Source organism: Mumia xiangluensis (assembly GCF_010994095.1).
Lineage (GTDB): Bacteria > Actinomycetota > Actinomycetes > Propionibacteriales > Nocardioidaceae > Mumia > Mumia xiangluensis.
Genome location: NZ_WJYO01000001.1, coordinates 1,022,575 through 1,078,462 on the forward strand (window position 1 = coordinate 1,022,575; position 55,888 = coordinate 1,078,462).

56 protein-coding genes (2 of these 56 running past the window's edge) are annotated in these 55,888 nt (G+C 70.6%); 35 read left to right on the forward strand and 21 right to left on the reverse strand.

All coding sequences use genetic code 11. The features are described 5' to 3' along the window. The 5 genes in view from GH747_RS04655 to GH747_RS04675 are tightly spaced (at most 50 nt apart) and all read left to right on the forward strand, a layout consistent with a single transcriptional unit that may run on beyond the window. On the forward strand, positions 1 to 436 hold the final stretch of the coding sequence (locus GH747_RS04655) for an acetyl-CoA acetyltransferase (RefSeq protein WP_205602757.1). 791 nt of this gene lie to the left of the window's left edge; only the last 436 of its 1,227 coding nucleotides appear in the window; the start codon falls outside the window, past its left edge; its stop codon occupies positions 434 to 436. 50 nt (positions 437 to 486) lie between these two features. Next, complete coding sequence (locus tag GH747_RS04660) at positions 487 to 2,004, forward strand: carotenoid oxygenase family protein (protein WP_149768347.1); 1,518 nt, start codon at positions 487 to 489, stop codon at positions 2,002 to 2,004. A gap of 24 nt (positions 2,005 to 2,028) precedes the next feature. Next, positions 2,029 to 2,976 carry a winged helix-turn-helix transcriptional regulator gene (locus tag GH747_RS04665; protein WP_149768348.1) on the forward strand — a complete coding sequence of 316 codons (948 nt, stop codon included), beginning with the start codon at positions 2,029 to 2,031 and terminating at the stop codon, positions 2,974 to 2,976. Positions 2,977 to 3,010: 34 nt separating this feature from the next. Next, positions 3,011 to 4,570 carry a long-chain-fatty-acid--CoA ligase gene (locus GH747_RS04670; protein WP_149768349.1) on the forward strand — a complete coding sequence of 520 codons (1,560 nt, stop codon included), beginning with the start codon at positions 3,011 to 3,013 and terminating at the stop codon, positions 4,568 to 4,570. Beyond that, entirely contained in the window at positions 4,567 to 5,295 is a 729-nt protein-coding gene (locus tag GH747_RS04675) for a VOC family protein (protein ID WP_149768350.1), read from the forward strand. The genes GH747_RS04670 and GH747_RS04675 overlap by 4 nt, the downstream gene beginning before the upstream one ends. A gap of 227 nt (positions 5,296 to 5,522) precedes the next feature. On the opposite strand, the gene GH747_RS04680 is transcribed toward GH747_RS04675, so the two are convergent. Genes GH747_RS04680 through GH747_RS04690 form a run of 3 tightly spaced genes read right to left on the reverse strand, consistent with a single transcriptional unit; the run spans position 5,523 to position 8,958 of the window. Continuing rightward, positions 5,523 to 7,136 carry a long-chain-fatty-acid--CoA ligase gene (locus GH747_RS04680; protein ID WP_149768351.1) on the reverse strand — a complete coding sequence of 538 codons (1,614 nt, stop codon included), beginning with the start codon at positions 7,134 to 7,136 and terminating at the stop codon, positions 5,523 to 5,525. Continuing rightward, positions 7,136 to 8,191 (reverse strand): NAD(P)H-dependent amine dehydrogenase family protein, encoded by a 1,056-nt coding sequence (locus tag GH747_RS04685; protein ID WP_149768352.1) that lies wholly within the window; start codon positions 8,189 to 8,191, stop codon positions 7,136 to 7,138. Before GH747_RS04685 ends, GH747_RS04680 begins: the two co-directional genes overlap by 1 nt. Continuing rightward, a complete protein-coding gene (locus tag GH747_RS04690; protein WP_149768353.1) occupies positions 8,188 to 8,958 on the reverse strand; it encodes an SDR family oxidoreductase in 771 nt (256 codons plus the stop codon). Before GH747_RS04690 ends, GH747_RS04685 begins: the two co-directional genes overlap by 4 nt. Positions 8,959 to 9,202: 244 nt before the next feature. Between GH747_RS04690 and GH747_RS04695 the strand changes: the two genes are divergently transcribed. The 9 genes from GH747_RS04695 (at position 9,203) to GH747_RS04735 (ending at position 18,847) form a co-directional block, all read left to right on the forward strand. Next, positions 9,203 to 10,018 carry an ABC transporter ATP-binding protein gene (locus GH747_RS04695; RefSeq protein WP_228552771.1) on the forward strand — a complete coding sequence of 272 codons (816 nt, stop codon included), beginning with the start codon at positions 9,203 to 9,205 and terminating at the stop codon, positions 10,016 to 10,018. Continuing rightward, positions 10,015 to 10,722 (forward strand): ABC transporter ATP-binding protein, encoded by a 708-nt coding sequence (locus GH747_RS04700; protein ID WP_149768354.1) that lies wholly within the window; start codon positions 10,015 to 10,017, stop codon positions 10,720 to 10,722. The genes GH747_RS04695 and GH747_RS04700 overlap by 4 nt, the downstream gene beginning before the upstream one ends. A gap of 9 nt (positions 10,723 to 10,731) precedes the next feature. Further along, positions 10,732 to 11,628, forward strand: a complete 897-nt coding sequence (locus GH747_RS04705) for a branched-chain amino acid ABC transporter permease (protein ID WP_149768355.1) — start codon at positions 10,732 to 10,734, stop codon at positions 11,626 to 11,628. Continuing rightward, positions 11,625 to 12,764, forward strand: coding sequence for a branched-chain amino acid ABC transporter permease (locus GH747_RS04710; protein ID WP_149768356.1), 1,140 nt, complete (start codon positions 11,625 to 11,627; stop codon positions 12,762 to 12,764). Before GH747_RS04705 ends, GH747_RS04710 begins: the two co-directional genes overlap by 4 nt. Positions 12,765 to 12,829: 65 nt before the next feature. After that, positions 12,830 to 14,113, forward strand: coding sequence for an ABC transporter substrate-binding protein (locus tag GH747_RS04715; RefSeq protein ID WP_149768357.1), 1,284 nt, complete (start codon positions 12,830 to 12,832; stop codon positions 14,111 to 14,113). A 100-nt stretch (positions 14,114 to 14,213) separates the two neighbouring features. After that, positions 14,214 to 15,950, forward strand: coding sequence for a class I adenylate-forming enzyme family protein (locus tag GH747_RS04720; RefSeq protein WP_149768358.1), 1,737 nt, complete (start codon positions 14,214 to 14,216; stop codon positions 15,948 to 15,950). Next, positions 15,947 to 16,357, forward strand: a complete 411-nt coding sequence (locus tag GH747_RS04725; protein ID WP_205602758.1) for a nuclear transport factor 2 family protein — start codon at positions 15,947 to 15,949, stop codon at positions 16,355 to 16,357. Before GH747_RS04720 ends, GH747_RS04725 begins: the two co-directional genes overlap by 4 nt. After that, positions 16,357 to 17,907, forward strand: a complete 1,551-nt coding sequence (locus GH747_RS04730) for a class I adenylate-forming enzyme family protein (RefSeq protein WP_149768359.1) — start codon at positions 16,357 to 16,359, stop codon at positions 17,905 to 17,907. The genes GH747_RS04725 and GH747_RS04730 overlap by 1 nt, the downstream gene beginning before the upstream one ends. Further along, positions 17,894 to 18,847 (forward strand): NAD(P)H-dependent flavin oxidoreductase, encoded by a 954-nt coding sequence (locus GH747_RS04735; protein WP_149768360.1) that lies wholly within the window; start codon positions 17,894 to 17,896, stop codon positions 18,845 to 18,847. Before GH747_RS04730 ends, GH747_RS04735 begins: the two co-directional genes overlap by 14 nt. A gap of 9 nt (positions 18,848 to 18,856) precedes the next feature. On the opposite strand, the gene GH747_RS04740 is transcribed toward GH747_RS04735, so the two are convergent. Genes GH747_RS04740 through GH747_RS04750 form a run of 3 tightly spaced genes read right to left on the reverse strand, consistent with a single transcriptional unit; the run spans position 18,857 to position 21,767 of the window. After that, on the reverse strand, positions 18,857 to 19,558 hold the full coding sequence (locus GH747_RS04740; RefSeq protein ID WP_149768361.1) for an IclR family transcriptional regulator: 702 nt from the start codon (positions 19,556 to 19,558) through the stop codon (positions 18,857 to 18,859). Continuing rightward, a complete protein-coding gene (fahA, locus tag GH747_RS04745; protein ID WP_149768362.1) occupies positions 19,555 to 20,799 on the reverse strand; it encodes a fumarylacetoacetase in 1,245 nt (414 codons plus the stop codon). The genes GH747_RS04740 and fahA overlap by 4 nt, the downstream gene beginning before the upstream one ends. Further along, positions 20,796 to 21,767 carry a hypothetical protein gene (locus tag GH747_RS04750; protein ID WP_149768363.1) on the reverse strand — a complete coding sequence of 324 codons (972 nt, stop codon included), beginning with the start codon at positions 21,765 to 21,767 and terminating at the stop codon, positions 20,796 to 20,798. Before GH747_RS04750 ends, fahA begins: the two co-directional genes overlap by 4 nt. Positions 21,768 to 21,842: 75 nt before the next feature. On the opposite strand from GH747_RS04750, the gene GH747_RS04755 reads away from it, so the two are divergent. Then, on the forward strand, positions 21,843 to 23,054 hold the full coding sequence (locus GH747_RS04755) for a homogentisate 1,2-dioxygenase (RefSeq protein WP_149768364.1): 1,212 nt from the start codon (positions 21,843 to 21,845) through the stop codon (positions 23,052 to 23,054). A gap of 182 nt (positions 23,055 to 23,236) precedes the next feature. Here GH747_RS04755 and GH747_RS04760 read toward each other — a convergent pair whose 3' ends face one another. The 3 genes from GH747_RS04760 to GH747_RS04770 all read right to left on the reverse strand — a co-directional run bounded on the left by GH747_RS04760 (position 23,237) and on the right by GH747_RS04770 (position 26,409). Continuing rightward, entirely contained in the window at positions 23,237 to 23,524 is a 288-nt protein-coding gene (locus GH747_RS04760) for a GIY-YIG nuclease family protein (protein WP_149768365.1), read from the reverse strand. Between the two features lie 194 nt (positions 23,525 to 23,718). After that, a complete protein-coding gene (locus GH747_RS04765; RefSeq protein ID WP_163695293.1) occupies positions 23,719 to 25,125 on the reverse strand; it encodes an MFS transporter in 1,407 nt (468 codons plus the stop codon). 264 nt (positions 25,126 to 25,389) lie between these two features. Then, positions 25,390 to 26,409, reverse strand: coding sequence for an acetamidase/formamidase family protein (locus GH747_RS04770; RefSeq protein WP_205602759.1), 1,020 nt, complete (start codon positions 26,407 to 26,409; stop codon positions 25,390 to 25,392). Between GH747_RS04770 and hppD the strand changes: the two genes are divergently transcribed. Continuing rightward, positions 26,395 to 27,615 (forward strand): 4-hydroxyphenylpyruvate dioxygenase, encoded by a 1,221-nt coding sequence (gene hppD, locus GH747_RS04775; RefSeq protein WP_149768367.1) that lies wholly within the window; start codon positions 26,395 to 26,397, stop codon positions 27,613 to 27,615. The two genes, GH747_RS04770 and hppD, sit on opposite strands and share 15 nt — an antisense overlap. Positions 27,616 to 27,636: 21 nt before the next feature. Here hppD and GH747_RS04780 read toward each other — a convergent pair whose 3' ends face one another. Then, positions 27,637 to 29,526, reverse strand: a complete 1,890-nt coding sequence (locus GH747_RS04780) for an alkyl/aryl-sulfatase (RefSeq protein WP_149768368.1) — start codon at positions 29,524 to 29,526, stop codon at positions 27,637 to 27,639. Positions 29,527 to 29,625: 99 nt separating this feature from the next. On the opposite strand from GH747_RS04780, the gene ppgK reads away from it, so the two are divergent. Continuing rightward, positions 29,626 to 30,387 carry a polyphosphate--glucose phosphotransferase gene (gene ppgK, locus GH747_RS04785; protein ID WP_149768369.1) on the forward strand — a complete coding sequence of 254 codons (762 nt, stop codon included), beginning with the start codon at positions 29,626 to 29,628 and terminating at the stop codon, positions 30,385 to 30,387. A gap of 6 nt (positions 30,388 to 30,393) precedes the next feature. Here the strand turns inward: ppgK and GH747_RS04790 are convergent, their stop codons facing one another. After that, positions 30,394 to 30,882: a DUF421 domain-containing protein gene (locus GH747_RS04790; RefSeq protein WP_149768370.1), complete on the reverse strand. Its 489-nt coding sequence runs from the start codon at positions 30,880 to 30,882 to the stop codon at positions 30,394 to 30,396. Between the two features lie 72 nt (positions 30,883 to 30,954). Continuing rightward, the gene (locus tag GH747_RS04795) at positions 30,955 to 31,467 is read right to left on the reverse strand and encodes a hypothetical protein (protein ID WP_149768371.1); all 513 of its coding nucleotides are present in this window, start codon (positions 31,465 to 31,467) and stop codon (positions 30,955 to 30,957) included. Between the two features lie 71 nt (positions 31,468 to 31,538). Between GH747_RS04795 and GH747_RS04800 the strand changes: the two genes are divergently transcribed. The 3 genes from GH747_RS04800 to GH747_RS04810 are packed head-to-tail and all read left to right on the forward strand — an operon-like array spanning position 31,539 to position 34,158. Beyond that, positions 31,539 to 32,549 (forward strand): aldo/keto reductase family protein, encoded by a 1,011-nt coding sequence (locus GH747_RS04800; protein WP_149768372.1) that lies wholly within the window; start codon positions 31,539 to 31,541, stop codon positions 32,547 to 32,549. Between the two features lie 14 nt (positions 32,550 to 32,563). After that, a complete protein-coding gene (locus tag GH747_RS04805) occupies positions 32,564 to 32,992 on the forward strand; it encodes a pyridoxamine 5'-phosphate oxidase family protein (protein ID WP_149768373.1) in 429 nt (142 codons plus the stop codon). 2 nt (positions 32,993 to 32,994) lie between these two features. After that, positions 32,995 to 34,158, forward strand: coding sequence for an acyl-CoA dehydrogenase family protein (locus GH747_RS04810; protein WP_149768374.1), 1,164 nt, complete (start codon positions 32,995 to 32,997; stop codon positions 34,156 to 34,158). Here GH747_RS04810 and GH747_RS04815 read toward each other — a convergent pair whose 3' ends face one another. Further along, entirely contained in the window at positions 34,159 to 34,788 is a 630-nt protein-coding gene (locus GH747_RS04815) for a nucleoside/nucleotide kinase family protein (protein ID WP_228552772.1), read from the reverse strand. 75 nt (positions 34,789 to 34,863) lie between these two features. On the opposite strand from GH747_RS04815, the gene GH747_RS04820 reads away from it, so the two are divergent. From GH747_RS04820 to GH747_RS04835, 4 genes are all read left to right on the forward strand, one after another. After that, entirely contained in the window at positions 34,864 to 35,136 is a 273-nt protein-coding gene (locus tag GH747_RS04820) for a DUF7218 family protein (protein WP_149768375.1), read from the forward strand. Between the two features lie 48 nt (positions 35,137 to 35,184). Further along, positions 35,185 to 35,784 (forward strand): sulfite oxidase-like oxidoreductase, encoded by a 600-nt coding sequence (locus GH747_RS04825; RefSeq protein WP_149768376.1) that lies wholly within the window; start codon positions 35,185 to 35,187, stop codon positions 35,782 to 35,784. Positions 35,785 to 35,796: 12 nt separating this feature from the next. Continuing rightward, a complete protein-coding gene (locus tag GH747_RS04830) occupies positions 35,797 to 36,519 on the forward strand; it encodes an FAD-binding oxidoreductase (RefSeq protein ID WP_228552773.1) in 723 nt (240 codons plus the stop codon). Between the two features lie 66 nt (positions 36,520 to 36,585). Beyond that, positions 36,586 to 37,041, forward strand: a complete 456-nt coding sequence (locus tag GH747_RS04835; RefSeq protein WP_149768377.1) for a hypothetical protein — start codon at positions 36,586 to 36,588, stop codon at positions 37,039 to 37,041. A 157-nt stretch (positions 37,042 to 37,198) separates the two neighbouring features. On the opposite strand, the gene GH747_RS04840 is transcribed toward GH747_RS04835, so the two are convergent. Beyond that, positions 37,199 to 38,101, reverse strand: a complete 903-nt coding sequence (locus GH747_RS04840; RefSeq protein WP_149768378.1) for a hypothetical protein — start codon at positions 38,099 to 38,101, stop codon at positions 37,199 to 37,201. A gap of 150 nt (positions 38,102 to 38,251) precedes the next feature. Between GH747_RS04840 and GH747_RS04845 the strand changes: the two genes are divergently transcribed. Next, positions 38,252 to 38,872: a vitamin K epoxide reductase family protein gene (locus GH747_RS04845; RefSeq protein WP_149768379.1), complete on the forward strand. Its 621-nt coding sequence runs from the start codon at positions 38,252 to 38,254 to the stop codon at positions 38,870 to 38,872. Positions 38,873 to 38,886: 14 nt separating this feature from the next. Here GH747_RS04845 and GH747_RS04850 read toward each other — a convergent pair whose 3' ends face one another. Continuing rightward, positions 38,887 to 40,350, reverse strand: a complete 1,464-nt coding sequence (locus GH747_RS04850; RefSeq protein WP_205602760.1) for a GH1 family beta-glucosidase — start codon at positions 40,348 to 40,350, stop codon at positions 38,887 to 38,889. Between the two features lie 17 nt (positions 40,351 to 40,367). Here GH747_RS04850 and GH747_RS04855 point away from each other — a divergent pair, with 17 nt between their 5' ends. Together GH747_RS04855 and GH747_RS04860 are read left to right on the forward strand one after the other, a co-directional pair. After that, a complete protein-coding gene (locus GH747_RS04855; protein WP_149768380.1) occupies positions 40,368 to 41,585 on the forward strand; it encodes an MFS transporter in 1,218 nt (405 codons plus the stop codon). 50 nt (positions 41,586 to 41,635) lie between these two features. Continuing rightward, on the forward strand, positions 41,636 to 42,520 hold the full coding sequence (locus GH747_RS04860) for an alpha/beta fold hydrolase (RefSeq protein WP_149768381.1): 885 nt from the start codon (positions 41,636 to 41,638) through the stop codon (positions 42,518 to 42,520). On the opposite strand, the gene GH747_RS04865 is transcribed toward GH747_RS04860, so the two are convergent. Beyond that, on the reverse strand, positions 42,517 to 43,953 hold the full coding sequence (locus GH747_RS04865; protein ID WP_149768382.1) for a hypothetical protein: 1,437 nt from the start codon (positions 43,951 to 43,953) through the stop codon (positions 42,517 to 42,519). The two genes, GH747_RS04860 and GH747_RS04865, sit on opposite strands and share 4 nt — an antisense overlap. Positions 43,954 to 44,044: 91 nt before the next feature. Then, complete coding sequence (locus GH747_RS04870; RefSeq protein WP_149768383.1) at positions 44,045 to 45,202, reverse strand: pyridoxal phosphate-dependent aminotransferase; 1,158 nt, start codon at positions 45,200 to 45,202, stop codon at positions 44,045 to 44,047. Between the two features lie 56 nt (positions 45,203 to 45,258). On the opposite strand from GH747_RS04870, the gene GH747_RS04875 reads away from it, so the two are divergent. Next, positions 45,259 to 45,954: a class E sortase gene (locus GH747_RS04875; protein WP_228552774.1), complete on the forward strand. Its 696-nt coding sequence runs from the start codon at positions 45,259 to 45,261 to the stop codon at positions 45,952 to 45,954. 58 nt (positions 45,955 to 46,012) lie between these two features. Next, positions 46,013 to 46,552 carry an orotate phosphoribosyltransferase gene (gene pyrE, locus GH747_RS04880; RefSeq protein WP_149768384.1) on the forward strand — a complete coding sequence of 180 codons (540 nt, stop codon included), beginning with the start codon at positions 46,013 to 46,015 and terminating at the stop codon, positions 46,550 to 46,552. On the opposite strand, the gene GH747_RS04885 is transcribed toward pyrE, so the two are convergent. Next, the gene (locus GH747_RS04885; protein ID WP_149768385.1) at positions 46,513 to 47,571 is read right to left on the reverse strand and encodes a glycerophosphodiester phosphodiesterase; all 1,059 of its coding nucleotides are present in this window, start codon (positions 47,569 to 47,571) and stop codon (positions 46,513 to 46,515) included. The genes pyrE and GH747_RS04885 overlap by 40 nt on opposite strands. An 80-nt stretch (positions 47,572 to 47,651) precedes the next feature. Between GH747_RS04885 and GH747_RS04890 the strand changes: the two genes are divergently transcribed. The 4 genes from GH747_RS04890 to GH747_RS04905 all read left to right on the forward strand — a co-directional run bounded on the left by GH747_RS04890 (position 47,652) and on the right by GH747_RS04905 (position 51,231). Then, positions 47,652 to 48,302 carry a TrmH family RNA methyltransferase gene (locus GH747_RS04890; protein WP_228552775.1) on the forward strand — a complete coding sequence of 217 codons (651 nt, stop codon included), beginning with the start codon at positions 47,652 to 47,654 and terminating at the stop codon, positions 48,300 to 48,302. A gap of 81 nt (positions 48,303 to 48,383) precedes the next feature. Beyond that, on the forward strand, positions 48,384 to 49,748 hold the full coding sequence (locus GH747_RS04895) for an FAD-dependent oxidoreductase (protein WP_149768387.1): 1,365 nt from the start codon (positions 48,384 to 48,386) through the stop codon (positions 49,746 to 49,748). A 36-nt stretch (positions 49,749 to 49,784) separates the two neighbouring features. Continuing rightward, positions 49,785 to 50,807: a class II fructose-bisphosphate aldolase gene (fbaA, locus tag GH747_RS04900; protein ID WP_149768388.1), complete on the forward strand. Its 1,023-nt coding sequence runs from the start codon at positions 49,785 to 49,787 to the stop codon at positions 50,805 to 50,807. A 7-nt stretch (positions 50,808 to 50,814) separates the two neighbouring features. Further along, a complete protein-coding gene (locus GH747_RS04905) occupies positions 50,815 to 51,231 on the forward strand; it encodes a DUF3151 domain-containing protein (RefSeq protein WP_149768389.1) in 417 nt (138 codons plus the stop codon). A 141-nt stretch (positions 51,232 to 51,372) separates the two neighbouring features. Here the strand turns inward: GH747_RS04905 and GH747_RS04910 are convergent, their stop codons facing one another. Continuing rightward, positions 51,373 to 52,275 (reverse strand): diacylglycerol/lipid kinase family protein, encoded by a 903-nt coding sequence (locus GH747_RS04910; protein ID WP_149768390.1) that lies wholly within the window; start codon positions 52,273 to 52,275, stop codon positions 51,373 to 51,375. A gap of 112 nt (positions 52,276 to 52,387) precedes the next feature. Here GH747_RS04910 and GH747_RS04915 point away from each other — a divergent pair, with 112 nt between their 5' ends. Beyond that, entirely contained in the window at positions 52,388 to 53,686 is a 1,299-nt protein-coding gene (locus GH747_RS04915) for an adenylosuccinate synthase (protein WP_149768391.1), read from the forward strand. Between the two features lie 106 nt (positions 53,687 to 53,792). Here the strand turns inward: GH747_RS04915 and GH747_RS04920 are convergent, their stop codons facing one another. Together GH747_RS04920 and GH747_RS04925 are read right to left on the reverse strand one after the other, a co-directional pair. After that, entirely contained in the window at positions 53,793 to 54,095 is a 303-nt protein-coding gene (locus GH747_RS04920) for a DUF4873 domain-containing protein (RefSeq protein WP_163695295.1), read from the reverse strand. Further along, the gene (locus GH747_RS04925) at positions 54,092 to 55,030 is read right to left on the reverse strand and encodes an AurF N-oxygenase family protein (protein WP_149768393.1); all 939 of its coding nucleotides are present in this window, start codon (positions 55,028 to 55,030) and stop codon (positions 54,092 to 54,094) included. The genes GH747_RS04920 and GH747_RS04925 overlap by 4 nt, the downstream gene beginning before the upstream one ends. A 113-nt stretch (positions 55,031 to 55,143) precedes the next feature. Between GH747_RS04925 and purD the strand changes: the two genes are divergently transcribed. Continuing rightward, a protein-coding gene (purD, locus tag GH747_RS04930) for a phosphoribosylamine--glycine ligase (protein WP_149768394.1) crosses the window boundary here: on the forward strand, positions 55,144 to 55,888 show its 5' portion. 521 nt of this gene lie beyond the right edge of the window; the window shows 745 of its 1,266 coding nt (coding positions 1-745); the start codon lies at positions 55,144 to 55,146; the stop codon falls past the right edge of the window.

Here is a 55,888-nt window from a genome sequence, read left to right on the forward strand (position 1 = left end):
GCGCAAGCTCGAGATCTCGGCGGACCAGCCGTACGTGATGCCGCACCTGCGTCAGACCGTCCTCGACGCGTTCGACCGCGCCAAGGTCACGCTCGACGACCTGGACGGCCTCGAGACCCACGACTGCTTCTCGCCGAGCGAGTACGTCGCCATCGACCACATCGGCCTCACCGGACCGGGTGAGTCGTGGAAGGCGATCGAGAACGGCGACATCGCACCCGGCGGCGTCCTCCCGATCAACCCCAGCGGCGGCCTCATCGGCGGCGGCCACCCCGTCGGCGCGAGCGGCGTCCGGATGCTGCTCGACGCGGCCAAGCAGGTCAGCGGCACCGCCGGCGACTACCAGGTCGAGGGCGCCCGTCGCTTCGGCACGCTCAACTTCGGCGGAAGCACCGCGACCACCGTCAGCCTCGTCGTCGGCGCCGTCCCGGACTGACCGCCACCTGCCACCACGGGCCGTACGCACCCCCACGTTGAAGGAGAACCATGGACATCGAGATCGTCGGCCGGATGCTGTCGACTCTGCCGGAGGATGACGACCACCCCTACCGGACCGGGCCGTGGCGTCCGCAGACGACCGAGTGGAAGGCCGACGACCTCGAGGTCGTGGAGGGTGAGATCCCGCGTGACCTCGACGGGATCTACCTGCGCAACACCGAGAACCCGCTCCACCCGTCCCTGAAGAACTACCACCCGTTCGACGGCGACGGCATGATCCACGTCGTCGGGTTCCGTGACGGCACCGCGTTCTACCGCAACCGGTTCATCCGCACCGACGGGCTCGAGGCCGAGGCCGCGGCCGGCGGCCCGCTCTGGGCCGGGCTCGCGGAGAGCCCGGCGATCGCCAAGCGTGAGGACGGTTGGGGCGCACGCCGCCGGATGAAGGACGCGTCCAGCACCGACGTCGTGGTCCACCGCGGCACCGCGCTCACGAGCTTCTACCAGTGCGGCGACCTCTACCGGCTCGACCCGTTCAGCGCGCAGACGCTGGGCAAGGAGAGCTGGAACGGCCACTTCCCGTTCGACTGGGGCGTCTCGGCCCACCCGAAGGTCGACCCCAAGACCGGCGAGATGCTGTTCTTCAACTACAGCAAGGAAGCGCCGTACATGAACTACGGCGTCGTCGACGAGAACAACGACCTCGTCCACTACACCGACATCCCGCTGCCCGGGCCGCGGCTGCCGCACGACATGGCGTACACCGAGAACTACGCGATCCTCAACGACTTCCCGCTGTTCTGGGACCCGGAGGCGCTCAAGAAGGACGCGCACATCGCGCGGTTCCACCAGGACATGCCGTCGCGCTTCGCCGTGATCCCGCGGCGTGGCCAGAGCAAGGACATCATGTGGTTCGAGGCGGAGGCGACGTACGTCCTCCACTTCGTCAACGCCTACGAGGACGGCGACGAGATCGTCCTCGACGGCTTCTTCCAGGGCGACCCCGAGCCGGCCGACAACGGCATGGGCAACAAGTGGCAGCGCGCGTTCCGCTTCCTCGCGCTCGACCGGATGCAGTCGCGCCTGCACCGCTGGCGGCTCAACCTCGTGACCGGCCTGGTCAAGGAGGAGCAGCTCAGCGACAGCATCACCGAGTTCGGGATGATGAACGGCGACTACTACGGCGGCAGCTACCGCTACGCGTACGCCGCGACGGGCAAGCCGTCCTGGTTCCTCTTCGACGGGCTCGTGAAGCACGACCTGCTCGACGGCACCGAGGAGCGCTACTCCTTCGGTGACGGCGTGTACGGCAGCGAGACCGCGATGGCGCCTCGCGTCGGGAGCACCGGTGAGGACGACGGCTACCTCGTCACCCTCACCACCGACATGAACACCGACGCCTCGTACTGCGTCGTGTTCGACGCGGCGCGCGTCGGCGACGGCCCGGTGTGCAAGCTGAAGCTCCCGGAGCGGATCTCCAGCGGCACCCACTCGACCTGGGCACCGGGCGAGGAGCTTCGTCGCTGGCAGACTGCGGACTCGGCCGCGAGCGCGGTCGGGCTCTAGCAGCAGCGAACGCACGAGGTGACTATGGACGACCCCACGACGCCGACTCTCCTGGAGCCGGGCGCGACGAACGCCGTCGGCCGTATGCTCGGGCTGCTCGGCGACGAGTGGACGCTGCTCGTGCTGCAGCGCGCCCTCACGGGGGTCACGCGGTACGCCCAGTTCCGGGCCGACCTGCCGATCTCCAACTCGGTCCTCACGGCGCGTCTGCAGCTGCTGACGGACGAGCTGCTGCTGGAGCGGAACGTCTACCAGACGAACCCGCTGCGTGCCGAGTACCTCGTGACGGCGCGGGGCCGCGCGCTGTGGCCCGTGATGCTGTCGATCTGGGAGTGGGAGCGTCACTGGGTCGCCGAGCGCGCTGACGACCTCCCGGTGATGCACCACGACCTGTGCGGGCACGACTTCGCGCCGGTGCTGTCGTGCCGGGCGTGCGGGAAGCCGGCGTCGGTCCGCGAGGTCGGCGCCGAGTGGGGTCCGAGCGGCAGCTGGAAGCGGTCGGTCCCCGAGGGTGCACGTCGTCGCCGGTCCGAGTCCGACTCGGGCCGCACCCAGGCGGGGCTGTTCCCGGAGACGATGACGATCTTCGGCAACCGCTGGGCCTCCGCCCTGATGGGCGCCGCGTTCCGCGGTGTCACGCGGTTCAGCGACTTCGAGTCCGCGCTCGGTGCGCCTCCGACCCTGGTCGCCGACCGTCTCAAGGCCTTCTGCGCGCTCGGTGTCCTCGAGGCGACGCAGAACGCCAAGCGGCCCGACTGGGCCGAGTACCACCTGACCGAGAAGGGCCGGGCCTTCTTCCCGGTCGTCGCCGCCTCGCTCCAGTGGGCCGACCACTGGTTCAAGGCGCCCGAGGGTCCTGCCCTCGTCCTCAGCCACGTGCCTTGCGGAGCGGAGTTCGTCGCCACCTTCACGTGCGACCAGTGCCAGGCCCCGCTCACCGGTCACGAGATCAGCATCATCCCCGCCCCCTGACACCGGGCGCCGCACGACGAAGGAGTCGCACACCATGACCGAGCACGCCACCCTCGCGGACATCATCCGTACGACGGCCAAACGGACCCCGGACGCGCCGGCGATCGTGGGAGAGGGCCGGTCGGTGACGCACGGCGAGCTCTCGACCCGTTCCGACGCCCTCGGCTCCGGGCTCGTCTCGCTCGGCCTCGAGGTCGGCGACCGCGTGGCGTACCTCGCGCGCAACGCGACCGAGTACTGGGAGCTCTTCTTCGCCGCCGCCAAGGCGGGCCTGGTCATCGTGCCGCTCAACTTCCGGCTGTCCGCGGACGAGGTGGCGTGGATCCTGAGTGATGCCGAGCCTGCCGCGATCCTCGTGGAGGACCATCTCGCACACCTCGTCCCCGGGGACTTCTCCGGACCGCGTCTGGTGTTCTCGCAGGACGGTGACCCGCAGGTCCCCGCCGGCTGGGAGTCGTACGAGGCATGGCTCGCCACACTCCCCGCGGTCGATCCCCACCGTGAGCTCTCGGGCGACGCGCTGTTCTCGCTGATGTACTCGTCGGGCACCACGGGTCGCCCCAAGGGTGTGACCACGACGGTTGCCGGCTTCCTGTGGGCGGTCGAGGCCTTCGGCGCCCAGTTCGACGTGTCTCCCGCGTCCGTCAGCCTCGTACCCACGCCGTACTACCACATCGCTGCGGGCGGATGGTCGCTCATCGCGCTCGCCGCGGGCGGCCGCATCGTGCAGTTCACCGAGGTCACGCCCCAGAACATGCTCGGCCTCATGGTCGGCCACCGCGCGACCCACGTGATCATGGTCCCGACGGTCATGCAGCTCTTCATCACGAGCCCGGAGGCGTCGAAGGCGGACTACTCGAGCGTCGAGTGGGTCGTGTACGGCGGGTCGCCGATCTCGGAGACGGTCATGGTGGGCGCCAAGAAGGTCTTCGGCGCCGAGCTCGCGCAGAGCTACGGGCTCACCGAGACCATCGGCGTCACGACCATCCTCGGTGCTGGCGACCACGTCGTCGGTGCCACCAAGCTGCGCTCGGCCGGTCGGGCGGTGCCGGGCGTCGACGTCGCGGTGTTCGACCCCGAGACCGGCGAGGAGTGCCCGACGGGCGTCGTCGGCGAGATCGTCACGCGCGGGCCGGGCGTCACGAAGTCCTACTGGCGGCGGCCCGAGGACACTGCGGCCTCGTACTGGCCGGGCGGCTGGTTCCGCACCGGGGACGCGGGCTACATCGACGAGGACGGCTACGTCTTCCTCAAGGACCGCATCAAGGACCTGCTGATGTCCGGCGGCGAGAACATCTATCCCGCCGAGGTCGAGAACGCGATCATGACCCACCCGGCAGTCCAGGAGGTCGCCGTCATCGGCGTGCCGTCGGAGAAGTGGGGCGAGACGCCGCACGCCGTCGTCGTCGCGAAGCCGGGCCAGGAGATCGACGGCGCCGAGCTGATCGCGCACACGCGCGAGCGCCTGGCGCACTACAAGTGTCCGACCTCCGTCACGGTGGTCGACGCCCTCCCGCGCAACCCGTCCGGGAAGGTACTCAAGCGCGAGCTCCGCGCCCCTTGGTGGGCCGGGCACGAGAGGAGCATCGGATGACGACCGAGCAGTCGGGGTGGGCGATCCTTCGCCAGACGGTGATCGGGTCCGCGGACATCGAGACCACCAGCAAGGAGCTGCGCGAGACGTTCGGGCTCTCGGAGGGATTCGCCGACCCGATCCTCGAGGACGTCGGCCTGGCCGACGAGACGATCCGCGTCGGGCCCCAGACCCACCTCGAGGTCGTGGGTGCGCTCCGTGACGACGTGTCGATCGCGCAGTGGATCGCCAAGGGCGGCGGTGGCGGCGGCTACGCGCTGTCGATCCAGGTGCCCGACGTGGCGGCGCTCGTCGCTGCGGCCGAGGCCGAGGGCGTACGCGCCGTGGCTGACCAGGAGGTCTACGGCCACCGCATCGTGCAGCTCCACCCGAAGGACATGGGGCTGCTCGTCGAGCTCGACGAGATCGCCGACCCCGCCGTCTGGTTCTGGGACGACATCGAGACGACCCCGCCGGCCGACCCGGTGATCGACGACGTGGTCGCGGTCGACGTCGCATCGGCAGACCCGGCCGCGCAGGCAGCGCGGTGGAGCGCGGTCTTCGGCATCGCGGTGGACGAGTCCGACGGTGTCCCGCAGATCGCGCTCGGCCACCGGACCGTACGCTTCGTCCGCGGCGAGCGCCCGATGCTGACGGCGATCGACGTCGCCCTCACGCCGGACCACGCCGACCGCGCGGGCGAGGTCGAGATCTCCGGGGTGCAGTTCCGGCTCGCGGCCGGCTGACAGGCGGCCCGACGGAGGAACGGGCCCGAGCTCATGGGAGCTCGGGCCCGTTCTTTCGTGCTGCGACGGCCACGAAGCCACGTTTCCTGGTACGAAGCCACGCCTCCAACCCGCGCTTCGTGCTAGCAGACGTGGCTTCGTTCGAGAGAGGGACGGCGGGTGGCGCCAAGGGCAAGAACCTTCACAACCCTTCGGGTGGGCCGAGAGCCAGTCGGTGTGGCGACGTGTCAGCCGGCGTACTCCGACCGCAGGGCCGTCTTGAGCAGCTTGCCGCTCGCGTTGAGCGGGAGCGCATCGACGAACGCGACGCCGACGGGGCACTTGAAGTGCGCCATCCGCTCGCGCGCCCAGGCGATGATCTCCGCCTCGGTCACGGTGGCATCCGGGGCCGGGACGACGACCGCGTACGCCGACTCGCCCCACCGCTCCGACGGCACGCCGATCACGGCGACCTGTGCGATCGCGGGGTGCCCGGTGAGCGTGCTCTCGACCTCCGCGGGATACACATTCTCGCCGCCGGACACGATCATGTCCTTCAGCCGGTCGTGCAGGTAGAGGTAGCCGTCCTCGTCGAACGAGCCGCCGTCGCCCGTCCGCAGCCAGCCGTCGTCGGTGATCGCGGCAGCGGTGGCCTCGGGGTTGCGCCAGTAGCGCTTCATCACGTGGCCGCCGCCGATCAGCACCTCGCCGCGCTCCCCGGGCGGGAGGTCGGCGCCGGTCGTGGGGTCGACGACCCGGACCGGGACGTTCGGCATCGGCCGTCCGACCGACCGCAGCCGGTGCGCCGTCTCCGGCGTCGGGCGGTGGTCCTCCGGCGAGAGCATCGTGACGCCGCCGGTCGACTCGGTCAACCCGTACGACTGCAGGAACTTGCAGCCGAACACGTCCGTCGCCTCGCGCAGGACGGGCTCCGGGATCGGTGACGAGCCGTAGATGAGGTACTTCAGCGCGCTCCAGTCGGCCGTGCGTGCCTCCGGCTGCGCGACCATGAACTGGATGAGCGTCGGCACCGCGACCGCGTGCGAGACGTGGTACTCCTGCAGGATGCTCAGCAGGTCCGCGGGCGACGTCTGGTTGCGCAGCAGCAGGGCCGCGCCGTTCACGCCGGCGACCAGCGCGAGACCCAGACCGGAGACGTGGAAGAACGGCACCGGCGCGAGCGCGACCGACGTCGTGTCCAGCTCGAGCAGGTAGTGCATCGCCGCGATCGCCTTGCCGATGTTGGGCCCGGTGAGCTCGATGCCCTTCGGGTACCCGGTGGTGCCCGACGTGTAGAACATCAGCGCGCTCTCGTCGGGCCCGCGGGAGTAGCCCGGGTCGGTCGCGGGCACATCCGCCAGCCACTCGTCGTACGACGTGGTGCCGGGGTGTCCGGCGATCGTGACGACGAGCCCGACCCCGGCTTCGCGCGCGACGTTAGCGAGGTGCTCCATGCCGCGCCCCAGGACGATGGCCGCGGGCTCGGCGTTGCCGAGGATGTACGCGACCTCAGGGCCGGCGAGCCGGAAGTTGAGCGCGGTCGGCACCCCGCCCATCTTCGAGGCGCCGTACATCACGGCGAGGAACGAAGGCGCGTTCTCACCGACGTACGCGACCCGGTCGCCCGGCGTGACACCTGCGGCGAGCAGCGCCTGCGCCACCTTGCTGGCCTCGAGGTCGAGGTCGCGGAACGTCGTCGTCGCCTCGGGCGTGATGACGGCGACCGCGTCGGGCGTGACGGCGGCACGGCGGCGCGTGATGTCCTCCAGCCGCTCGACGCGGGTGCCGTCGGGGTGCAGCGCGTACTCGGGGTCGCGGTACTCCGGCGGCGTCGGTACGAGCGTGGGGGTGGTGGTCTGCATCAGGACTCCTGGGCGAGCTGGAACGGAGCGAAGACCGGCGGCTCGAAGATGCCGGGCGGTGCGTCGACGACGGGACGGATCGCCCGGAGCGCGGGTCCAGCCGTCACGAACTGGCCGGCCGTGGTGCGGCTGGTCGGGTCGTCGGGCTCGACGAGGTTGACCGTCATCACCATCTCGGGCTTGCCGTAGAGGTGGATCTCCCAGTGGTCACGACCGGCGTACTCCTCGCGGTCCGGCTCCATCGTCCAGATGATCGCGAGCGTGAGGAACGGCTTGCCGTCCCGCATCGCGTGCCAGCGCCACTCCGTCGAACCCACGGTGCCGGCCGCGATGTGACCGGCGGCGACCTCGAGGTCCCGCGAGGCGGGGACGACCCGGTGGTCGGGGACGACCTCGTCGTACGAGACACCCATGCGCTCGCACATGAACGCGATGGTCTCCAGGTAGAGCGACGCGTACAGCGTCGGGAGCGGGCCCGACTGGTCCAGGGTCGCCGGGTCGGAGCCCATGCCCATGACCGTGAACGCGAAGTCCGGGTCGGGCATCCGGCGGGCGTCGAGGACCTCGTCGATCGTGATGCGGTCGAGCGTCATGCTGGCGCCCGTCAGCGCGAGCGTGAGCCGCTCGCCGATGATGCCGGGGCTGACGCCGATGCCGAAGAGCGTGCTGCCACCCTTCTCGCACGCCTCGAGGAACATCTGCTCGCGAGCCGACCCGTGCGCGCGTGGGAAGTGCTGGCCCGCGGTCGTGATGACGTTGATCCCGGCTCCGAGCAGGCGCAGCAGGTCGGCGTCGTGCTTCTCGTACGGCACCTGGAGCCGTGGAGCGTGCATGACCACGTCCGGCTCGGCGGCGATGATCTCGTCGATGTCGCGCGTGGCGAGGACACCCGTGGGCTCGCGGCGGGCGATGTCACCGGCATCGCGGCCCACCTTCTTGTCGCCGTACACGTAGAGCCCGACGAGCTCGAGGTCGTCCCGGTCCAGCACGCCGCGCAGGATCGTCTTGCCGACCGCGCCGGTCGCCCACTGCGCGACCCGGATCGGGCGGCTCACGGCTTCGTCCGGAGCTCGGTGGCGAACAGGAGCTTGCCGAGTCCGCGCTCGTAGCGGATCGGGTCGCGCGCGAGACGTGCACGCGACTCGACGGCCATCCGGTCGGTGTCGCAGACCCACTCGCCGCGCTCCATCGCCTTGAGGCTCGTGGCCGCGATGTCGCGCGGCGCCTCCTTGGCTCCCTGGACGTGCGAGGCCATGCGGGTGTCGACGGACCCGACGATCAGCGAGGTCACCGAGATGCCGTACTGCTCCAGCTCGGCGCGGGCGATGCCGCCGAGGTAGAGCGCTGCGGCCTTCGACGGGGAGTAGCCGCCCATGAACGCGGTCGGGGCGATGGCGGCGACCGACAGGACGTTGACGAACGAGCCGCCGCCGTTCGCCGCGAGCACCGGGGCGAACGCGCGGATCGTACGCAGCGGGCCGAAGTAGTTGACCTCCATCTCGGCGCGGGCGGCGTCGGGGTCGGAGGCCTCGATCAGGCGGTCCCCCGCGTGGAGGCCGGCGTTGTTGATGACGATGTTCGCGTCGGCGCAGGCCTTGGCAGCAGCCTCGACGTCTCCGTCGCTGGTCACCTCCAGCGCGACGATCTCGGCGCCGGTCGCCTTCAGCTCGTCGGTCACCGAGTCGACGTCGCGCACCCCGGCGTACACCTTCGCCGCGCCACGGGCGAGCGCCTCTTCGACGAAGGCGAGTCCGATGCCGCGGTTGGCGCCGGTCACGACCACACGTGCGCCCTCGACGGCGGCGCCGCGCAGGGCGCTCATGCGGAGGCTCCGGAGTACTTCGCGCGCTTCGTCATCTGCCCACGATCCACCAGGTTGCCGAGCACCGATCCGTCGGCCCTGTCCTGAGTGGTGGGGGGAGCGGTGAGACCTACGTCTGTCACGGGGAACGCGTCCTTTCGTTCGGTGGAGGAGGTCAGCACTTCGGTTGACGGACTCACTCCGTTTGCTGTAGTAATCTCTATCACACTGTTAATTGAAGTGTCACGAGTGGAAGGCCAGCGGAGTGAGCTCAGAAACACCCCAGCAGTCCGGTCGGGCTGCCGTGGCCGCCGACGGAGCGTTGCTGACGCTCCGCGACGTCACGATCGGGTTCGGCGGCGTGACGGCCCTCGACGCCGTCGGCTTCGACGTCCAGCCTGGGCAGATCCTCGGGCTGATCGGCCCCAACGGCGCCGGCAAGACCACGCTGTTCAACTGCATCACGCGCATCTACCAGCCGAACTCGGGCGACATCCGCTGGCAGGGCGAGGACCTGCTCCGCGTGCCGGCGCACCACCTGCCCAAGCTCGGGATCGCACGGACGTTCCAGAACCTCGCCCTCTTCGGCGGCATGTCGGTCTTCGACAACACGATGTCCGGTGGCAGCTCGCAGGCCCGCATCGGTGCCACCAGCGGGCTCGTCGGCTGGCCGCCCTCCCGGTCACGCACCAAGAAGCTGCGCGCCAAGGCCTGGGAGCTCCTCGAGCGGCTCGACCTCGTCGCGCTCGCCGACGCCCCGGCGGCGGGCCTGCCGTTCGGCACGCTCAAGCGCGTCGAGCTCGCCCGCGCCCTGATGGCCGAGCCGAAGCTCCTGCTCCTCGACGAGCCTGCAGGCGGCCTGACCCACAGCGAGGTCAAGGCCCTCGGCGAGCTGATCGTCTCCCTGCGCGACGACTACGGCTTCGCAGCGCTCCTGGTCGAGCACCACATGGGCCTCGTCCTCGGCATCAGCGACCACGTCGTCGCCCTCGACTTCGGGAACAAGATCTTCGAGGGAAGCCCCGAGCAGGTCAAGCACGACCCGGCGGTCATCGCCGCCTACCTGGGGAGGGCGGCATGAGCCTCCTGAGCATCCGCGACCTTCACGCGGGATACGGCTCGGCCGACGTCCTCCACGGCATCTCGATGGACGTCGACGCCGGACAGGTCGTCGTCGTCCTCGGGGCGAACGGAGCCGGCAAGACCACCACGATGCGCGCGATCGCCGGACTGATCGGCCGCCGCGGCACCGTCGAGCTCGACGGCAAGCCGCTCGGCAAGCGTCCCGAGCAGGTCGTCGGGGCCGGCATCAGCCTCGTCCCGCAGGGCCGCGGCACGCTCGGCCAGCTGACCGTGATGGACAACCTCCGCGTCGGTGCCGCGCTTCGCGACGACAAGGACGGCGTCGCCTCCGACATCGAGCGCTGGACCGAGGTCTTCCCGGTCCTCGGCCGCCGCTCGCACCAGATCGCCGGCTCCCTCTCCGGCGGCGAGCAGCAGATGCTCGCCGTGGCTCGCGCCCTGATGAGCCGTCCGAGGCTCCTGCTCTGCGACGAGCCGAGCCTCGGTCTCGCTCCGATCGTCGTGCAGGAGCTGTTCGACACCCTCTCGCAGATCAACAAGGCGGACGGTACGGCGCTGCTCATCGTCGAGCAGAACGCCGAGCTCGCGATGGATCTCGCCGACACGGTCTACCTGCTGGACGTCGGCACCATCGCGGCCACCGGCACACCGGCCGAGTTCCGGTCCGACGACGCGGTACGCAGCGCGTACCTCGGTTACTAGGAGTCCACCGTGGAGCTCTTCCTCGAACGTCTCATCACCGGCCTCACCAACGGGTCGATCTACGCGCTCCTCGCGCTCGCCCTCGTCGTGGTCTTCCGCGGCACCGGCACCCTGAACTTCGCCCAGGGCGAGCTCGCGCTGTTCACGACCTTCTTCGCGTGGTGGCTGACGACGGAGTCGATCCCCGTGTGGATCGCGATCATCGCCTCGCTCATCGCCGGCTTCGTGCTCGGGGCTCTGATCGAGCGCCTGCTGATCCGGCCGGTGCAGCGGCGCAACGACATGGCTGTCCTCATCGTCGCCCTAGGCTTGTTCACAGGGTTGAACTCGTTAGCCGGGTTGATCTGGGGCAGCGAGACCAAGATCATGCCGAGCCCGTTCCCGAACGGGATCGACGACTTCGTCTCGGTCGGCGGCGCGCGGCTCTACTTCGACGCGCTCGGCGTCGTCGGTGCCCTGGTGGCGCTCATGATCGTGCTGACGCTGCTCTTCCGCTACACCCGCGTCGGGCTCCACATGCGGGCCGTCGCGGACAACGCGGAGTCGGCCACGCTCGCCGGGGTCCGGACCAGCCGGATCCTCGCGATCGGATGGGGCCTGTCCGGCGCGATCGGCGCCCTCGCGGGTGTGCTCGTCACACCGCTCTCGCCGCAGCAGCTCGGACTCACCAGCATGTTTCACGTCTTCATCGCCGCCTCTGCCGCGGCGCTGTTCGGCGGGCTCGACAGCCTGACCGGCGCCGTGGTGGGCGGCATCACCATCGGCGTGCTCGAGGCGATGCTGACCGGCTACGTCTCCTTCATCGGAGGCTCGCTCCAGCAGACCTCTGCGCTGTTCATCATCGTCGCGATCCTCTTCCTGCGACCCAACGGCCTCTTCGGAACCAAGCGATTGGTGAGGGTATGACGACCATCGACGACACCGCCGCACCATCGACGGCGAAGCCCGGGGCGCGTCCCGGAGGCAAGCCCAAGGGCCCCCGCTTCCTCGTGGTCCAGGGGACCCTGCCCTATCGCGGACTGCAGCTCGGTGCCGTGCTGCTGGTCGCCCTGCTGCTGCTCTGGGCGTCCGGTCTGCCGGCCTTCCGGATGGGCCAGATCACCAACGTCTTCATCATCGCCATCGCGATCGCGGGGCTGAACCTCGTGACCGGCTACACCGGTCTGCTCTCGATCGGGCACTCGGCGTTCTTCGGGCTCGGCGCCTACACGACCGGCATCCTGATCGTGAAGTACGAGTTCGCGCCCTTGAGCACCATCCCGGTCGCGATCGGGCTCTGCTTCGTGCTGGGCCTCCTCGTCGGACTTCCGTCGCTGCGGATCCATGGGCTCTACCTGGCCCTGGTCACGCTCGCCGTCGCGGTCTCCTTCCCGGAGATCGTGCGCCGCGCCGAGGAGCTCACCGGCGGCGCTGCGGGCATGGTCGTACGATCCCGGTTCCTGGCGCCGCCCGAGTGGACGGGGCTCGTCCGGGCCGAGCGGGGCATCTGGATGTTCTGGTTCTCCGCAGCGGTCCTCGCAGTCGTGATGCTGCTGTGCCGCAACCTCGTACGGAGCCGGTTCGGCATCGCGATGCGGGCCACCCGCGACAACGAGATCGCCGCGGCGGCCAACGGCATCAGCGTCGCGCGCACCAAGATCGTCGCGTTCGGGATCTCCGGTGCCATCACCGGCCTCGCGGGCTCGCTGTTCACGATGTACATGGGTGCGCTCTCGCCCGACGGCTCGTTCACCCTGCTGAAGTCGATCGAGTTCATCACCGGTCTCGTCCTCGGCGGTGTCGCCACCCAGATCGGCCCGCTCGTCGGGGCCTTCGCGGTGGTCTTCCTCCCGTACCTCACCGCCTCCTACACCGAGGGGCCGCTCGCCGGGGTCGTCTTCGGCATCGTCCTCATCGTGATCGTCTTCCTCATGCCCGAGGGAATCGTCGGTCGCGTCGGGATCCTCGCCCGCAAGGTCGTCCACATCGTCCCTGCGGACCATCCACGCCTCGGCCGCGCCGACCGGGAAGGACCTCCTGAACCAGCGCGCGCCGAGCAATGAACCACCCGGCCACCCCGGGCACAGCACGACCAATCTCTCCACCTCTTCACCGACGAAGGAACACCATGAAGCGACTCCTCCGTGTGGCGGCCGCCGTGTCGGCCACCACGCTCGTACTCACCGCGTGCGGCTCGAACTCCGGGGCGTCCGACGACAGCGACGCCTCGGCGTCCGGCGTGATCACCGCCGACGACTGTGCCGATCCTGACGCGGCCACCGCCGAGATCACCGACACGCTCAAGGTCGGCTGGACGGCCGCGACCTCCGGCCCGCTCGCCGACGCCGTCGGCAACGTCATCGAGGGCATGGAGGCACGCTTCGCAGTCGCGAACGAGGCCGGCGGCATCGACGGCGTCAAGCTCGAGGTCATCGTCAAGGACGACGCGTTCAACCCTGAGCGCGCCAAGGCGAACGTCGGCGAGCTGATCCAGAAGGACAAGGTCGACGTGCTCGACACCTTCGGCTCCGGCCAGGTCGACGCGATCGCCGACGACCAGAACGACGCCTGCGTCCCGCTCCTCTTCGCCCAGGCGAGCGTCCCGGCGTACCGCGACATCGAGAACTTCCCGTGGACGACCGAGTACCTCCCGTCGGCCGACGTCGAGATGGCCGTCGTCGTCGAGGGTCTGAAGAAGCAGTACCCGGACGGCGCCGACGTGGCGCTGGCCGTGAACCAGACCGAGTCCGGTCAGGGCATCGCCGACGGCTTCAAGAAGGCCGCCGAGGGCACCAACCTCAAGATCGTCGCCGAGGAGCCGCTGACGGATCCGAAGACGGCCGCCTCGACGCTGAAGGCCAGCGGAGCACAGGTGCTCGTCGACGCCGGCGTGACCACCGACTGCCTCGCGCTCACGCAGGCCATCGCGCGGGTCGGCTGGAAGCCCGAGACCGTGATCCAGCCCTCGAACTGCGCCGACGGCGCGACGCTCTACGAGCCCGCCGGTGACGCCGCCGACGGCCAGCAGATCCTGCGCTGGCTGAAGGACCCGGCCAACGACGAGTTCAAGGACGACCAGGCCGTCCAGGAGTACCTCGAGCAGACCGAGGCCAACGGCGCCGACTCGCCGACGAACAGCTACACGGTCAACGGCTGGGCGATCGCCGACCTGATGGTCGACAACTTCACCCGTGCCGCTGCGTCGGAGGACGGTCTCTCGCGCCTCTCGATCATGGAGGCCGCTCGCACGCAGGACTACCAGCCCCCGATGTTCATCGACGGGATCAAGTTCATGATGAGCCCGACCCAGTCGTACGGGATCCTCGCGTTCAAGCCGTACACGTGGGACGCCGCGGGAACGACCTTCACCCCCGCGGGTGAGGTCATCGACATCTCGTCGAGCTACGAGTGATCCACCGTCGCGCGTCCCGGGGCCATGGACCCCGGGACGCGCGACGGCGTGCCCGGCCCCGACCGGGCCACCAACGAGACGAAGCCAGGAAGGCGGGAGTATGACGGACGGACGTGGACTCCACCCGCGTGCACGGGTCGAGGACTACACGAGCAAGGGCTGGTGGTCGGACGAGACCGCCGACCAGGTCTTCCGGGACCAGGTGGCCGCGCGTGGCGACGCGCTCGCGGTCGTCGACCCCGCCAACCGGGTCGCGCTGCTCGGCACCGAGCCGCGACGGCTCAGCTGGGACGAGCTCGACCAGGAGGTCACCTTCCTGGCCGCGCGACTGCTCGACCTCGGCCTCGAGCGAGGAGACGTGCTCGGCGTCCAGCTCCCCAACACGATCGAGCTCGTCGAGGTGTACCTCGCTGCGTGGACGCTCGGTGTGGTCGTCTCGCCGCTGCCGATGCAGTACCGCGAGCGCGAGGTCGTCGGGATGGCCAACCAGGCGGAGTTCGCCGCCTTCATCACCACGTACGCGTTCGGTGACCGCCGGCCGGCCGACGACGCCGTCGCCGTCCGTGACCGGATCCCGTCGCTGCGGGCCGTCGTCGGGTTCGGGTTGCCGGGTGAGGCGACCGAGGAAGCCGCCTCCGAGATCGTCCAGGTCGTGCCGACGGCCGCGGACGCGGACGACGTGCGCCGGGTCGCGGCGTACCGTGCCGAGGACCCGAACGACCCCAACGACTGCCTGACGATCTGCTGGACCTCGGGCACCGAGAGCGAGCCGAAGGGTGTGCCGCGCACGCACTACGACTGGCTGGCGATCTCGTGGGCCACCGTCGACGCTCCGCGCGTCACGGTGGACGACGTCCTCCTCAACCCGTTCCCGATGGTGAACATGGCCGGGATCAACGGGATGTACCTCCCGTGGCTGCGTACGGGCGGGGTGCTCGTCCAGCACCACCCCTTCGACCTGCCGACCTTCCTCGCACAGATCGCCGCGGAGCGCGTGACCTACACCGTGGCGCCGCCGGCCCTGCTGTGGATGCTGCTGCACAACGAGGCGCTCCTCGCGAGCGTCGACCTGTCGAGCCTCACCCGCATCGGCTCGGGCTCGGTGCCGCTGCAGCCGGCGATGGTCCGCGGCTGGCAGGAACGCGGCATCCCGGTGATCAACTTCTTCGGGTCCAACGAGGGCATCGGCCTGCTGTCCAGCTTCGAGGACTTCCCGGATGCCGACGAGCGAGCTCAGTACTTCCCCCGGTACGGCGCGCCCGGCGTCACCTGGTCGTCGCGGGTGTCGGAGTGGATGCACGTCAAGCTCGTCGACGTGCTCACCGGTGAGGAGATCACGGAGCCCGGCCGCAGTGGCGAGCTGCACATCATCGGCCCGACGGTGTTCGCCGGCTACCTTCACGGTGACCGCCGCCCCTCGCCGTTCGACGACGAGGGCTACCTGAAGACCGGCGACCTGTTCGAGATCGCCGGTGACCAGGGTCAGTACCTGCACTACCTGGACCGGGCGAAGGACCTCGTGATCCGTGGCGGGATGAACATCGCCCCGGCCGAGCTCGAGGGCCTCATCGGCGCGCACCCGGCGATCGCCGACGTCGCGGTGATCGGCGACCCCGACGAGGTGCTCGGCGAGCGCGTCGCCGCCGTGGTGACGCTCAAGCCCGGCACGTCGCTGACGCTCGAAGAGCTCGTCGCCTACCTCAAGGACCAGAAGATCGCGTCGTTCAAGCTCCCCGAGCGGCTCGAGGTGCGCGACGACCTGCCGCGCAACCCCGTCGGCAAGATCTTGAAGCGGGCGCTGCGGCAGCCTGCAGACTCGACAGGAGCGAACGCATGACCACAGGCACGATGGACGACGCGGACAAGCTGGACCTGGCACGCCGGATGTTCGACGCGTGGGACACGCTCGACTGGGATCTCGTCCTGGCGCTGTTCGCCGAGGACGGCGTGCTGCACAGCGTCATGCAGGAGCCGGTCGTCGGGCACGACGCGATCCGCGAGCGGCTGGCGATCCTGGGGTCCAAGGCTGAGAGCATCACGCTGCGCATCAAGGCGCTCGGCGTCATCGACGGACGGGTGTTCGTGGAGCGCGTCGACGACTTCTGGTTCGACGGCCACCACGGCGAGGTCCCGGTCGTCGGGATCATGCGCATGGCCGGTGGCCGCGTCACCGAGTGGCTCGAGTACTACGACCGTCCCACGCTGCTCGCCGGCATGGGGATCGCCGAGGACTTCGGGCACTGATGACGTCGCCGACCTGGGCTCGTACGGTCGTCGCGGCGATGGGGCGCGCCGCGCCGGACGCGGTCGCGTTCCGCGGCCACGGCACGGTCAGGACCCATGCGGAGTCCCGTCGCCGTGCGATCGCCTTCGCGCACGCCCTGGGCGCACGCGGGATCGGTCCGGGGGACCGGGTCGCGCTGGTCGTCGAGGACCGTGCCGACGCCGTCGAGGCGTACCTCGGGGTCGGCCTCGCGGGCGCGACCGCCGTCCAGGTCAACGATCGGCTGCAGGTCGCGGAGATCGAGGAGGTCCTCGCGCTGGCGGGCGTCCGGGCCGTCGTCCACACCGACGGCCACGGTCCTCGTCTCGAGGACCTGCTCCGCGGCACCGGAGCCGACGTCGTCTCGATCGGCGCGCGCACGTCCGCCACCACGCTCGCGTACGACGAGGCGACCGCCGGCGCGACGTCGTACGCGTTGCCGGTGGTGCGGATCGACCCCGAGCAGCCCGGCATCGTCGGGTTCACCAGCGGGACCACCGGGCGTCCGAAGGGAGTCGTGCACACGCACGCGAACCTCGACCGGATCGTGCGCCACATGCCCGTGCACGACGGCATCCGCTGGGGCAGCCGTTGCGGCTTCACCGGGACGCTCGCGTTCGCCGCGGGGATCTGGGGAGTGGTGCTCCCGCACCTGTACGTCGGTGGCGAGGTCTCCTTCATGGCGGGGCTCGACCCCGATGCGTGGGTCGACCGGATGCTCGCCGAGCGGACCAGCTTCACGTACGCCCCCACCCCCCTCATGGGGGCGTTCGCCGACCGCGTGCGCGAGCGCCCGGTCGTGCTCGAGCATCTCGACACCGTCCTGCACTCCGGCTCTCTCGCGCCGCGCGAGGCCGTCGAGGACCTCGTCGACGCGATCGGCCACCGGTACGTCGAGACGTACGGGATGACCGAGACGGGCGCGCCGGTGACGGCGACCGTGCCGGACGACTGGCGTCCCGGTAGCGGCGCCGAGGACGCGTACGCCTCGGCGGGCCGGCCGGCGACGATCGCCGAGATCCGGATCACCGGCGACTCAGGCGTGCTTGCGGCCGGTGAGGTCGGGGAGATCGAGGTGGCGAGCGAGACGCTCTTCTCGGGCTACCTTGACCAGCCCGATCTCACCGCCGAGGCCCTCCGTGACGGATGGCTCCGTACGGGTGACCTCGGGTCTCTCGACGCTGCCGGGCACCTGTACGTGCGTGGCCGCGCGAAGGACATGATCGTCACCGGGGGGATGAACGTCTATCCCGCCGAGGTCGAGCGCGTGCTCGTCCAGGCCGAGGGTGTCGCTGACGCGGCGGTCTTCGGTGTCGCGCACCCGCGCTGGGGCGAGACGGTCACGGCCGCGGTCGTCGCGCAGGCCGGTGCCGAGATCGACGTCCCCGGCGTGACGGCGTACGTCCGTGAACGGCTCGCCGGCTACAAGAAGCCGACCGCGATCCACGTGGTCGAGGCGCTGCCGCGCAACGCCAGCCTGAAGGTCCGCAAGGACGAGCTCCGTAGGAGGTTCGAGAATGCCCACGACTGACCGGACGCGGATCGACGCGATCCTGGACCGGCTCCGGATGCCGGTGCTGGCGGCACCGATGTTCCTGGTGTCCGGCCCCGACCTGGTGGTCGCGTCGTCACGAGCCGGCGTGATGGGGTCGTTCCCGTCGCCGAACTGCCGCACCACCGCGGAGCTCGACGCGTGGATGGGGACGATCACCGACGGTCTGCGCGGCGTCGAGACCCCGTGGGCCCTGAACCTGGTCACGCACCGCACCAACACGCGACTCGACGACGATCTCCGGCTGGTCAAGGAGTACGAGCCGCCGGTCGTCGTCACTGCGCTCGGCTCCCCGGCGCCGGCGCTCGACGTCGTCCACGAGTACGGCGGTGTCGTCGTCGCGGACGTGGTGAGTCTCCGCCTCGCGCGCAAGGCCGTGGCGATGGGCGCTGACGGACTGGGCCTCGTGTCGGCGGGCGCGGGAGGGCACACCGGTCACCTCTCGCCGTTCGCGTTCGTGTCTGCCGTGCGCGCGTTCTTCGACGGGCTCGTCGTCGTGGGCGGCGGGATCAGCGACGGTGCCGGTGTCGCCGGAGCCGTCGCTGCCGGGGCAGACCTGGTGTCGATCGGGACGCGCTTCCTGGCGACGACCGAGAGCATGGCAGTCGATCCCTACAAGGAGATGGTGGTCGAGCACGGCGTGGACGACCTCGTCGTGAGCGCCGGCGTCACGGGCACCCCGGCCTCCTGGCTGCGCCCGAGCCTGGTCGCCAACGGGTTCGACCCGGATGCGATGGCGTTCGACGGGGAGCGCAGCTACGACGCTGCCGCGTCTCCGGCCGGACGCTGGAAGGACATCTGGGCGGCGGGTCAGGGTCTGGAGACGATCAGTGCCGTGGAGCCGGTCGCGGAGGTCGTGGACCGGTTGGAGGCGGAGTACGTGGTTGCGCTCGATCGCGTCGCCGCACGCCGCCGCTGACCTGCCGGCTCATCCGCGCGAGGCGTCGCCGATCCGCCGCGCTGCCTCGCGGACGAGGGGCTCGGCGCGTTCGGCGACGTCGGGGCGGCTCGTGATCACTGCGACCGCCGCACGCCCGTCGCGCAGTCCGGGCACGGGGGCGGCGATGCCGTACGCGCCCGGGTTCAGCTCGGCGTACGTCGTGACGACCCCGGTGGTGCGTACGGCGGCGACGCGCGGCGGCTCGTCCGCTGCGGGTGGGCCCGAGGCGAGCGCGGCCAGACCGCCTGCTCCGCGGTCCAGCGGGTCGCGGTTGCCGAGACGGTAGGAGAAGCGCGGCCCGTCCGTCAGGGGCTCGGCGACGACCGTCGTGACCGCAGCGCCGGCGACGACCTCGACGAGGCTCGCGGTGGAGTCGAGCTCCACCGCGAGCTCGCGCAGGACCGGCTCGGCCACGGGGTGCAGGCGCGGTCGCGCACGGTCAGCCAGGGTCGTGAGCGTCCTGCCGACGCGGTAGCGACCGGCCTCGTCGCGCTCGACGTACCCGGTGCGCTCGAGGCTGACGAGGAGCCGGTGGACGATCGAGCGGTGCAGCCCGGCCTGCGCGGTGATCTCTGCCGCGCTCGCGCCAGGAGCGTCGGCGACGACCTGGAGGACGTGCAGCCCCCGCTCCAGCGTCTGCGAGCCCGTCCCGTCCGCGATTTGTGGAGTTCGTCCAGGTTTTGCGGTCATGATTCCTTGCCAAACTCCACAAATCGGGGACGGGACGCCGGCGGGAGGATGCGCCCGCGCACCTCGCCGAGGGAGACGGTGCCCGCTCGTGCGCGGAGGACGACCTCGTCGCCGTCGCGCAAGAACGTCCGCTCCTCGCCGCCGAGGCTCCACGGCTCGCGCCCACCCCACGAGAGCTCGAGGAACGACCCCACCTGCTCCCGCTCCGGGCCGGACACCGTCCCCGACGCGAAGAGGTCTCCGGTCCGCAGTGACGCGCCGTTGCTGGTGAGGTGGGCGAGCATCTGTGCGGGACCCCAGTACGTGGTGCGGTACGGGGGTCGGCTGACGACCTCGCCGTCGACCTCGACCTCGAGCGCGAGGTCGTACCCCGCTGGCTCCTCGACCTGCAGGTACGGCAGGGGTGGCGGGTCCTGCCCGGGCAGCGGGACGCGCGCGGGCTCGAGTGCGGCGAGCGGTGTGACCCACGCCGAGACCGAGGTGGCGAACGACTTGCCGAGGAATGGGCCGAGCGGCACGTACTCCCACGCCTGGATGTCGCGCGCCGACCAGTCGTTGAGGAGGACGACACCGAAGACGTGATCGGCGAACGCGCTGGTGGGCACCGCCTCTCCGAGCCTGCTGGGCGTGCCGACGACGAAGCCGACCTCGGCTTCGACGTCGAGCCGCGTGCTCAGACCGTACGAGGGTGCGGGGTCGTCCGGAGCCTTGCGCTGGCCGGTCGGACGTACGACGTCGGTCCCGGAGACGACGACGGTGCCGGCCCGGCCGTGGTAGGCGACGGGGAGGTGGCGCCAGTTCGGCAGCAGCGGCTCGGCGTCGGGGCGGAAGAGGCGTCCGACGTTGCTCGCGTGATCGAGCGAGCAGTAGAAGTCGACGTAGTCGGCCACGTCGAACGGCAGGTGCAGGACGACGTCCTCGAGCCGGACCAGGTGCTCGGACACGTGCTGTGCGGCGCTGTCGTGATCGACGAGCGTGGCCTGCAGCCACCGTCGTACCTCGTCCCACGTCGCCCGCCCCGCCGCCATCAAGGGGTTGAGCGTCCCGCCGCCCACGTGGCCGGCCCAGCGCTCGTGCCGTACGGCTGCCGCCAGGTCGAGCACGTGGTCCCCGATCCGGACGCCGATGCGGCGTCGGCTCGCCGGACCCTCGGCGCGGAGCCCGAACACGCCGTACGGCAGGTGATCGACGTCGTACCCGGACCCTCTGCTGCCGGGCACCCAGCTCGCCGGCGTGCTCACAGCAGCCCCAGTGCTCGCAGGTCGGCGACGGGTTCGGCGATGCTGCACGAGCCGAACGACGTGAACCAGCGGCGCGCCTCCGTCAGCGCGTCCGGGCCGACGGCGTGGACGTCCTCCACGAGCACGTCTACCGACCGCTCACCGAGGATCGTCGCGACCGTCCGCACGTCGGCTCCGTCCGCGCTCGCGCGGGTCGCCAGCAGCACGTTGAGGAATCCGTGGTGGACGAGACCGTCGTCAGGGTCCTCGGCGCGTACGGCGTGGTGCAGGCCGGCAGTGCACTGGAACGCCACTCCCTGAGCGACGAGGCTCGTCACCGCCGTCGCGAGCTCGTGCGGCGTCGGGAACGCCTCGGGCGTCGGGCCGCCCGTACGGAGCTTGACCCGTACGCCGTGGGTGGACGCGGCGGCGACCGCGTCACGCCACGCGGTGTCGAGGTCCGCGCCGGCGAGGGGCAGCTCGAGCGCGATGGGTGTCGTATCCCCGATGCCCTTGCGCAGCGTGGCGACGGCCTCGTCCACGGCGTGTCGGGTGCCGACCGGGACCCGCGCCGCTACGGCAGTGAGCCTCAGGCTCGGTGTCGCCGCAACCTGCGGGCCAGCGGCCGCGAGCTCGTCGGGTGTCCCCACCAGTGCGACGTCGAGCGCCTTGTCCGCTGGTTGAGCGTGCGCCCCGTCCGCTGGTTGAGCGTGCGCAGCGAGTCGAAACCCCTCCACCCCGTCCGCTGGTTGAGCGTGCGCCCCGTCCGCTGGTTGAGCGTGCGCCCCGTCCGCTGGTTGAGCGAGCGAAGCGAGTCGAAACCCCTCCACCCCGTCCGCCGGGAGCACGAGTGGTCCCACGAGATCGGCCAGCGCCGACGCGCGGTGCTCCCGGTGCGACTGCACAGCGTCGGGTAGCGATGCATTGCCGGGCGGGAAGACGGCGGCATCGTCCACCAGCGCGTGGAGCCACGGGGGAACGGTTGACATACCGGCAGCCTAAACCCACGATGTTCTGAAAGGGAATATCGCTTTCCGATAATAGGAAAGCGAGAGGAGGTCGCCATGACCTACTACCGTCAGGTCGGCAGGGTCCCCCGCCAGCGCCACACTCAGCTGCGCAACGATGACGGCGCGCTGCACTACGAGGAGCTGATGGGTGAGGAGGGGTTCTCGTCGGACTCGTCCCTGCTCTATCACCGCGGTGTTCCTCATGCGGTGAGCGCGAGCGAGGTCTGGGAGCTGCCCGATCTGGCCACGACTGCGAACCATCCGCTGCGGCTGATCCATCTCACGCTGCACGACCTGTTCGACGAGACCGAGGCCAAGGCGCTCGATCCGGTCACCGGGCGGCGGCTCGTGCTGGGCAACGGCGACGTGCGGATCTCGTACGTGGTGGCTGGCGAGTCGTCGCCGTACTACCGCAACGCGGTCGGAGACGAGTGCGTGTTCGTCGAGGCGGGGACGGGCGTGGTCGAGACCGTGTTCGGTGTCGTGCCGTACCGGGCGGGTGACTACGTCCTGATCCCGCGGGCGACCACGCACCGATGGGTGCCGGCTGAGCTCAGCCGTCTGTACGCGATCGAGGCCAACAGCCACATCGCGCCACCGAAACGCTATCTCTCGCGGTATGGGCAGCTGCTCGAGCACGCCCCGTACTGTGAGCGCGACCTGCACGGACCCGAGGAACCGTTCGTCGTCGAGGGAACCGATGTCGAGGTGTTGGTGAAGCACCGTGGGCGGGGCCCGTCGGGGATCGTGGGGACGCGGCTGACGTACGCCACCCACCCGTTCGACGTGGTCGGCTGGGACGGGTGTCTGTATCCGTACACGTTCAACATCGAGGACTACATGCCGATCACCGGCAAGGTCCACCAGCCGCCGCCGGTGCACCAGGTCTTCGAGGGCTACAACTTCGTGGTCTGCAACTTCCTGCCGCGCAAGGTCGACTACCACCCGCTGTCGATCCCGGTGCCGTACTACCACTCCAATGTCGACTCCGACGAGGTGATGTTCTACGTCGGTGGGGACTACGAGGCGCGTAAGGGGACGGGGATCGGTGTCGGCTCGATCTCGTTGCATCCGGGTGGGATCGCGCACGGTCCGCAGCCCGGCGCGGTCGAGGCGTCGATCGGTGTGCACGAGTTCGACGAGGTCGCGGTCATGGTCGACACGTTCCGTCCGCTGGAGATCGGGGAGGCCGGAGCAGCGACCGACGACCACGTGTACGGCACCGCCGCCGCCCGAGCGCTCAGCGACCGCCCCTCCGCCGGTTGAGCGCCCCCTCTCCCGCTGGTTGAGCGAGCTCCTTCCCGCTGGTTGAGCGAGCGAAGCGAGTCGAAACCCTCACCCGTCGAGCGCCCCCTCTCCCGCTGGTTGAGCGAGCGAAGCGAGTCGAAACCCCCGCCGGTCGAGCGCCCCCTTCCCGCTGGTTGAGCGAGCGAAGCGAGTCGAAACCCTCACCCCGGCTCCACCCTGTGCTTCCCGAGCCCCTTGAGTCCCTCGAAGTCCCGCCGGATCAGGGCTTCACGCTTCACGCGTGACCACCCCTGGATTCGCTTCTCCCAGGCGTACGCCTCGGCGATCGAGTCGGTCTCCTCGAAGAAGACGAGCTCGACCGGGCGCCGAGTGCGCGTGTAGGTGGCGCCAGAGCCCGCATTGTGCTGGTCGACACGCGCTGCCAGGTTGCGGGTGCTGCCGACGTAGTAGCTCCCGTCGGCGCATCGAAGGATGTAGACCCATGCCATGGGATGAACTGTGGCGTCTCTTGAGGTGTGAGCGGTGGTTGTCCACAGGGGTTTCGACTCGCTTCGCTCGCTCAACCAGCGGACGAGGGGCGCTCGACCGGCGGGGTTTCGACTCGCTTCGCTCGCTCAACCAGCGGACGAGGGGCGCTCGACCAGCGGACGGCGGGGCGCTCAACCAGCGGACCTGCGCTCGCTCAACCAGCGGGAGGGAGCGGCGGGTCGACGAGCCGCGGCACCAGCGTCGCGCCGTACAGCGCCAGACCAACGGGCACGGCGAGGATCGTCGCCAACGCGGCCGCAGATGCTGCCCCTGCCGCGAGGAGTGCACCGGCGAACGAGATGTAGAGCGACTGGGCAACCGTGGCGGAGAGCATCGCGGCTGCCGACATCCGTCCCTGGGTGTCCGGGGGCGTGAGCGTCAGCACGTGGTTGGCAAGCGTCGGGGACCCGATCCCCATTCCTGTCCCAGCGAGCGCCCACAGTGCGAGGCCGAGCCAGACCGGGACGGCGTCGAGAGCGACCAGTACGGGACCGGTGACCCCTGCGGCGATCAGGCAGAACGACACCCGCATCCGGCCCACGGTCGTGGTGCGGCGTTGGACGGTCCCCGTCCCGTTGAGCTGTGACCCGGCTGCCCAGGACAGACCGGTGATCGTCAGGCTGGCGCCCGCGAGCGTCGCCCCGAGTCCGTGTGTCTGCGTCAGCATGAGAGGGATGAAGGCGCCGGCTCCCGCGAAGGCTGAGGCCTGCACGCCGCGGAGCGCGACGGTCGCCGGGACACCGGGCCGGAGCCGGAGCGTGCCACGCGGCAGCACCCGGCGCGCGCCGAGGGCAACCATCGGCGTACCGATCGCCAGGGCGAGAACTCCGGCGTACCGGAGGGTGTCGTCGGTCGCCGCCGGACCCCCGAACGCCAGCGCACCGAGGCCGATCCCGATGAGCACCGCCGAGCCGATCGCCGCGCGGTCGGTCGCCGCGGCGTCCTGGACGTCCTGGGCGGAGGAGCGCAGGCGTCGCAACGACGGTGCGAGGCACAGCGCGGCCGGCGCCATCAGCACGACCGCCGCCGCGAAGACCGCACGCCAGCCCATGTGCTCGGCGATCGCCCCCGCGACCGGCGGGCCGACGAGCGACGGAAGCACCCACGCCGTGGCGATGGCGCCGAACATCGCTGGGCGGAGCGCGGCGGGCAACATCCGCGCGACCATCACCGTGAGCGCGACGTCGAGGAGTGCCTCGGCGACGCCCGCGGCGAGCCGCCCCGCGATGAACACGCCGATCGTCGGTGCGGCCGCCATCGCGAGCTGCGAGACGGCGAACACACCCATGCCTGCCACGAGCGCGGGCGCCGGACCACGGCGGTCGCACCACTGTCCGGCCGCGACCATCGCGATCACCGAGGCAGCGAGGGGAGCCGCCGCTGCGGTCCCGAACAGGCCGAGGCCGTCGAGCCGCTCGGTGACAGTCGGGAGGATCGCGATCGTGGCCCGGTTCTCGAAGGCCCCGAGCGTGACGAGCGCGAGAGCGCCGATGACGAACGGGAGGTGGCGGGGGTCGCGGAGCCGAGCGGGCGCTGTCGGACGCGAGACGGAGAGGGTCACCCGACGAGGGTCGTTGCTCAAGTGCACTTGAAGTCAAGGGTGGGGTTTCGACTCGCTTCGCTCGCTCAACCAGCGGAGGGAGGGGGTCGCTCAACCAGCGGAGGGAGGGAGCTCGCTCAACCGGCGGAGGGGGGTTTCGACTCGCTTCGCTCGCTCAACCGGCGGAGGGAGGGAGCTCGCTCAACCGGCGGAGGTGGGGTTTCGACTCGCTTCGCTCGCTCAACCAGCGAGGGAGGGAGCTCGCTCAACCAGCGGGGGCGGGGGCTACCGCATGATGCTCAGCGGGAGGTAGGCGCCGACCACCCAGTTCGGCGCATCCACGACCTCCGTGATCTTGAGGTCCACAGCAACGCTGCACAGCACGTACGCGTCCCGCGGGTCGAGCCCGTACGTCGCGGACAGGTGGTCGATCATCGCCCGCACCGCGTCCTGGGCGGCGCGCATCAACGACGGCGCCACACCGGTCGTCGCGTACCAGCCGGCGTCCTCGAGCCCAGCCCGCAGCGGGCCCGCAGTGCGTAGCTGGGGTGCGGGGATCGTACGGCCACGGTGCAGGCGTACGCGGACGGTGCCACGCGCCGCCCACTCGATCGCGCTCACGCACACCTCTCCGTCACCCTGGGCCGCGTGCGGATCGCCGATCGCGAGCCGTGCGCCCGGCACCTGCACCGGGAGGAACACCGAGGAGCCGACCACGAGGTCACGGCAGTCGAGGTTGCCGCCGAAGTGGCCCGGCGGCATCACAGGGAGGGGCTCGACGGTGTCCGGGCAGACACCGACCACCCCGAAGAACGGGCGGACCGGCACGCGGGCCACGTCGTGCAGGTCGGTGTGGTCGCCGGCGATCTCCCAGCGGTACAGGTACGGCTCGGTGAAGTCGTCGGAGAGCAAGCCCTCGCCTGGCACCATCGACGTCCAGCCGAAGCCTTTCGTGCCCGTCGCCTTGAGGATCTCGACCTCGAGCACGTCACCCGGCTGCGCATCGTGGACGAGGAGCGGTCCGACGAGCGGGTACGGCGGCAGGGCGGGATCCGCGACCGGCAGTGTCCCGCCCGTCGGCACCGCGTCGTACCGTCCGTTGACGGCGTCCTCGCACGCGAACGACACCGTGTCGCCCGACGCGATGGCGAGCCGAGGCTCGTGCGCCGTGGTCCAGAGGTGGTGCGGGTCGCCGGCGATGTCGTGGTGGGTCCCACGGACGATCCTCGCGTACGCCGATCGGCTCGCGGACCTTCGCTCGCCCCGCCGTTCGGGGGTAGCGTGACGAACATGGCCATCGAGCACACTCTGACCAGCGAGGAAGCCCTCGCCGGACTCGATGTCGACCAGCTCAAGCAGCTCGTCGGCCTGGTCGAGTACGACGAGGCGAACGACCCGTTCCCGGTGACCGGCTGGGACGCCGTCGTGTGGGTGGTGGGCAATGCTGCGCAGGCGGCTCACTACTACCAGTCGGTGTACGGGATGGAGCTGGTCGCGTACTCCGGTCCGGAGACCGGCAACCGCGACCACGCGGCGTACGTGCTGCGCAGCGGCGGGGTCCGCTTCGTCCTGAAGGGGGCTGTCGCGCCGGACAGCCCGCTGGTCGCGCACCATGCCGCGCACGGCGATGGCGTCGTCGACATCGCGCTGGAGGTCCCTGACGTCGACCGCTGCATCTCCCACGCACGCGAGCAGGGCGCGACGGTGCTCGAGGAGCCGCGCGACGTCACCGACGAGCACGGCACCGTCCGTGTCGGCGCGATCGCCACGTACGGCGACACCCGGCACACCCTGGTCGACAGGTCGCGGTACGACGGGCCGTACCTCCCCGGATACGTCGAGCGCCGCAGTGGTTTCGACCGGCTCAACCACCGGGGTGCGGCCGGCGCGCCGAAGCGCATCTTCCAGGCGCTCGACCACGTCGTCGGCAACGTGGAGCTCGGCCGGATGGACACCTGGGTCGACTTCTACCACCGGGTCATGGGCTTCACGAACATGGCGGAGTTCATCGGCGACGACATCGCGACCGACTACTCCGCGCTCATGAGCAAGGTCGTGGCCAGCGGCAACCACCGGGTGAAGTTCCCGCTGAACGAGCCTGCGGCCGGCAAGAAGAAGTCCCAGATCGACGAGTACCTCGAGTTCTACGGCGGTCCCGGTGCCCAGCACCTCGCCCTCGCCACGAACGACATCCTCGCGGCGGTCGACGTCCTGCGGGCCGAGGGCGTCGAGTTCCTCGTGACGCCGGACTCCTACTACACCGACCCGGAGCTGCGCGCCCGCATCGGCGAGGTGCGCGTGCCGATCGAGGAGCTCCAGGCCCGCGGGATCCTCGTCGACCGGGACGAGGACGGCTACCTCCTGCAGATCTTCACGAAGCCGATCGGGGACCGCCCGACGGTGTTCTTCGAGCTGATCGAGAGGCACGGGTCGCTGGGCTTCGGCAAGGGCAACTTCAAGGCGCTGTTCGAGGCGATCGAGCGGGAGCAGGAGCGGCGCGGCAACTTCTGACGCCGGTCCCGCCCGTACCGGTCACGGTGTGACGATCGCGAACGCGTCGTCCGGATCGTCGAGGGCTCCGATCAAGGCGGCGAGCGCGCCCGCGTCGCCCGCGACCTGGACGCCCGCTGCTTCCAGGTCGCCTCCGCCGACTGCCTGGAGCAGCCCGATCTTCGTCGCCGTCAGCGTCGCCTGGGCGTCTCCCTCGCTGTCGAGCACGAGGTCGCTCCTTCGGTGGACGAGGACGCCGTTGCGCAGCGTGAGGCGGTAGGTCTCCTCCAGGTCGGTGATCGACAGGTCGATGGAGACGTCGAGGTCCCACACCCGCGGCCCGTTGACGCGGATCGCCATCGAGTCGAACAGCTGGCTCGGGCTGAGCTGCGCGAGGATCGACGGTGCGTCGCTCGCGGTCGGGGTGCCGAAGTTGCTGCCGCGCAGCTCGGTGGCGCCGGAGAGGAAGAAGTTGCGCCAGGTCGCGTTCTCGGCGCCGTACGCGAGCTGCTCGAGGGTGTCGGCGTAGAGGTCGCGCGCGGCGGCGTGACTCTCGTCGGTGAACACCGCGTGGTCCAGCAGCGTCGCGGCCCAGCGGAAGTCACCGTCGTCGAAGGCGGCTCGGGCCAGGGAGACGACGTTGTCGATCCCGCCCATCGCCCCCACGTACCGCTTGGCCTGCTCCGCCGGAGGGTGCGGCCACAGACGTGCCGGGTTGCCGTCGAACCAGCCCATGTAGCGCTGGTAGACCGCCTTCACGTTGTGGCTGACCGAGCCGTAGTAGCCCCGCGTGTGCCAGGCGTTCTCCAACGCGGGCGGCAGCGTGATCTCCTCGGCGATCTCGGCCCCGGTGAGTCCGGTGTTGAGCATGCGCAGCGTCTGGTCGTGCAGGTAGGCGTACAGGTCGCGCTGCTGCGAGAGGAACGTCAGCACGCGGTCCGTGTCCCAGGTCGGCCAGTGGTGCGACGCGAACAGGACGTCGGTGCGCTCGCCGTACAGCGCGATGGCCTCGGTGAGGTACTGCGCCCAGATGTGTGGGTCGCGTACGAGGGCGCCGCGGAGCGTGAGGAGGTTGTGCAGGTTGTGGGTCGCGTTCTCGGCCATGCACAGCGCGCGCCAGCGCGGGAAGTAGAAGTGCATCTCCGACGGCGCCTCGGTCCCCGGTGCCATCTGGAACTCGATCTCGACGCCGTCGATCGTGCGCGTCTCACCCGTCTCGCTGATCGTGACCGTCGGCACGATGAGGCCGGGATGCCCGGTCGAGACGGTGGGTCCGAGACCGGCGTTCAGCTGGCCGGCGGGACCGCGATCCAGGGCCGCCCCGTACATGTAGGCGGCTCGACGGCCCATGGCCGTGCCGGCGTACACGTTCTCCGCGATCGCGTGCTCGAGGAAGCCCTCGGGAGCGATGACCTGCACCTTCCCCGAGTCGACCTCGTCCTGCGTGACCACCCCGAAGACGCCGCCGAAGTGATCGATGTGGCTGTGCGTGTAGATGATGGCGACGACGGGGCGGTCGCCACGTTGCGCGCGATAGAGCTCGAGCGCGGCTGCGGCGGTCTCCGCGGAGATCAGCGGGTCGATCACGATCAGCCCGGTGTCGCCCTCGACGAACGTGATGTTGGAGAGGTCGAGGCCCCGCCCCTGGTAGATCCCCTCGACGACCTCGTACAGCCCCTGCTTGGACGTCAGCTGCGCCTGCCGCCAGAGGCTCGGGTTCACCGTGGTCGGCGCATCGCCCTGGTGCACGAACGCGTAGTCGTCGGAGCTCCACACCACCCGCCCGTCCTCGGCCCGGACGACACCAGGGTCGAGAGCGACGAGGAAGCCGCGGTCGGCGTCCTCGAAGTCCTGCCGGTCGGACAGCGGCAACGATGTCAGCAGGTCGGCGTGGGCCGACTCGATCGAGGGTGTCGGGGGCTTGGGCTGCATGGTTCCTCCAGTAGCGACGAGACACGGCAACTGTGGCCGATCTGCCGAGGTCCGCAACCCGACCGGCGCGCTGCGCCTCGGAGTGGCACGTTGGTGCTCATGAGCAAGCACGCACGTCCGATCGGTGTGGACGTCGGCGGCAGCGGGATCAAGGGCGCGCCCGTCGACCTGAACAAGGGCGAGTTCGCCGACGACCGGCTCCGGATCGACACGCCCAAGGAGTCGACGCCGGACGCGGTCGCCGACGTGATCGCGGAGATCGTGGACCATTTCGCGAAGGACGACCGGAAGGTTCCCGTGGGCATCACGGTTCCGGCGGTCGTGACGCGTGGGCTCGTCCGTACGGCCGCGAACATCGACCGCAGCTGGATCGGCACCGACGCCGTACGCCTCCTCAGCGACCGTCTGAACCGGCAGGTCGTCGTCACGAACGACGCGGATGCGGCGGGGATCGGCGAGCTGGAGTACGGCGCCGGTCGCGGCACGTCAGGCCTGGTCATCATGACGACGCTCGGCACCGGGATCGGGACTGCGCTCATCAACGACGGCGAGCTGGTGCCCAACAGCGAGCTCGGCCACCTGCGCATCGACGGCGAGGACGCCGAGAAGTCCACCTCGTCCGCCGCACGGGAGAACGAGGACCTCTCGTGGGAGGAGTGGGCCGAGCGCCTCCAGCGCTACTACGCGCGCCTCGAGGACCTCCTCTGGCCCGACCTGTTCATCGTCGGAGGCGGGGTCGCCAAGCACGCCGACCAGTTCCTGCCGCTGCTGCACCTGCGCGCGCCGATCGTCGCCGCGCGCCTCGGCAACGCCGCCGGCATCATCGGCGCGGCGTTCCTCGCGTCACGCGCGCAGGGCTGACTCCCGTCACGTCGCCTGGAGCCCGCTCTCGGTGGCGCCGTCGGCGGAGTCGTCCGCGTCGTAGGTGAAGAACGAGATCCGTCCGTCGACCTCGAGGACGGCGATCTCGACGTCGGAGAGACGGCGTACGCCCTGTTCACGCGCCGAGGTCACCAGGTCCTCGAGGGCGAGCCGCTGGTCCTTCAGCACCTTCATGCGCGGCTCTCCGTCGCGCATGACCACGACGGGCGATCCCTTGATGAAGCGCAGCCGGTCGGGGAAGCGCCACGACAGCCAGGACAACGAGACCGTCAACAGCGTGAACGTGCCCACCGCGAGCACGGCACCGGTGATGGAGGTGTCCTGCTGGGTGACGGCGCCCTGGACGAGGTCTCCCATGACGATGAAGAGCACCAGCTCGAACGTGCTCAGCTCGCCGAGGGTGGAGCGGCCGACGGCTCGTGTGATGAGCCAGAGGAAGACGAAGACGATGATCGCGCGGACGACGATCTCCATCGTCGGCCTCCCTTCTCTGCGGTGGTGCGGTGGTGCTGCGGTCCTGGGGTACGGCGGTGGTGCGGTCGAGCGTCAGGGGAGGAGCGTCGTCCGGATCTCGGTCTCGGCCACCCGCTCGCTCCCGTCGGCGACGAACACCGTCGCCTGCTCGCCCTCCTGGCTCGAGGGCTGGATGTAGACGTCGAAGTCGATGCGCACCTCGGTGGCGCCGGGCTCGGCGGCGATCGTGAGGTACATGTACGTGCCGTCGGTGCTGGTGTCGCTCGGGTCGGGGAAGATCCCCTGGTGCTCGAAGATCGACATGTAGTCCTGCGAGATTCCGACCACGACCTCCTCGCCGACGCCGTCGGGGTTGGACACCGTGATGGTGAGGGGTGTGTCGAGCCCTGCGCGCGCGAGCCTCGGGTAGTCCACCGACAGCGTGAATCCGCCACCCTCGTCGGTCGCCGTCAGGTTGCGGACACCGAGCAGCCCGATCGCTCCGGCGACGACGAACAGGAAGAGCGCCCCGAGGATGAGTCGCGTCGTCCATCGCGCGGTGCCGGTGGTGCTGCCCTCGGGGACGTCGTCGTACGTGGTCGTCACGGGAGCCATCCTGCCGTGCCCGAGCCGGTGGGCGACCGACCTCGTCGGGCGGGTCGCACTAACGTGGGGGCATGGACTTCCGTCATCTCGGCAACAGCGGACTCAAGATCAGCGCGATCTCGTACGGCAACTGGCTGACGCACGGCTCTCAGGTCGAGGCCGACGTCGCGACCGCGTGCGTGAGGCAGGCCCTCGAGGAGGGCATCACCACGTTCGACACGGCGGACGTGTACGCCAACACCGCCGCGGAGTCGGTGCTCGGCGACGCCCTCGCCGGCGAGCGCCGCGAGTCGCTGGAGATCTTCACGAAGGTCTACTGGCCCACCGGACCCCGCGGGCACAACGACTCGGGTCTCTCGCGCAAGCACATCATGGAGTCGATCAACGGCTCGCTCCGTCGGCTCCAGACCGACTACGTCGACCTCTACCAGGCCCACCGCTACGACGTGGAGACGCCGCTGGAGGAGACGATGCAGGCCTTCGCCGACGTCGTACGCTCCGGCAAGGCCCTCTACATCGGTGTCTCGGAGTGGACCGCGGAGCAGCTCCGGGCCGGCCACGCGCTCGCGCAGGACCTCGGCATCCAGCTCATCTCGAGCCAGCCCCAGTACTCGATGCTGTGGCGTGTCATCGAGGCCGAGGTCGTCCCGACCAGCGAAGAGCTCGGCATCAGCCAGATCGTGTGGTCGCCGATCGCGCAGGGCGTCCTCACCGGCAAGTACAAGCCGGGACAGCCCGCTCCCGAGGGTTCGCGCGCCACCGACGACAAGGGCGGCGCGGACATGGTGTCCCGCTTCATGGACGACGACCTGCTCGGCCGGGTCCAGAAGCTCCAGCCGATCGCCGACGACGCGGGCCTGTCCATGGCGCAGCTCGCCGTCGCCTGGGTGCTGCAGAACCCGAACGTCGCCTCGGCGATCATCGGCGCATCCCGCCCCGAGCAGGTGACGGACAACGTCAAGGCTGCCGGCGTCACGCTCGACGCCGAGGTCCTCGCGTCGATCGACGACGTCCTCGGAGACGTGGTCGTCCGTGATCCCGCGATGACCGCCCGCAACGCGCCGAAGCACCGCCCGAGCTGACCGAGGGAGACAGGATGAGCCCGTTGGAGGACAAGGGACCGAGCCGGCACCTCACCGCGCTGTCCGAGCCGGAGTGCTGGTCGTTGATGGCCACCCAGGAGGTCGGTCGGATCGGGTTCGTGGCCGAGGGATACCCGCAGATCTTCCCGGTCAACTTCCAGGTGCACGAGCAGCGGGTCCTGTTCCGGACCACCCCGTACGGCGCGGTCGCGCGGGCAGTCACCGGCACGCCGATCGCGTTCGAGGTGGACACGATCGACGGGTCGACCCAGACCGGATGGTCGGTGCTGCTCACCGGCACGGGTCAGCACGAGACGGACCCGAAGGTGCTGGCCGACCTGTGGGGGCCGGACCGGGCGACGCCGTGGGCCGACGGCAGCCGCGTCCTGTGGATCGGGCTCACCCCTCTCGCCGTCAGCGGCCGCCGGATCGCCTGGTCCTGACCATGACCCAGCAGGTGAGCGCCGACGAGTTCGCGGACGTCCTCGACCAGGTGCGCCAGTTCGTGCGCAAGGAGGTCGTCCCGCGCGAGCGCGAGATCGCCGACTCCGACGCGATCCCCGACGACCTCCGGGCGATGGCACGCAAGATGGGGCTGTTCGGGTACGCGATCGACCAGGAGTGGGGCGGCCTCGGGCTCGACCTCGTCCAGGAGGTCGAGCTCGCCATGGAGCTCGGCTACACGTCGTTGGCGTTCCGCTCGATGTTCGGCACCAACAACGGGATTGCTGGGCAGGTCCTGGTCAACTTCGGGACCGACAGCCAGAAGGCGACGTGGCTCGAGCGGATCGCGAGCGGCGAGGTCGTGGCGTCGTTCGCGCTCACCGAGTCCGGGGCCGGCTCGAACCCCGCGGGGCTGCGCACCAAGGCCGTCCGCGCCGGCGACGGGTGGGCGATCACCGGCGAAAAGCGGTTCATCACCAACGCCCCGCTCGCGGACGTGTTCATGGTGTTCGCGCGCGTCGCGGACGACGGCGACGACGGGCAGATCGCGGTCTTCCTCGTCCCGGGCGACGCCGCCGGCCTCACGATCGGGCCGCACGACCGAAAGATGGGCCAGGAGGGCGCCTGGACGGCCGACGTCCACCTCGACGACGTCCGCGTCCCGGACGACGCACTCGTCGGAGGTGCGGTCGAGGTCGGCTACCGCGCCGCGATGACGTCGCTGGCGAAAGGGCGCGTCCACATCGCCGCTCTCGCCGTCGGTCAGGCGCAGCGGGCGCTCGACGAGTCCGTCGCGTACGCGGCGACCGCGACCCAGGGCGGCACTGAGATCGGCGACTTCCAGCTCGTGCAGGCGATGCTGGCCGACCAGCAGGTCGGCGTTCTGGCCGGGCGCAGCCTCGTCCGCGACACCGCGCTCCGCTACGTGAGCGGTGAGGACCGCCGGGTCGGCCCGTCGGCCGCGAAGCTGTACTGCACCGAGATGGCGGGGCGCGTCGCCGATCTCGCGGTCCAGGTCCACGGAGGATCGGGCTACATGCGTGAGTCGACGGTCGAGCGGATCTACCGCGACGTCCGGCTGCTGCGCCTGTACGAGGGGACGAGCGAGATCCAGCGGCTGATCATCGGGTCGAACCTCCTGCGGCAGAAGCGTCGCGACTCCTGATCAGCCCAGGCTGACCACGAGGTCGGCACGCCCGCGCGTCGCCTCGACGAGCCGGGCGTTCGCCTCGTCGCTGCGTTCCGTCCACGCCTGCGCCTCCGCCGGCGACTTCCCGTAGGCGACGTGCCGCGCGAGCAGCCGCCGTACGCGCAGCTCGTGGGGGACCTCGACGTACCAGCACTCGTCGAGGAGCGCGTGCACCTCGCGCCAGCCCGCCTCGTCCAGCAGCAGGTAGTTGCCCTCGGTGAGGACGAGGTCGGCGTCGCGGGACACGGCGATCGCTCCCGCCAGCGGCTGCTCGAGGCGACGCTCGAACGACGGCACGTAGACGACCGGCTCCTGCCGCGCTGCGACGCGGCTCAGCGCGGCGGCGTACCCGCCGACGTCGAACGTCTCCGGCGCTCCCTTCACGTCCCGAAGGCCGAGCCGGTCGAGCGCGACGTCCGCGAGGTGGAAGCCGTCCATCGGGACGTGCGCGACCGCGAGATCGGTGGTCCGGGCGGTGACCTGCTCGACGAGCCAGGACTTCCCGACCCCCGGCGGCCCGGTGATGCCGAGGACGCGCCCGCCGCGGCGTACGAGGTGACGCGCGCGGGCGGCGACGCGCTCGAGGTCGTCCAGGACGGTCGTCACGAACCCCAGTGTGACGGCGCATGGGCGGTGGCGCTGCGGGTACACCGGAGACGAGCGACGAAGGAGTGGAGCCAGATGCCCCGAGGCAAGTCACCCGGTCCGAGCGTGAAGGACAAGGAGCTGTACGAGGAGCTGCGCGACGAGGGCAACTCCAAGCAGAAGTCGGCCCGGATCGCGAACGCCGCCGCCAACCGCGGGCGATCCTCGGTCGGCCGCAAGGGCGGCAAGTCCGGCGACTACGACGACTGGCCCAAGCAGGACCTCTACGACCGCGCCAAGGAGATCGGTATCGACGGGCGTTCGTCGATGACGAAGAAGGAGCTCATCGCGGCGCTCCGCAACAGCTGAGGGCGACGAGCACTACGCTGGTGCCCACGCCGAACCGACGGAGGTCGCATGGGCATCGTGACGCGGGGGTTCCGCGGTCGACGGGGTGGTGGCGACGTGACGCTGCCCCCCGGCCAGTACCTCGAGACGGGCTTTCCCGTGCTCTCGGCGGGTCCGACGCCGCAGATCGCCCCTGCGGCGTGGGCGTTCGAGATCACCACCGAGTCCGGCCAGGAGCACCGGTGGAGCTGGGCCGAGCTCCAGGCCCTCCCGCGCGAGGACATCACCGTCGACATCCACTGCGTTACCAAGTGGTCGAAGCTCGGCACCCGCTGGACCGGGGTCAGCCTCGACGTACTGCTGTCCGGGATCGACACGAGCGCCTCGTACGCGCTGGTCCACTCGTACGGCGGCTACACCACCAACCTGCCGCTCGCTGACCTGCGCCAGGGGCAGGCGTGGGTCGCGTACGGGTACGACGGCCGCCCGCTGCGCCCGGAGCACGGCGGTCCCGCCCGCCTGCTGGTGCCTCACCTGTACTTCTGGAAGTCCGCCAAGTGGGTGCAACGGCTCGAGCTCCTCACCGAGGACCGGCTCGGCTTCTGGGAACGCGCGGGCTACCACGCGTACGGCGACCCGTGGCGCGAGCAGCGCTACGCGGGCGACTGACGGGGGACGGGCATGGTCGGGATGCCATGGCGTCGAGCCGTCGTGCTCGCGCACCGTCGGGAAGCGTCGATGGCGGCGACGCTGCTCCTGCACGTCGAAGGACAACCCGCGGGTGTCGCCGGTCAGCGGGTCGAGATCCGGCTGACGGCCGAGGACGGCTACACCGCGGACCGCGAGTACTCGCTCGCGCGGACGGGCGAGGCCGACCGGGCTGAGATCACCGTCCAGGCGATCGACGGAGGCGAGGTCTCCCCGTTCCTCGTCGAGGACATCGAGGTCGGGGTCGAGCTCGAGGCGCGCGGTCCCATCGGGGGCTGGTTCGTGTGGCGCCCGGACCAGACCGAGCCTGTGACGCTGATCGCCGGCGGATCCGGGGTGGTCCCGTTGATGGCGATGATCCGAGCCCGACGCGCGGCCGGGAGCAAGGTGCCGTTCCGGCTGATCTACTCGGTGCGCTCCCGCGAGGAGATGTTCTACCGGGCCGAGCTGCGTCAGCCCGACCCAGGCGTCGACGTGACGGTCGTGCACACGCGCGAGGCGCCGGAGGGATCACCCCGGCCCGCGGGCCGGATCACCGTCGCCGACGTCAACAGCGGCGGCTGGCCGCCGGACTTCGCCCCGTCCTGCTACGTGTGCGGGCCGACCGGATTCGTCGAGTCCGTCGCCGACATGCTCGTCGCGCTGGGGCACGACCCGCACCGCGTCCGCACCGAGCGATTCGGTCCCACGGGATGACGCTGGATGCGGCGGGCTGTCCCGCGCGACATGATGGGCCCAGGACGACCGGAGCGGGGGCAGGCGATGACCGACACGAGTGACGACGTCGAGCTGAGGATCACCGGAGGTCTCGCCGGCACGCAGACCGCGGAGCTGGCGGTCTCCGAGCGGGGGACCGCGGACCTCCTGGCGGTGCTCGACGCGCACGAGATCGGCTACGACGTGCTCGAGAAGCGCATCGAGTCGCTGCCGGGCGGCACGATCCTCTCCGTCGGGTCGTTCCACCTCGGCGAGGACGGGTCGGGCCTCGGCGAGGCTCTGCACGACTACGCTCGCCGCCTCGAGCCGACGGTGCCCCTGGTGACCATCGGTGGCGTTCCGTACGAGATCGCCGAGACCGCCGCAGTCGCCTCGGCGCTGATCGCGCTGCGGACCGCGCAGGACCAGCAGGACGCCGACGCCGACGAGGCGCGGGCGACGTGGCAGCGCGAGTACGAGATGGAGCAGGGTGCGGAGGACTCGGAGGAGCCGAAGACCTAGCAGTACCCGGCCATCAAGTGGTGGCGGCGGGCCGAATACCGGTCCGTCCCTCACGCGGTCCCTTCACGCGAAGACTTGCTTGTGTGACCGGTGGTTCGTCGTTCCTGCGAGTCTTGCGAGGAGGACCTAGCGGTCGCGCGGGGACGGGTCGCCGCGCTCAGGCGGCGTGAAACCACTTGGCGAGCTTGTCGAGCTCGCCCTCCGTGGCTGCCGCAGGCTTCGTGGGCTCTGGCTCTGGCGCGGTCTCTGGCGCGGTCTCTGGCGCGGTCTCGGCTGCTGGCGAGGGCTCGGAGTCGGGCGTGACTGCCTCGGCGGGTGCGGGCTCCTCGACCGCGCGCTCCACCGGCAGCCAGTCTGCGGGCACCGGGAGACTGGGGCGTGGCGCGCCGGGCTCGTCCAGCAGCGCCGTCAGCCGCTCGATCTCACGCGCGAGCTGGATCTCGGGCGCGACCTCCTCCTCGGCGACGAGGTACTTCGCGACGTGCTCAGTGACCACCGGGTCGGAAGCCGGCACCGGTGCGGGGGGCGCGGCGGTCGCCACCGGCGGAGCGGGCAGGACGAGGCCGACGCTGTCGAGGCGGGCCGCCCCCACCGTCCGTGCGACGAGCGTGACCGTGAGGACCAGCGTGATCGACACCCAGGTCGTCACCAGAGGCTCGACCGTCACCTCGGGCGCGAGGGGGAGGATGAGGTTGAACGGCACCAGGGCCGCGCCGAGGGCGAGAAGGAACACGGTGCCGAGCGGCCGCCACCACCGGCTCTCCCACCCGAACAGCACGCGGTCGCGCTCGTCGACGCGGGCCCGGTAGGCGGGGACGTCGATCTCGAGGCTGCTCAACCACCGGCGCTGGGAGGCCGTCGTACGGCGCCACCTGCGGCGTACGAGCCAGTCGGCGACGACGCCGGTGACCATCGCGACGAGGATCAGCGCCAGCACGGGAACCACCAGTGCGTCAGGGAGGCCCGTCATCGTGAGCACGATGCTCAGAATTGCGGCGACCGTGGTGGTCACCAGTCCGATCCACAGGGCTGCGGGCGTCCCCGAGCGTCCGGCCTCCATGCCACCTCCTCGTCCGAGCGCCTCCCCGACGGAAGCACGAAACCAGTCCAACAGGACAACGCGGACTCGTCCACTCCAAGTTCCGGGCAGTCGGTGAGGTTCATCACCGAAGCGCTACGACGCCGGGGATCGCATGCCTAGGATGGGCGCGTGATCGACATCGACGACGAGGTGACGCCGCGCGACGGCGCCGTGGACGCGACCGGCATGCGAAGCGCGCTCGCCTGGCTGATGGCCGTAGGAGGCGCGATCGGCGTCCTGGCCTCGTCGATCCTCACCTACGACAAGATCGCGCTGCTCCTCGACGGAGACAAGAAGCTCGCCTGCTCGTTCAACGTGTGGGTCGACTGCGGTGGCGTGGTCTCCAGCTCGCAGTCCTCCCTGTTCGGGTTCCCCAACACGTTCCTCGGCATGATCGGGTTCGCGGTCGTGACCACCCTCGGGGTGCTCCTGCTGTCCGGCGTCCGCCTGCCGGAGTGGTTCTGGGTCGGCCTCCAGGTCGGGGTCGTGCTCGCGATCGCGCTGATCTTCTTCCTCCAGTTCACGAGCATCTTCGACCTCTACAAGCTCTGCCCGTACTGCATGGTCGTGTGGACGGTGACGATCCCGCTCTTCGTCTCGGTCACGGCGCGCAACCTGCGCTCGTGGGCGCCGACCGCGGCGATCACGCGGTTCGTGTCCAACTGGACGCTGCTGATCATCCTGCTGTGGTACGTCGCCGTCGTCGCCGTGATCTGGTTCCAGTTCGGGCCGGACCGCCTCTTCTCCTGACCCTCGGCCGTCTCCTACCAGTCGCGGGCGATGCGGTCGCGGAACCACGCGTACGAGGCCTTCGGGGTCCGGTCGCCGGTCGCGAAGTCGACATGGGTGAGCCCGAAGCGCTGGGTGTAGCCCTCCGCCCACTCGAAGTTGTCGAGCAGCGACCACGCGAGGTAGCCGCGCACGTCGACCCCGGCGTCGCGGGCAGCGCCGACAGCGTCGATGTGGGCGTCCAGGTACGCGATGCGTGCCGCGTCGTCGATCGTGCCGTCCGGTCCCGGCTCGTCCGGGTAGGAGCAGCCGTTCTCGGTGATCACGACCGGCGGCAGGGCATCGCCGTATGTGTCGCGTAGTCCGACGAGCAGCTCGGTCAGGCCCTCGGGGACGACGGGCCAGCCGAAGCCGGTCGTCGGGTGGTCCTCGATCGGCACGATCTCGAACGGCAGCGGGTTGTCGGCGCCGGGGGCCGTGACGAGCGTCGGGTTGTAGTAGTTCACGCCGAGCAGGTCGAGCGGCTGCGCGATGGTGTCCAGGTCGCCGTCGCGCGCGACCGCACCCTCGGCCTCGGCGAGCACGTCGGGGTAGCTGCCCAGCAGCACGGTGTCGAGGAACATCCGGTTGTGGAACGCGTCGTAGACCTGCGCCGCCGCGGCATCCTCCGGTGACGCCGACGTCGCGCGTACGGGGGTCAGGTTGTTCACCAGCATCACGGGGACGTCCCCGGCGCTGCGCAGCGCCTGCACGGCGAGCCCGTGGCCGAGCAGCTGGTGGTGGCCCGCCGCGAAGGCGTCGAGCAGCAGCACCCTGCCCGGCGCGTGCGTCCCGAAGGCGTAGCCGAGCGCCATGTGCACGAAGGGTTCGTTGAGCGTCCCCCAGCAGGCGACCCGGTCGCCGAGAGCGTCGGCGACCACGGCGGCGTACTCGGCGAAGCGTTCCGCGGTGTCACGCACCAGCCATCCGCCGGCGTCCTCCAGCGGCTGCGGGAGGTCCCAGTGGAAGAGGGTCGCGAAGGGGGCGATGCCACGCTCGAGCAGCCCGTCGACGAGCCGGTCGTAGTAGGCCAGGCCACCGGGGTTCACACGGCCATGGCCCAGAGGCTGCACGCGTGGCCACGCGATCGAGAACCGGTACGCGTTCGCGCCGAGGCCGCTCAGGAGCTCGACGTCCTCGGGCCACCGGGTGTAGGAGTCGCAGGCGTTCGCGCCCGACGAGCCGTCGGCGACACGACCCGGCTCGGCGCTGAAGGTGTCCCAGATGCTCGGGCCGCGGCCGTCGGCAGTGACCGCTCCCTCGATCTGGTAGGCCGCGGTGGCTGCGCCCCACCAGAAGGAGCCCTCCTCCTCGCTGGTTGAGCGGCCCTCCTCCTCGCTGGTTGAGGCGCCCTCCCTCTCGCTGGTTGAGCGGCCCTCCTCCTCGCTGGTTGAGGCGCCCTCCTCCTCGCTGGTTGAGCGAGCGGAGCGAGTCGAAACCCTAGTCACATCTCCCGTCATGGGCACATACTGGGCGCGTGTCCAAGATCACGCAACCCCCGGAGCCCGCGCTGCGCCGCGCCCGGGTGGCTACCTCGGTCGGCTTCTTCCTCCAGGCGGCGATCCTCGTCACGATCCTGTCGAGGCTGCCTGACTTCCAGGACGAGCGCGGTGTCACCGAGGGCGACGTCACGCTCCTCCTGCTGCTGACCTCGGTCATCGCCGGCGGCGGGTCGCTGCTGGCGGAGCGGATCGCGGTGCGACGCTCCAGCGCCCTGGCGCTGCGTCTCGCGCTGCTGACGATCGGCGTGATGGTCGTCGTGATCGGCTTCGCCGAGTCCAAGCCGGCGATGTACGCGGCGTTCGCCGTGTACGGGATCGGCGTGGGCGCGACCGACGCCTCGACGAACATGCAGGGCGTGACGGTCCAGCGCCTGTACGGCCGCAGCATCATGACCAGCTTCCACGGGATGTGGAGCATCGGTGCCATCGTCGGAGCCTTGTACGCCGCGGGGTGCGCGAAGCTCGAGATCGGGCTGATGCCGTCGCTGGTGGCTGTCGGCGTGGTCGGCGTGGCAGCCACCCTGGTGATCTCGCCGTACCTGGTGCGTCCTGCCGTCGAGCACGAGGCGAGCGAGGTCTCAGAGGTGGAGCGACCGCCGCTGCACGTACCGTGGCGCCCGCTCGTCGCGCTGGGCCTCGTCGTCGTGGTCTTCTACCTGGCCGACACGTCGGTGATGAGCTGGAGCACGATCTACCTCCACGACGTCCTCGACGCGGCGAAGTCGGTGGCGCCGCTCGGCTACGCCGCGTACCAGGTCGGTGCCGTCGTCTCCCGCCTGGCGGGAGACAGGTTCGTCGTCCGGTACGGCGCGGTGGCCGTCGTCCGCGCGGGGACCGTGGTCGGCATCGTCGCGCTCGCCCTCGTCGTCGTGGCGCCGTCCCCGGCTCTGGCGATCGCCGCGTTCGGCCTGATGGGTCTCGGCCTCCCGGTGATCATCCCGCTCGCGTTCGCCGCGGCAGGCAACCTGCCCGGCTCCGACGCCGACGTGGCGATCGCGCGCCTCAACCTCTTCAACTACCTGGGCAACATCATCGGCGCGGGACTCATCGGGGCGCTCGCGACCGAAGGCGCGCTCCGCTGGATCTACGTCGTGCCGCTCGTGCTGGTGCCGCTGATCCTGCTGGTCGCACGGGCGTTCGCCCCCGAGCGGGAGACGATCGGCGTCGTCGCCGCGGAGGACCAGACCCCCTGACGACCGCGTCGCCACCGATGAGATCGGGGAGGCCGCTCGGTCTCACCGACATGACGAACTCGCCGACGCAGCCCCGGAAGCCTGACCGACCGACGACCGCCGTCGACGTGAACCAGGTCGTCCTGGGCACCGAATCCTTCGGGGACGACGCCGCACCCCTCGTCCTGCTCGCGGGCGGGACGACGATGCTCTCCTGGCCTGACGCCCTGTGCGAGCGCCTTGCCTCCGTCGGTCGGCGCGTCGTGCGGTACGACCTGCGCGACAGCGGCGGTTCGACGACCGCCGATCCCGAGGCCCCCGCGTACACACTGCGCGACCTCGCCGCCGATGCGGTAGCGCTGGTCGCCGCGCTCGACGGCCGACCCGCGCACCTCGCGGGGATCGGGGTCGGCGGGATGGTCGCGCAGACCGCGGTGCTCGATCATCCCGGCGCGTTCTCGGCGCTCACCCTCGTCGGCACTCGCGCCGTGGCGCCCGGTCCGTGCGACGGTGACCTGCCCGACCACGACCCGGCGACGATGCCGCGCCTGTTCTCCCTCCCGATGCCCGACTGGGCCGACCGCGAGGCCGTGGCGGAGTTCGGCGCCGCCCGCGCGGAGGTCCTTGGCGACGACCCCGTCGCCGCACGCGCGGCGGCCGCGCGCATCTGGGACCGTACTCCCGACACCACAGCCCCGACCCAGATGGCGAACCAGCTCGGGATGGTCTTCGCCGCGCTCGACTGCACGCCTCGCTGGCGCGAGCGCCTGCCGGAGATCGCCGTGCCCACGCTCGTCGTCCACGGCCGCCGGGACCCGTTCTTCCCGGTCGGCAACGGCGAGGCGATCGCACGCGAGATCCCCGGAGCACGGCTGCTCGTCCTGGAGGAGGCCGCCACCGCGATCCCCGAAGACGCGACCGCCACGGTCGCCGACGCCATGCTGTCGCTCGGCTAACGCCGCCGGACGCTGACGACCCCGGTCTCCGTCCCCTGGTAGAGCGTGCCGTCCGGGCCGGTCGTGCCGGTCATCTGGAGCGGGTTGTAGAGAAGCCCGATCCCGAGCGCCGACGTCTTGCGGACGGCGCCAGTGTGCGGGTCGACCACCGCGTACGAGTACGTGGCGAAGGTCTGGCTCCCGACCACCCCGGTCGGTCCGCTCGCGGTGACCGTGTAGATCAGGTCGTCGCCGAGCGACAGGCGCGGCAGCGCGGCCGACTTCACCGTGGACTCCCACACGACGTCGCACCCGGACTCGTCGGCGCGGACGTCGACGCGGGTCATGCCGCCGTCGAACGATCCCGAGGACGGGACGCTGGCGGGAGAGCCGTCGGGGAGGGCGGGGTACGGGTAGCCGAACGTGTTGGTGACGAACACGCTGCGCCCGGACGCGATGGGCGAGTCCTCGGTGCCGCTGTGCGCCGGGCGGGTGAGCACGGGCAGCGAGCAGATCGGGGTCGGTCCGCCATCGGTGCGGTAGACGAGGAGCCGCTCGTGCGGTGCCGCGTTGTCGGTGATCGTCACGTACTCGGTGCCCGTCCTCGGCCCGAAGAACGTTGGTGTCGCCCCGCTGCCCCAGCTGAGCTGGCCGGGCTTGCGGCCGGGACCACGGTCGTACGCCGCGCGCCAGCGCACCTCGGGGGTCCCGTCGGCGCGGGCGGAGAGGACGTAGAGCGCGTGCTCGGTCACCACCGCCGTACGACCCTCGACGGTCGAGATGCTGTTCTGGACCGGCTCGCCGAGGGCGATCGTGCGCGTCGTGCCGTCCTCCGCGACCGTCCCGACGGTGCCGTCGCTCGCGGCGATCCAGACCTCGCGGCCCCACCCCGGCGAGAGTCCCACGACAGCGGCGTCGGCCGGCAGCGCCGATCCGATCGGCGTCGACTCGTCCACCGTGAGTCGCCACGCACCGCCGACCTGGTGGTGTCCGATCCGCAGCAGGGTGTCGTTGCCGTCGACCACCACGAGCCGGTCCTCGTCGTCGAGGTAGGCGTACACGCCACCGAACAGGCTGCCCTTGGCCAGCGGGAGCGAGGCGAGGTCGGCGCCGGTCGCGGGGTCCAGGAGGTGGACGGTCGGGGTGCGTCCGAAGATCGAGGTGCACAGCGTGACGACGTAGCCGTCCTGCCCGATCAAGATCGCCGGGCACGCCGAGGCGAGCGCTGTCCGCTTCGCGACCACGGCGCCGGTGCCGGGACCCGCGTACGGGGTGGTGTCGCTGGACGCGGAGTCGCCGTGCATCGTCGCCGTGCCGGTGGTCGTGGTCGCAGGGTTCTGCGGCGGCGGCGGGCCGAACGACGACGAGACCGCAGAGGCACCGGTGCCTGACGTGAGCGCGACCAGCAGAGCAGCGAGGGCGAGGGCGGAGCGGGTGGTTCCGACGACGGGCACGGGAGTCCTCCGAGTGACGGCGAGCAGGCCCTCGTGACGCTAGCCAGCGACTCCGTCTGTGTCAGGGCTTGTGTTCGCCCGGACCGAAAGTTCAGACCCGGAGCGCCTGCAGTCGCCGCAGGGCCTCGTCGATGACGCTCTCCTGCTTGCAGAACGCCCAGCGCACGAGCGGGCGTCCCGCGTCCTCGTCGTCGTAGAACACCTGGGTGGGGATGGCCACGACGCCGGCGGTCTCGGGGAGCGCGCGGCAGAAGGCGATGCCGTCATCGAACCCGAGCGGGCGGATGTCGGTGGTCGCGAAGTAGGTGCCCTGCGGCACGTACGTCGTGAAGCCCACGTCCTCGAGCCCGGCGCAGAGCTGGTCGCGCCGCGCCTGCAGCGTCGCGGCGAACCCCTCGAAGTACGCGGAGTCGTGGCCGAGCGCGTGCGCGATCGCCGGCTGGAACGGCGCCCCGGAGGTGTAGGTGAGGAACTGCTTCGCGCCGACCGTGGCTCGGACGAGCGCCGCTGGCCCGCTCACCCAGCCGACCTTCCAGCCCGTGAACGAGAACGACTTGCCACCGCTCGAGATGGTCAGGGTCCGCTCGCGCATCCCGGGCAGCGTCGCGAGCGGCACGTGCACGGCGCCGTCGAAGGTGAGGTGCTCGTACACCTCGTCGGTGATCACGACGAGGTCGTGCTCGACAGCAAGGTCGCGGATCGCCTCGCGCTCCGCGGCGTCGAGCACCATCCCGGTCGGGTTGTGCGGGCTGTTGATCAGCATGGCCGTGGTGCGATGGCCGACCGCGGCCCGCAGCGCGTCGAGGTCGAGCCGGAAGTCCGGGGCGCGCAGCGTCACAGGCTTGCGGACGCCACCCGCGAACTCGAGCACCGCGACGTAGGAGTCGTAGTACGGCTCGAGCACCACGACCTCGTCGCCGGGATCGACCAGCCCGAGGATCGCGCCGGCGATGGCCTCGGTCGCCCCGGTTGTCACCGCCACCTCGGTCGCGGGATCCAGCGTGAGGCCGTACCAGCGCTCCTGGTGCGCCGCGATCGCGTCGCGCAGCGCGGGGATCCCGATGCCCGGCGGGTACTGGTTGACGCCGGAGCGCATCGCGTCCACAGCGACGTCGACGACGTCGTCCGGCCCGTCGGTGTCGGGGAACCCCTGGCCGAGGTTGACCGCGCCGGTCCGCACGGCGAGGGCCGACATCTCGGCGAAGATCGTGGTGCCCAGGCCGGCGACGCGTGCGCTCGTGGTCTTCACGGTCCTGACTCTAGATGTCGGGGGTGCGGCAGCCACCCGGGTGCGAGACTGGAGCCGTGTCCGTCACGACCCCGTCACCGCCGAAGGCCGGCCGCCGCCGCAAGCGCCGTACGCCGATGGGTCGTGTGCTGACCGCGCTCGGTCTCGCGCTGATCCTCACCGGGGTCGGCATGCTCGCTTACGTGGGCTGGCAGTACTTCGGCACCAACATCGTGGCCAAGCAGCAGCAGGCCGAGATCCGTCAGGAGCTCACGCAGTCGTGGGAGGACCCCGGCGCCACCGCGGAGGCAGACATCAAGGGTGGAGGGTTCGCGCTGCTGCGGGTCCCACGCTTCGGCGACGACTACGAGGTGCCGATCGTCAAGGGCGTGGAGGACGACGACCTCGCCCGCGGCGTCGGCTGGTTCCCTGACACCGCGCGCCCCGGGAAGGTCGGCAACTTCGCGATCGCCGGCCACCGCGTCACGCACGGCGAGCCGTTCCGGCACTTCCTCGAGCTGCGCAAGGGCGACGAGGTGATCGTGGAGACGAAGACGCACGTCTTCACCTACGTGCTGCGCGACGACGGGACGGACCGCGAGCTGGACTTCAACCAGGGCTGGGTGCTCGACCCCGTCCCCGGCGAGCGTGACGCCGTGCCCACCGAGCGGCTCCTGACGATGGTGACCTGCTCCGAGCTCTTCCACACCGACAAGCGGTCGATCGTGTTCGGCGAGCTCACGTCCGCGGTGAAGAAGCAGCCCGCCGGTTGAGCGAGCCCGCTGGTTGAGCGAGCGCAGCGAGTCGAAACCCGCTCGATACCCTGACCCCATGAGCGATCGTGACGCCCTCATCGACCAGATCAAGACCAAGGCCGTCATCCACGGCAAGGTCACGCTGTCCTCCGGCAAGGAGGCCGACTACTACGTCGACCTTCGCCGTGTGACCCTCGACAGTGAGGCGGCGCCGCTGGTGGGTCGCGTGATGCTCGACCTTCTCGACGACCTCGAGTACGACTCCGTCGGCGGCCTCACGATGGGGGCCGATCCCGTGGCGGCGGCGATGCTGCACCAGGCGGCGGCCCAGGGCCGCACCCTCGACGCCTTCGTCGTCCGCAAGGCGGAGAAGGCCCACGGGTTGCAGCGCCGCATCGAGGGCCCCGACGTCGCGGGCCGGCGGGTCGTCGCCGTCGAGGACACCTCGACGACCGGCGGCTCGGTGCTGACGGCGGTGGAGGCGCTGCGCGAGGCGGGCGCCGAGGTCGTGGCGGTCGCGGTGATCGTCGACCGCGAGACCGACGCGGCGGAGCGGGTGCGCGGCGAAGGGCTCGACTACCGGTTCGCCGTGTCGAAGACCGACCTCGGGCTGTAGTCCGCCACGGCCTGCACCGCGTGGTCGGGCTGATCGGCGAATACCCCGTCGACCCCGGCGGCGAGCAGCGCGTCGAGCTCACGGCGGACGTCGCCGGCGTCGGCGCCGAGCGGACTCGAGCGCAGGTCGGCCGGCAGGAACGCGTTCTCGTGGCGGACGGTCCACACGTAGACGTCGAGCCCGCAGGCGTGCGCGTCGCCGACCAGCGTCGTCGCGGTGTCGAGCCCCCCGTCGTGCCGGCGTGGCACGACCAGCTCCTTCGGTGCCCCGAGGACGTGCGCGTACTCGGCGATGCGGGCGAGCCCGGCCGGCGTCACCATCTCCTCGTAGGTCGTGCGGTCGCCGCTGCGGACGCGGTCGTACGGCCCGCCCTGTGGGTCGACGAGCTGGAGCAGCCGCAGCCGGGACTCCGCCGCGAGGTGCTGCAGGTTCGCGATCTCGAACGACTGCACGACGATGCCGGAGTCCGGACGGTCGAGGCCGCGCTCGCGCACCGTCCTCACGAGCGGCTCCTCGAGCGGCAGACCGAGGCGGCGGGAGTACGTCGACGACTTGAGCTCGGGCATCACGCCGACCGGCCGGCCGTACCGCTCGCTGGCCAGCGCCGCCAGGTCGAGGATCTCGTCGAGCGTCGGCACGGCGTACCAGCCGTCGTACGCGGTGTTGCTCGGCCGCAGGTGGGGGATGCGTTCGGTGGCGCGCAGCGTCGTGATCTCGGCGAGCGTGAAGTCCTCGGCGAACCACCCCGTGACGACGCGGCCGTCGACGACCTTGGTCGTACGGCGTGCCGCGAACTCGGGGTGCGCAGCGACGTCGGTCGTGCCGCCGATCTCGTTCTCGTGCCGCGCGACAAGCACGCCGTCGGAGGTGCTGACCAGGTCGGGCTCGATGACGTCGGCGCCGAGCGCCACAGCCAGCAGGTACGACGCGAGCGTGTGCTCCGGCCGGTAGCCGGAGGCGCCGCGGTGCGCGATCACGACCGGTCGGCCGTTGCCTGCCGGTCCGGGGAGTCCAGACATAGCGGGACGAGCGTACGCCGGGCGGCCAACCGTTCCGGGGTCGGCTCGCCGTACGAGACCGACGCCGTAGGTTGGTGCGCGTGGACGAGAGCGGGGTCGAGGCAGAGGTCGGGGTCGGCCCGTGGGAAGGCGCGTGGCCCGACGACCCGCGCCTGGACCCGGACCTGCTGCGAGACGGCGACCGGCGCAACGTCGTCGACGCGTACCGCTACTGGTCGATGGAGGCGATCGTCGCCGACCTCGACACGCGCCGTCACCCGTTCCACGTGGTCGTCGAGAACTGGCAGCACGACCACAACATCGGGTCGATCGTGAGGTCCGCGAACGCGTTCCTCGCGGCGGAGGTCCACGTCGTCGGCCGCCGCCGCTGGAACCGGCGCGGGGCGATGGTCACCGACCGCTACCAGCACGTACGGCACCACGCTGCGGTCGAGGACCTGATCGCGTGGTCACGCGAGTCGAGGGTGCCGCTGATCGCGATCGACAACGTCGAGGGGTCGCGACCGATCGAGCGGGCGGAGCTCCCGCGAGAGTGCGCGCTGGTGTTCGGCCAGGAGGGCCCGGGGCTGTCGGGCGAGCTGCTTGACGCTGCCGACGCGGTGCTCGCGATCACGCAGTTCGGGTCGACACGCTCGATCAACGTCGGTGCGGCCGCAGCGGTCGCGATGCACGCGTGGGTCGCGCAGCACGCCGTGATCCCGGGCGCCCCGTCCCCGATTTGTGGGGTTTGACAAGGAAATGAGCCGGGGATTCCTTGTCAGACTCCACAAATCGCGGACGAGAGGGGTGCTGGCGCCACCTAGGCTCGACCCATGACCAGCAGACTGCTCGTGGTCGGAGGCGACGCCGCAGGGATGTCCGCGGCGTCGACGGCGAAGCGCGCGCTCGGCGACGAGATCGACGTGCTCGTCCTCGAGCGGCAGCCGTGGACGTCGTACTCCGCGTGCGGCATCCCGTACTGGATCGCAGGCGACGTCCCGACGCTCGACGACCTGATCGCCCGGACGCCCGAGAAGCATCGCGAGAACGGCATCGACGTCCGCACCGGTGCCACCGCGACCGAGATCGACCTCGACGCGGCGACGGTCACCGCCTGGACCGAGAGCGGCACGGAGACGTTCGCGTACGACGAGCTGCTGATCGCTACGGGGGCGGAGCCCGTACGCCCGAATGTCCCCGGCATGGATTCGCAGGGCATCTACGGGGTTCAGACCCTCGCTGACGGGCAACGCCTCCTCGACGCGCTCGCCCTGCGGCCGTCGAAGGCCGTCATCGTCGGTGCGGGATACATCGGGGTCGAGATGGCCGAGGCCTGCGTGCGCCGCGGGATCGAGACCGTGGTCGTCGGGAAGGCCCCGACGCCGATGGCGACCCTCGACCTGGACCTCGGCGAGCTGATCGCGGACCAGATGCGTGCCGACAACATCGATCTGAGGGTCGGAGTCACGGTCACCGGGTTCGAGGCCGACCTCTCCGGCCAGGTCCGCGCGGTCGTCACCGACCACGGGACGATCTCGACCGACCTCGTGATCCTCGGCGCCGGTGTCCGCGCCCGGACGGAGCTCGCAGCCGGTGCGGGCCTGAAGCTCGGGATCGACGGTGCACTGCCCGTCGACCCGCACGGCCGCGTCGACGCGGACCAGCGCGTCTGGGCGGCCGGTGACTGCGTCGAGTCCGTCCACCGGATCACCGGCCGACCGACGTACGTCCCTCTCGGGACCCATGCGAACAAGCAGGGCTGGGTGGTCGGCCGCAACCTCGCCGGCGACGGCGTCACGTTCCCCGGGGTCCTCGGTACGGCGATGACGAAGGTGATGTCGCTCGAGATCGCCCGGACCGGGGTCGGAGAGAGTGAGGCCCGCGACGCAGGGTTCGACGCGGTGTCCGAGCGCATCGAGTCGACGACGACCGCCGGCTACATGCCGGACGCCCGCGCGATGACGGTCAAGGTGGTCGTCGACCGTGCCACGCGTCGCCTGCTCGGGGCGCAGATCGTGGGCGGCGAGGGAGCTGCGATGCGGATCGACTCCTTCGCGCTGGCGCTGTGGAACGCGATGACCGTGGACGAGCTGATGATGACCGACCTCGGCTACGCCCCACCGTTCGCGTCGGTCTGGGACCCCGTCCAGCAGGCCGCACGCGCCGCGGTGTCGGCGCTCGGTGCGCCCCTGCGATAATGGCCGCACCGTCCTGAGGTCGATGAGGAGACACCCATGCCCGTCGCAACGCCCGAGGTCTACGCCGAGATGCTCGACAAGGCCAAGCGTGAGTCGTTCGCCTACCCGGCGATCAACGTCAGCTCGTCCCAGACCCTGAACGCGGCGCTCGCCGGGTTCGCCGAGGCCGAGAGCGACGGCATCATCCAGATCTCGACCGGCGGCGCCGAGTACCTCTCCGGTCCGACCGTCAAGGACATGGTTGCGGGCTCGCTGGCCTTCGCCGCCTTCGCGCACGAGGTCGCCAAGAAGTACCCCGTGAACGTCGCGCTCCACACCGACCACTGCCCGAAGGACAAGCTGGACGGCTTCGTACGCCCGCTGCTCGCCGCGTCCACGGAGCGGGTGAAGCAGGGCGGGCTGCCCTTCTTCCAGTCGCACATGTGGGACGGCTCGGCCGTGCCGCTCGACGAGAACCTCCAGATCGCCGAGGAGCTGCTCGCGGCCTCCGCTGCGGCGAACGTCGTCCTCGAGATCGAGGTCGGCGTCGTCGGCGGCGAGGAGGACGGCGTCGTCGGTGCGATCGACGACAAGCTCTACACGACCCCCGAGGACGCGCTCGCGACCGTCGCCGCGCTCGGCACGGGCGAGAAGGGCCGCTACCTGACCGCGCTGACGTTCGGCAACGTCCACGGCGTCTACAAGCCGGGCAACGTCAAGCTCCGCCCGGCGGTCCTCGACGCCGCCCAGAAGGCGGTGCAGGAGAAGTACGGCATCGAGCGCGCGTTCGACTTCGTCTTCCACGGTGGGTCGGGCTCGACGCCGGAGGAGATCGCGGAGGCCGTGTCGTACGGCGTCGTGAAGATGAACATCGACACCGACACCCAGTACGCGTTCACGCGACCGGTTGCCGGCCACATGCTGAGCAACTACGAGGGCGTCCTCAAGGTCGACGGCGAGGTCGGCAACAAGAAGCAGTACGACCCGCGTGCGTGGGGCAAGGCGGCCGAGGCCGGCATGGCTGCCCGCATCGTCGAGGCGTGCGAGAACCTCTCGTCCACCGGCACGAAGCTCGCCTGAGGCCGCCATGACGAACCTGCTCGGAGAGCCGCCGGAGACCTTCCTCCCGGAGGACCCTGCCGCGTCGGCGGACGGGTCGCCGCAGGACCTCGCCCGCGCGTACCCGTCGTCGAGCCTCGCGTGGGCGATGTGCGCCGACGAGGCGCTCGCCGACGGGGAGGACGTCATCGCGTACGCGTTCGCGCGCACCGGCTACCACCGGGGTCTCGACGCCCTGCGCCGCAACGGATGGAAGGGGCACGGCCCGATCCCGTGGTCGCACCCCGGCAACCAAGGGTTCCTGCGTGCGCTGGCCGACCTGGCCGAGGCGTCGGAGCGGGTGGGCGACCTCGAGGAGGCTCACCGCTGCCGCGAGTTCCTGCGAGAGTCCAGCCTGGCGGCGTACGAGGCGCTGGTCCTCGGCGGTCAGGCCGGCGCGGAGTGACCTCGCGCTGACAGCGCAACAGTGGCCGCGGACTGGAGCCATCCCCCGGTAGACTCCGTCGCGGCCACTGCCACTGCACCCATTGTCACCCCGAAGGGGTCACTGCGCAATATGTCTCTTACTGGGAGATTTCGGACAAGGTTAGTCGCGGCCTGAGCTGTCCTCGGGGATCAGTAGCCGGTACGCGCCCGGGACGACCGTCCAGGTGCGCTCACGCAGCCCCTCGCCGGTCTCGCCGTCGGAGTTCCACGTCATCGCGTCCCCGGAGATGGTGACCGAGCGGCCACGGGTCGTGACGACGTCGTCACGCTCGGTGTGGCGTCCGCGCAGCAGACGCACCCCGTAGGCCAGCCGGCGCGGGAGCGCGTTCGCGTGGGAGACCGTCACGTCCAGCAGGCCGTCGGCGGGCTCGGCCTCGGGCAGCAGCGGCGCCCCGCCACCGACGTACCGGCCGACCCCGACCGCCGCCTGCACCACGTCGTCGCCGTGGTCGACCAGTCGGCCGTCCACCTCGACGTGAAGCCGTGCGGGTGATCCGACGACCCCCGCCTTGAGCGCCCCGACCGCGTAGCCGAGCGGTCCCAGCCGCTTCTTCCACGGCCCCGCCTCCTGGCCCGCCTGCGCGCCGACTCCGACGTGGACGGCGTTGACGACGACGCGGTCGTCGCCGTCGACCGCGAGGTCGAGCGATCGTGCCGTCGCGGTCGTCAGCCCGCGAGCGACCTCGACCGGGTCCTCCGCGAGGCCGAGCGTGCGGGCGAAGTCGTTGCCCGTGCCCATCGGGAGCAGCGCGAGCGTCCGTTCATCGAGCGTCCCGAGCGACCACAGCGCCTGGATGCACGCGTGCAGCGAGCCGTCGCCCCCGGCCACGACGACGACGTCGACCTCCGGACGGGCCGCGAGCGCGTCGCGCAGCTCGTCGGGGTCGGCGGTCCGGGCGACGTCGACCTTCCAGGCAGGTCGCAGTGCGTCGAGGGCCGCATCGAGAACATCGGCGTCGGAGCTCCCTGCCGCGGCGTTGGAGATCACGAGTGCTGTCGTCATGAGTGAGGTCTACCACCGACGGGGACCCCGGTCCGACGGAGGGACCGGTAGACTCCGACCGTAAGAGCCCCTCTTGCGGGGCTTGTCGCATGTTGTCAGGTGGTGCGCCTCCATGCCCGCAGTCGTGATCGTCGGAGCCCAGTGGGGAGACGAGGGGAAGGGCAAGGCGACAGACCTGCTCGGCAGCCGCGTCGACTACGTCGTCAAGTTCAACGGCGGCAACAACGCCGGGCACACCGTCGTCATCCCCCAGGAGGACGGGACCAGCGAGAAGTACGCGCTGCACCTCCTGCCGAGCGGCATCCTGACCCCCGGCTGCATCCCCGTCATCGGCAACGGCGTCGTGGTCGACATCGGCGTGCTCTTCGAGGAGATCGACGGCCTCGAGGCCCGGGGAGTCGACACATCGCAGCTCAAGGTCAGCGCGAGCGCGCATGTCATCCCGGAGTACAACAAGGTCCTCGACAAGGTCACCGAGCGGTTCCTCGGCTCGCGCAAGATCGGCACGACCGGCCGCGGGATCGGCCCCACGTACGCCGACAAGATGAACCGTCAGGGCATCCGCATCCAGGACCTGTTCGACGAGAAGATTCTCACCCAGAAGGTCGAGGCCGCGCTCGAGCTCAAGAACCAGATCCTCACCAAGGTCTACAACCGTCGTGCGGTCACCGTCGATGAGGTCGTTGAGGAGCTCCGCTCGTACGCCGACCGGCTCGCGCCGTACGTCACGGACACCACGCTGCTGCTCGAGCAGGCCATCGCCGGCGACAAGATCGTCCTGCTCGAGGCCGGCCAGGCGACGATGCTCGACGTCGACCACGGCACGTACCCGTTCGTGACGTCGTCGTCGGCGACCGCCGGCGGCGCGGCCACGGGCTCGGGCATCGCCCCGACCCGCATCGAGCGCGTGATCGGGATCGTCAAGGCGTACACGACCCGTGTCGGCGAGGGGCCGTTCCCGACCGAGCTGTTCGACGACGCCGGCGACTACCTCCGCAACCAGGGGGCCGAGTTCGGCACGACGACCGGGCGTCCGCGCAGGTGTGGCTGGTACGACTCGGTGGTCGCGCGCTACTCGGCGCGCATCAACGGCGTCACCGACTTCGTGCTGACCAAGCTCGATGTGCTGACCGGCCTGGAGACGATCCCCGTGTGCGTCGCCTACGACGTCGACGGCGTGCGTCACGACGAGATGCCGGTCAACCAGACCGACTTCCACCACGCCGTGCCGGTCCTCGAGGAGCTGGAGGGTTGGTCGGAGGACATCTCCGGGGCGCGCACCTTCGAGGACCTCCCGGCCGCTGCGCAGGCGTACGTCCTGCGGGTCGAGGAGCTGTCAGGCTCGCGGATCTCGGTGATCGGCGTCGGACCGGGTCGCGACCAGGCGATCGTCCGGCACGACCTGATCTGAGGTCCAGCGGTCGCCGGCGCTGTGACCGCACGAAGCCACGTCCGCCACTACGAAGCCACGGCTACAACCCACGCTTCGTGGTGGCAGGCGTGGCTTCGCGCCTTCGTCAGAGGTGCGCGGCCGGCGGGGCGCCGGTGCCGCTCACGCGGTAGCCGCCCCACGGGTTCCGCTCGCCGAGTCGTCCGCCGACCTCTTCGGAGCCCGGCACGCGGATGCCGATCGGCTTGCGGCCGACGAGCGTCGCGAAGGCCGTGAGCTCGTCGGTGGGCGCCAGGCGGCCCTGCCAGTGGTAGGCGCCGTCGATCGGCTGCAGCACTCCCGACAGCACGGCCGCGACCGTGACGACCTCGTCGCCCGCGACAAGCTCGAGCGGACCCTCGTACGTGTCGTGGTCGTGGTCGGCGCTCACGCTGTCTCCGCGGGCACCGGCTCGAGCAGGCCCGCGTGCTTCCACAGGAGACGGCTCGGGCCGGTGATCATGTCGATCTCCTCGAGGGTCGCCCGGACCCGGCGCGCCGCCCAGGCACGGGTGGCGCGGGCGTGCGGATTGGTGCGGGCGACGCGTACGGCGGTGCGCATGTCGAGCCCGGCGTCCCGGTAGACGTGCGGGTGGACCAGCCCCCGCGACGCGAGGTAGGCGGATGCGGCGACCACGAGCTTCGACCACTCGCGGGTGAGGCGACGCTGGCCTGCGTACTCGATCGCGGCCTCGTCACGCGCGAACCGCATGTGGCGCGCCTCCTCGACGATGTGGACGTGCGAGACACCGCGTACGAGCGGTTGCAACGACTCGTCCGCCCGGGCCTCGCGCTGCATCTGGTCGAGCACCTCCTCGACGAACAGCGCGCCGGCGAAGCAGGTGGCTCCGTTGGACGTCGCCTTGAGGAAACGGCCGCCCTCATGCATGAACCGGACCGGCCGGTAGTACGGCGCGTCGAGCTTGGAGAGCAGCTTGCCGAACATCACGGAGTGGCGGCACTCGTCGCCGATCTCGGTGAACCCGTACTGGACGGTGGCCGTGCGGGGGTCGTCGTCGTAGATGCGTCGCACCATCATCTGCATGAGCAGCGTCTCGAACCAGATCCCCATCGACGCGATGCTCGCGAGCTCGAGGCGGGACAGGTCGATGCGCTGGGCGCGGGACATCGAGTCCCACAGGTCCGTCCCGTACAAGGTGATCCGGTGCTGGGGTGCGAAGAACGCGTCGTCGAGCAGCGGTGCGTCCCAGTCGAGGTCGACGAGAGGGTCGTACGACAGGGCGGCAGACGACTTCAGGAGACGTCGGCCGGACTCCTCCCGCTGGGCGGCGGTGCGTGACAGCGGGTCGTCGGCGGTCAGAGTCATCTCCTGCGCTCCTTCTGACGAGGGTGTGAGCCAGGTCTCATCGAGAATGTAACACTCACGATGGCAGATTGCGATGGCGTGCCGCCACATCGTCACCACTAGGCTTGGCGCCCGTGAAGACCCTCGTCATCGGCACCGGCGGCCGTGAGCACGCCCTCGCCCTCGCGCTCTCCCGCGACCCGTCCGTCACCGAGGTGCACGCCGCGCCCGGCAACCCCGGCATCGCGCAGGTCGCGACTCTTCACGACGTCGACCCGCTCGACGGCTCAGCCGTCGCGGACCTCGCAGACTCGCTCGGCGTCGACCTCGTCGTCGTCGGTCCGGAGGCGCCGCTCGTGGCGGGTGTCGCCGACGCCGTGCGGGGACGCGGGATCGCGGTGTTCGGTCCGTCCGGCGAAGCCGCGCAGCTCGAGGGCTCGAAGGCCTTCGCCAAGCAGGTGATGGCCGCCGCCGAGGTCCCGACCGCGCTCGCCCACGTCTGCACCACGCCCGACGAGGTCGTCGCCGCGCTCGACGCGTTCGGTGCGCCGTACGTGGTCAAGGATGACGGTCTCGCTGCCGGAAAGGGCGTCGTCGTGACCGACGACCGCCAGGCAGCGATCGACCACGCTGCCGGGTGCGAGCGTGTCGTGATCGAGGAGTACCTCGACGGCCCCGAGGTCTCGCTGTTCGCGCTGTGCAGCTGGAGCGAGGCCGACGGTGCCGTGGTCGTGCCGCTGCAGCCCGCACAGGACTTCAAGCGCGCCTACGACGACGACGCGGGACCCAACACCGGCGGCATGGGTGCCTACACCCCGCTTCCGTGGGCGCCGGACGACCTCGTCGAGGAGGTGCGGACCCGCGTCCTCCAGCCCACCG

Coding starts and splice junctions, on each gene's coding strand:
- GH747_RS04660 (WP_149768347.1), top strand. CDS start 487: ATGGACATCGAGATCGTCGGCCGGATGCTGTCGACTCTGCCGGAGGAT.
- GH747_RS04665 (WP_149768348.1), top strand. CDS start 2,029: ATGGACGACCCCACGACGCCGACTCTCCTGGAGCCGGGCGCGACGAAC.
- GH747_RS04670 (WP_149768349.1), top strand. CDS start 3,011: ATGACCGAGCACGCCACCCTCGCGGACATCATCCGTACGACGGCCAAA.
- GH747_RS04675 (WP_149768350.1), top strand. CDS start 4,567: ATGACGACCGAGCAGTCGGGGTGGGCGATCCTTCGCCAGACGGTGATC.
- GH747_RS04680 (WP_149768351.1), bottom strand. CDS start 7,136: ATGCAGACCACCACCCCCACGCTCGTACCGACGCCGCCGGAGTACCGC.
- GH747_RS04690 (WP_149768353.1), bottom strand. CDS start 8,958: ATGAGCGCCCTGCGCGGCGCCGCCGTCGAGGGCGCACGTGTGGTCGTG.
- GH747_RS04700 (WP_149768354.1), top strand. CDS start 10,015: ATGAGCCTCCTGAGCATCCGCGACCTTCACGCGGGATACGGCTCGGCC.
- GH747_RS04710 (WP_149768356.1), top strand. CDS start 11,625: ATGACGACCATCGACGACACCGCCGCACCATCGACGGCGAAGCCCGGG.
- GH747_RS04715 (WP_149768357.1), top strand. CDS start 12,830: ATGAAGCGACTCCTCCGTGTGGCGGCCGCCGTGTCGGCCACCACGCTC.
- GH747_RS04720 (WP_149768358.1), top strand. CDS start 14,214: ATGACGGACGGACGTGGACTCCACCCGCGTGCACGGGTCGAGGACTAC.
- GH747_RS04725 (WP_205602758.1), top strand. CDS start 15,947: ATGACCACAGGCACGATGGACGACGCGGACAAGCTGGACCTGGCACGC.
- GH747_RS04730 (WP_149768359.1), top strand. CDS start 16,357: ATGACGTCGCCGACCTGGGCTCGTACGGTCGTCGCGGCGATGGGGCGC.
- GH747_RS04735 (WP_149768360.1), top strand. CDS start 17,894: ATGCCCACGACTGACCGGACGCGGATCGACGCGATCCTGGACCGGCTC.
- GH747_RS04740 (WP_149768361.1), bottom strand. CDS start 19,558: ATGACCGCAAAACCTGGACGAACTCCACAAATCGCGGACGGGACGGGC.
- GH747_RS04750 (WP_149768363.1), bottom strand. CDS start 21,767: ATGTCAACCGTTCCCCCGTGGCTCCACGCGCTGGTGGACGATGCCGCC.
- GH747_RS04755 (WP_149768364.1), top strand. CDS start 21,843: ATGACCTACTACCGTCAGGTCGGCAGGGTCCCCCGCCAGCGCCACACT.
- GH747_RS04760 (WP_149768365.1), bottom strand. CDS start 23,524: ATGGCATGGGTCTACATCCTTCGATGCGCCGACGGGAGCTACTACGTC.
- hppD (WP_149768367.1), top strand. CDS start 26,395: ATGGCCATCGAGCACACTCTGACCAGCGAGGAAGCCCTCGCCGGACTC.
- GH747_RS04780 (WP_149768368.1), bottom strand. CDS start 29,526: ATGCAGCCCAAGCCCCCGACACCCTCGATCGAGTCGGCCCACGCCGAC.
- ppgK (WP_149768369.1), top strand. CDS start 29,626: ATGAGCAAGCACGCACGTCCGATCGGTGTGGACGTCGGCGGCAGCGGG.
- GH747_RS04790 (WP_149768370.1), bottom strand. CDS start 30,882: ATGGAGATCGTCGTCCGCGCGATCATCGTCTTCGTCTTCCTCTGGCTC.
- GH747_RS04800 (WP_149768372.1), top strand. CDS start 31,539: ATGGACTTCCGTCATCTCGGCAACAGCGGACTCAAGATCAGCGCGATC.
- GH747_RS04805 (WP_149768373.1), top strand. CDS start 32,564: ATGAGCCCGTTGGAGGACAAGGGACCGAGCCGGCACCTCACCGCGCTG.
- GH747_RS04810 (WP_149768374.1), top strand. CDS start 32,995: ATGACCCAGCAGGTGAGCGCCGACGAGTTCGCGGACGTCCTCGACCAG.
- GH747_RS04820 (WP_149768375.1), top strand. CDS start 34,864: ATGCCCCGAGGCAAGTCACCCGGTCCGAGCGTGAAGGACAAGGAGCTG.
- GH747_RS04825 (WP_149768376.1), top strand. CDS start 35,185: ATGGGCATCGTGACGCGGGGGTTCCGCGGTCGACGGGGTGGTGGCGAC.
- GH747_RS04830 (WP_228552773.1), top strand. CDS start 35,797: ATGGTCGGGATGCCATGGCGTCGAGCCGTCGTGCTCGCGCACCGTCGG.
- GH747_RS04835 (WP_149768377.1), top strand. CDS start 36,586: ATGACCGACACGAGTGACGACGTCGAGCTGAGGATCACCGGAGGTCTC.
- GH747_RS04840 (WP_149768378.1), bottom strand. CDS start 38,101: ATGGAGGCCGGACGCTCGGGGACGCCCGCAGCCCTGTGGATCGGACTG.
- GH747_RS04850 (WP_205602760.1), bottom strand. CDS start 40,350: ATGACGGGAGATGTGACTAGGGTTTCGACTCGCTCCGCTCGCTCAACC.
- GH747_RS04860 (WP_149768381.1), top strand. CDS start 41,636: ATGACGAACTCGCCGACGCAGCCCCGGAAGCCTGACCGACCGACGACC.
- pyrE (WP_149768384.1), top strand. CDS start 46,013: ATGAGCGATCGTGACGCCCTCATCGACCAGATCAAGACCAAGGCCGTC.
- GH747_RS04885 (WP_149768385.1), bottom strand. CDS start 47,571: ATGTCTGGACTCCCCGGACCGGCAGGCAACGGCCGACCGGTCGTGATC.
- GH747_RS04895 (WP_149768387.1), top strand. CDS start 48,384: ATGACCAGCAGACTGCTCGTGGTCGGAGGCGACGCCGCAGGGATGTCC.
- fbaA (WP_149768388.1), top strand. CDS start 49,785: ATGCCCGTCGCAACGCCCGAGGTCTACGCCGAGATGCTCGACAAGGCC.
- GH747_RS04905 (WP_149768389.1), top strand. CDS start 50,815: ATGACGAACCTGCTCGGAGAGCCGCCGGAGACCTTCCTCCCGGAGGAC.
- GH747_RS04910 (WP_149768390.1), bottom strand. CDS start 52,275: ATGACGACAGCACTCGTGATCTCCAACGCCGCGGCAGGGAGCTCCGAC.
- GH747_RS04915 (WP_149768391.1), top strand. CDS start 52,388: ATGCCCGCAGTCGTGATCGTCGGAGCCCAGTGGGGAGACGAGGGGAAG.
- GH747_RS04925 (WP_149768393.1), bottom strand. CDS start 55,030: ATGACTCTGACCGCCGACGACCCGCTGTCACGCACCGCCGCCCAGCGG.